Annotated in this window: 46 protein-coding genes and 1 pseudogene (1 of these 47 cut by a window edge); 7 read left to right on the top strand and 40 right to left on the bottom strand. The window is 36.8% G+C overall.

All coding sequences use genetic code 11. The features are described from left to right. Positions 1-174: the final stretch of an exonuclease domain-containing protein gene (locus ACQKKK_RS10245; protein ID WP_427616050.1), read on the top strand. Its footprint begins 426 nt before the window's first position; the window shows 174 of its 600 coding nt (coding positions 427-600); its start codon lies beyond the left edge, outside the window; its stop codon occupies positions 172-174. Between the two features lie 216 nt (positions 175-390). Here the strand turns inward: ACQKKK_RS10245 and ACQKKK_RS10240 are convergent, their stop codons facing one another. From ACQKKK_RS10240 to ACQKKK_RS10205, 8 genes are all read right to left on the bottom strand, one after another. Beyond that, positions 391-2784: a YhgE/Pip family protein gene (locus ACQKKK_RS10240; RefSeq protein WP_427616049.1), complete on the bottom strand. Its 2394-nt coding sequence runs from the start codon at positions 2782-2784 to the stop codon at positions 391-393. A gap of 387 nt (positions 2785-3171) precedes the next feature. Continuing rightward, entirely contained in the window at positions 3172-4170 is a 999-nt protein-coding gene (locus ACQKKK_RS10235; protein WP_427616047.1) for an NAD(P)H-dependent flavin oxidoreductase, read from the bottom strand. 175 nt (positions 4171-4345) lie between these two features. Continuing rightward, positions 4346-5095, bottom strand: coding sequence for a Cof-type HAD-IIB family hydrolase (locus ACQKKK_RS10230; protein ID WP_427616046.1), 750 nt, complete (start codon positions 5093-5095; stop codon positions 4346-4348). A gap of 223 nt (positions 5096-5318) precedes the next feature. Next, the gene (locus ACQKKK_RS10225; RefSeq protein ID WP_427616045.1) at positions 5319-6314 is read right to left on the bottom strand and encodes a cation diffusion facilitator family transporter; all 996 of its coding nucleotides are present in this window, start codon (positions 6312-6314) and stop codon (positions 5319-5321) included. 264 nt (positions 6315-6578) lie between these two features. Continuing rightward, positions 6579-7337, bottom strand: a complete 759-nt coding sequence (locus ACQKKK_RS10220; RefSeq protein WP_427616044.1) for a hypothetical protein — start codon at positions 7335-7337, stop codon at positions 6579-6581. A gap of 264 nt (positions 7338-7601) precedes the next feature. Continuing rightward, a complete protein-coding gene (locus tag ACQKKK_RS10215) occupies positions 7602-9023 on the bottom strand; it encodes an APC family permease (protein ID WP_427616043.1) in 1422 nt (473 codons plus the stop codon). A 750-nt stretch (positions 9024-9773) separates the two neighbouring features. Then, entirely contained in the window at positions 9774-10901 is a 1128-nt protein-coding gene (locus ACQKKK_RS10210; RefSeq protein ID WP_427616041.1) for a histidine kinase N-terminal domain-containing protein, read from the bottom strand. A gap of 234 nt (positions 10902-11135) precedes the next feature. Next, positions 11136-12962, bottom strand: coding sequence for a sigma-54-dependent Fis family transcriptional regulator (locus tag ACQKKK_RS10205; RefSeq protein ID WP_427616040.1), 1827 nt, complete (start codon positions 12960-12962; stop codon positions 11136-11138). A gap of 507 nt (positions 12963-13469) precedes the next feature. On the opposite strand from ACQKKK_RS10205, the gene ACQKKK_RS10200 reads away from it, so the two are divergent. Continuing rightward, the gene (locus tag ACQKKK_RS10200; protein WP_427616039.1) at positions 13470-14951 is read left to right on the top strand and encodes an aldehyde dehydrogenase family protein; all 1482 of its coding nucleotides are present in this window, start codon (positions 13470-13472) and stop codon (positions 14949-14951) included. A 175-nt stretch (positions 14952-15126) separates the two neighbouring features. Here the strand turns inward: ACQKKK_RS10200 and ACQKKK_RS10195 are convergent, their stop codons facing one another. The 19 genes and pseudogenes from ACQKKK_RS10195 to ACQKKK_RS10105 all read right to left on the bottom strand — a co-directional run. Further along, positions 15127-15831 carry a TerC family protein gene (locus ACQKKK_RS10195; RefSeq protein ID WP_427616037.1) on the bottom strand — a complete coding sequence of 235 codons (705 nt, stop codon included), beginning with the start codon at positions 15829-15831 and terminating at the stop codon, positions 15127-15129. Between the two features lie 375 nt (positions 15832-16206). Further along, complete coding sequence (locus ACQKKK_RS10190; RefSeq protein ID WP_427616035.1) at positions 16207-16572, bottom strand: hypothetical protein; 366 nt, start codon at positions 16570-16572, stop codon at positions 16207-16209. A gap of 703 nt (positions 16573-17275) precedes the next feature. After that, positions 17276-21175: a TIM-barrel domain-containing protein gene (locus ACQKKK_RS10185; RefSeq protein ID WP_427616033.1), complete on the bottom strand. Its 3900-nt coding sequence runs from the start codon at positions 21173-21175 to the stop codon at positions 17276-17278. A gap of 94 nt (positions 21176-21269) precedes the next feature. Continuing rightward, a complete protein-coding gene (gene nagA / locus ACQKKK_RS10180) occupies positions 21270-22418 on the bottom strand; it encodes an N-acetylglucosamine-6-phosphate deacetylase (protein WP_427616031.1) in 1149 nt (382 codons plus the stop codon). A 25-nt stretch (positions 22419-22443) separates the two neighbouring features. Continuing rightward, a complete protein-coding gene (locus tag ACQKKK_RS10175; RefSeq protein WP_427616029.1) occupies positions 22444-22860 on the bottom strand; it encodes a PTS sugar transporter subunit IIA in 417 nt (138 codons plus the stop codon). 47 nt (positions 22861-22907) lie between these two features. After that, a complete protein-coding gene (locus tag ACQKKK_RS10170; RefSeq protein ID WP_427616028.1) occupies positions 22908-23723 on the bottom strand; it encodes a PTS system mannose/fructose/sorbose family transporter subunit IID in 816 nt (271 codons plus the stop codon). Continuing rightward, positions 23713-24489, bottom strand: a complete 777-nt coding sequence (gene agaW, locus ACQKKK_RS10165) for a PTS N-acetylgalactosamine transporter subunit IIC (RefSeq protein WP_427616026.1) — start codon at positions 24487-24489, stop codon at positions 23713-23715. Before agaW ends, ACQKKK_RS10170 begins: the two co-directional genes overlap by 11 nt. Before the next feature lie 34 nt (positions 24490-24523). Beyond that, positions 24524-25012, bottom strand: coding sequence for a PTS N-acetylgalactosamine transporter subunit IIB (agaV, locus tag ACQKKK_RS10160; protein ID WP_427616024.1), 489 nt, complete (start codon positions 25010-25012; stop codon positions 24524-24526). 892 nt (positions 25013-25904) lie between these two features. After that, on the bottom strand, positions 25905-26894 hold the full coding sequence (gene lacD, locus ACQKKK_RS10155; RefSeq protein ID WP_427616022.1) for a tagatose-bisphosphate aldolase: 990 nt from the start codon (positions 26892-26894) through the stop codon (positions 25905-25907). A 16-nt stretch (positions 26895-26910) separates the two neighbouring features. Beyond that, complete coding sequence (gene lacC, locus ACQKKK_RS10150) at positions 26911-27846, bottom strand: tagatose-6-phosphate kinase (RefSeq protein WP_427616020.1); 936 nt, start codon at positions 27844-27846, stop codon at positions 26911-26913. 223 nt (positions 27847-28069) lie between these two features. Further along, positions 28070-29236, bottom strand: a complete 1167-nt coding sequence (agaS, locus tag ACQKKK_RS10145) for an SIS domain-containing protein (RefSeq protein WP_427616019.1) — start codon at positions 29234-29236, stop codon at positions 28070-28072. A gap of 17 nt (positions 29237-29253) precedes the next feature. Further along, the gene (locus tag ACQKKK_RS10140; protein WP_427616017.1) at positions 29254-30159 is read right to left on the bottom strand and encodes an ROK family protein; all 906 of its coding nucleotides are present in this window, start codon (positions 30157-30159) and stop codon (positions 29254-29256) included. A 377-nt stretch (positions 30160-30536) separates the two neighbouring features. Next, positions 30537-31295, bottom strand: a complete 759-nt coding sequence (locus ACQKKK_RS10135; protein WP_427616211.1) for a carbohydrate ABC transporter permease — start codon at positions 31293-31295, stop codon at positions 30537-30539. Between the two features lie 89 nt (positions 31296-31384). After that, complete coding sequence (locus ACQKKK_RS10130; protein WP_427616210.1) at positions 31385-32305, bottom strand: carbohydrate ABC transporter permease; 921 nt, start codon at positions 32303-32305, stop codon at positions 31385-31387. Positions 32306-32389: 84 nt separating this feature from the next. Then, a complete protein-coding gene (locus ACQKKK_RS10125; RefSeq protein WP_427616209.1) occupies positions 32390-33634 on the bottom strand; it encodes an ABC transporter substrate-binding protein in 1245 nt (414 codons plus the stop codon). 289 nt (positions 33635-33923) lie between these two features. Beyond that, entirely contained in the window at positions 33924-35201 is a 1278-nt protein-coding gene (locus ACQKKK_RS10120) for a Gfo/Idh/MocA family protein (RefSeq protein WP_427616015.1), read from the bottom strand. Positions 35202-35286: 85 nt separating this feature from the next. Continuing rightward, on the bottom strand, positions 35287-36336 hold the full coding sequence (locus tag ACQKKK_RS10115) for a LacI family DNA-binding transcriptional regulator (protein ID WP_427616013.1): 1050 nt from the start codon (positions 36334-36336) through the stop codon (positions 35287-35289). Positions 36337-36677: 341 nt separating this feature from the next. After that, positions 36678-37409 (bottom strand): GntR family transcriptional regulator, encoded by a 732-nt coding sequence (locus tag ACQKKK_RS10110; RefSeq protein WP_427616011.1) that lies wholly within the window; start codon positions 37407-37409, stop codon positions 36678-36680. Between the two features lie 72 nt (positions 37410-37481). Beyond that, positions 37482-37724 (bottom strand): annotated as a pseudogene (locus ACQKKK_RS10105) (DUF4279 domain-containing protein); the annotation flags it as partial. A 124-nt stretch (positions 37725-37848) separates the two neighbouring features. On the opposite strand from ACQKKK_RS10105, the gene ACQKKK_RS10100 reads away from it, so the two are divergent. Then, the gene (locus ACQKKK_RS10100; RefSeq protein ID WP_427616009.1) at positions 37849-39585 is read left to right on the top strand and encodes a methyl-accepting chemotaxis protein; all 1737 of its coding nucleotides are present in this window, start codon (positions 37849-37851) and stop codon (positions 39583-39585) included. Between the two features lie 165 nt (positions 39586-39750). On the opposite strand, the gene ACQKKK_RS10095 is transcribed toward ACQKKK_RS10100, so the two are convergent. From ACQKKK_RS10095 to ACQKKK_RS10050, 10 genes are all read right to left on the bottom strand, one after another. Next, positions 39751-40275 (bottom strand): GNAT family N-acetyltransferase, encoded by a 525-nt coding sequence (locus ACQKKK_RS10095; RefSeq protein WP_427616007.1) that lies wholly within the window; start codon positions 40273-40275, stop codon positions 39751-39753. Positions 40276-40563: 288 nt separating this feature from the next. Then, positions 40564-41499, bottom strand: coding sequence for a sensor histidine kinase (locus tag ACQKKK_RS10090; RefSeq protein WP_427616005.1), 936 nt, complete (start codon positions 41497-41499; stop codon positions 40564-40566). A gap of 1 nt (position 41500) precedes the next feature. Next, complete coding sequence (locus ACQKKK_RS10085; RefSeq protein WP_427616004.1) at positions 41501-42214, bottom strand: response regulator transcription factor; 714 nt, start codon at positions 42212-42214, stop codon at positions 41501-41503. A 597-nt stretch (positions 42215-42811) separates the two neighbouring features. Beyond that, entirely contained in the window at positions 42812-43681 is an 870-nt protein-coding gene (locus ACQKKK_RS10080; protein ID WP_427616002.1) for a DUF4097 family beta strand repeat-containing protein, read from the bottom strand. Positions 43682-43725: 44 nt separating this feature from the next. After that, the gene (locus ACQKKK_RS10075) at positions 43726-44430 is read right to left on the bottom strand and encodes an ABC transporter permease (protein ID WP_427616001.1); all 705 of its coding nucleotides are present in this window, start codon (positions 44428-44430) and stop codon (positions 43726-43728) included. 126 nt (positions 44431-44556) lie between these two features. Continuing rightward, positions 44557-45480 (bottom strand): ABC transporter ATP-binding protein, encoded by a 924-nt coding sequence (locus ACQKKK_RS10070; RefSeq protein ID WP_427615999.1) that lies wholly within the window; start codon positions 45478-45480, stop codon positions 44557-44559. An 849-nt stretch (positions 45481-46329) separates the two neighbouring features. After that, positions 46330-47508 carry a sulfate adenylyltransferase gene (gene sat, locus ACQKKK_RS10065; protein WP_427615998.1) on the bottom strand — a complete coding sequence of 393 codons (1179 nt, stop codon included), beginning with the start codon at positions 47506-47508 and terminating at the stop codon, positions 46330-46332. A 68-nt stretch (positions 47509-47576) separates the two neighbouring features. Then, positions 47577-48173, bottom strand: coding sequence for an adenylyl-sulfate kinase (gene cysC / locus ACQKKK_RS10060; protein WP_427615997.1), 597 nt, complete (start codon positions 48171-48173; stop codon positions 47577-47579). 15 nt (positions 48174-48188) lie between these two features. Next, positions 48189-49058 carry a sulfite exporter TauE/SafE family protein gene (locus ACQKKK_RS10055; protein WP_427615995.1) on the bottom strand — a complete coding sequence of 290 codons (870 nt, stop codon included), beginning with the start codon at positions 49056-49058 and terminating at the stop codon, positions 48189-48191. Positions 49059-49383: 325 nt separating this feature from the next. Continuing rightward, the gene (locus ACQKKK_RS10050) at positions 49384-50100 is read right to left on the bottom strand and encodes a glycosyltransferase family 2 protein (RefSeq protein ID WP_427615993.1); all 717 of its coding nucleotides are present in this window, start codon (positions 50098-50100) and stop codon (positions 49384-49386) included. A gap of 295 nt (positions 50101-50395) precedes the next feature. Here ACQKKK_RS10050 and ACQKKK_RS10045 point away from each other — a divergent pair, with 295 nt between their 5' ends. After that, complete coding sequence (locus ACQKKK_RS10045) at positions 50396-51475, top strand: glycosyltransferase family 4 protein (protein WP_427615991.1); 1080 nt, start codon at positions 50396-50398, stop codon at positions 51473-51475. Between the two features lie 69 nt (positions 51476-51544). Here ACQKKK_RS10045 and ACQKKK_RS10040 read toward each other — a convergent pair whose 3' ends face one another. From ACQKKK_RS10040 to ACQKKK_RS10030, 3 genes are read right to left on the bottom strand one after another with little or no spacing between them, the layout of a single operon-like run. After that, positions 51545-52270 carry a sulfotransferase family 2 domain-containing protein gene (locus ACQKKK_RS10040; protein ID WP_427615990.1) on the bottom strand — a complete coding sequence of 242 codons (726 nt, stop codon included), beginning with the start codon at positions 52268-52270 and terminating at the stop codon, positions 51545-51547. Between the two features lie 38 nt (positions 52271-52308). Further along, entirely contained in the window at positions 52309-53022 is a 714-nt protein-coding gene (locus ACQKKK_RS10035) for a glycosyltransferase family 2 protein (RefSeq protein WP_427615989.1), read from the bottom strand. 60 nt (positions 53023-53082) lie between these two features. Further along, complete coding sequence (locus ACQKKK_RS10030) at positions 53083-53991, bottom strand: NAD-dependent epimerase/dehydratase family protein (protein WP_427615987.1); 909 nt, start codon at positions 53989-53991, stop codon at positions 53083-53085. A gap of 481 nt (positions 53992-54472) precedes the next feature. On the opposite strand from ACQKKK_RS10030, the gene ACQKKK_RS10025 reads away from it, so the two are divergent. From ACQKKK_RS10025 to ACQKKK_RS10015, 3 genes are all read left to right on the top strand, one after another. Continuing rightward, entirely contained in the window at positions 54473-54913 is a 441-nt protein-coding gene (locus tag ACQKKK_RS10025) for a hypothetical protein (RefSeq protein WP_427615985.1), read from the top strand. 411 nt (positions 54914-55324) lie between these two features. Continuing rightward, complete coding sequence (locus ACQKKK_RS10020; protein ID WP_427615984.1) at positions 55325-56554, top strand: glycosyltransferase family 4 protein; 1230 nt, start codon at positions 55325-55327, stop codon at positions 56552-56554. Positions 56555-56699: 145 nt separating this feature from the next. Further along, entirely contained in the window at positions 56700-57617 is a 918-nt protein-coding gene (locus tag ACQKKK_RS10015; RefSeq protein WP_427615982.1) for an NAD-dependent epimerase/dehydratase family protein, read from the top strand. Positions 57618-57671 lie beyond the last annotated feature (54 nt).

The following is a 57671-nucleotide window of genomic DNA, read 5'->3' as shown; positions in this document are numbered from 1 at the left end:
CTGCAGGCACATAATATTACCAATTTCCAAACACACAGGGCTCTAGACGATATTTCTTACCTAATGGAACTTATGAGGAAACCTGGTCCTTCTGGTCTTCCTTATTTAAAAGATGTCATTGCTAAAAATCCGATGAAGAAATATGCACCTGCTTCTCAAAAGACAAGGGTATAGGGTTTATAATTTCCCCCCCTGTACAAGTGATCACCATAGTTTTGTCACTTTAAACGTTTTTTTACATATTTCCCTTTCCATGTGAACAGCAGTAAATCTACGGGTGTGATTAACGGGGGCTTTTTTTCACGCCTTTCTTAAAAGAGCTTGGCATAAATTATCAGGGTATTAATGAAAAAAAACAGCGACCCATCATGGGTCGCTGTTTTTTCATTGTTATACAGTTGCCTCTTCCTGTTTTTCATCTAATGTACCATTCAATTTTTTATACCTGTAAATAAAGTAAATGATTGATAATATTAATGCCACAACAAGGAATATGGCCAATATGCTAAGATTATGCCACATGAAGCTATAATCTCCTGTTGAGATGACTGCCCGAAAAGCATTAATAGAATAAGTCATCGGTAAGAATGGTGTGAACCCTTGCAGGAAGCCAGGAACCAATTCATTTGGGAATGTTCCGCCACTGCTGGTCAGTTGAAGAATCAACATTAATAATCCTATGAACCGACCAGGATTATCAAAGGCTGAACCTAGGAACTGAATGATGGCCATGAATGTGCAGCTAGCAAGAATGCTTACTGCAAAAAATAGCGGCAGGCTCGTAACATCAATTCCAAGTCCTAAAATTAAAATCGAGTCAACCATTATGGCTTGACAGATTCCTATGACAGCCATGACACTGTATTTACTAAGAAACCAGCTAAATCCACTTGCAGGCTTAACAGCAGGATCTCTTAACGGGAAAATGATTGTCAGAACGATTGCCCCTATAAATAAACTCAATGAAATTAAATATGGTGCAAAACTAGTGCCATAGTTAGGTACATTATTTATTGGCAATTTATCCAGTTTAACTGGACTTGCAAACATGTCATATACTTCTTCATTGGATTTTATGTCGCCAGCTTCGTTTGCCCCATCCTTCAATTCGTCATGTAATTCTCCAGATCCATCTGAAAGTTTAGCAACTCCATCTTGTAACTTAATAGCTCCATTTGCCAGTTCTCCCATACCGCTAGTAAGGCTGGAGGAACCTTCTTTCAACTTATCCGTTCCTGTAACCAGACCTTTCGAGCCTTCCGAAAGCTGTGAGGTTCCACTTGATAATTGCTTTGAGCCATCTTCAAGCTGATCAAGGCCACTTACCAAGTTATTGGTGCCTTCGTTCAACTGTCCAAGCCCACTCTGTGCTGAATCTATACTGTCTCCAAAAGTTGTCAATCCAGACACCAATTGACCTTGACCATTTTTCAGTTCATTCGCTCCATTGGCGAGTTTATCCTGAGCTTGCTTCAATTGAGTAAAACCACCGCTTAGCGCACTTGTGCCTTCACCTAGCTGATTTGCTCCATCACTAAGACTGTTTGAGCCTTTTGCAATATCAGATGCACTGGCTGATAGTTTTCCCACTCCTTCAGAAACACCTTTACTACCTTCACTGATGCGGGATAGAGAAGCGATCACTCCATCCAAACGTGCTTTCTCGGCAGGATCATCCGTAGCTTCAGATTGTTGTTTCAATCCGGAAATAACTTCTTCCAAACCTGCTGAAACCTCAGATGCCCCCGCTTTCGCTTCGCTCGATGCTTCACTCCATTCAGACAATGAACCTGAAAGCTGATCAGCACCTGCAGCTACGCCATTTGCCCCCTCTGTCAAAGCGGGCAGCTTTTCTTCTATTTGATTGAAGCCTTCTAATGACTGTTGTAGTCCAGAGGCCAATTCACCGGTTCCTGCTTCAGATTTCTTGGCTCCTTGCAAAAGCTCGGATTGTCCATCTTTCATTTGTCCAACACCAGAGCTAAATTGTTGTAACCCTTGATTGAGCTCTTTAGATCCTGCAGCTGCCGAACCGACCCCATTCGAAAAGGTCAATGATTTTTCAGCTAGTTTTTCCAGGTTTTCATGAATCTCGACGGAACCTGAATGAAGGGAATCAACCCCTTCATCCAATTCTTTAGAACCTTCTTTAGCTGAGTTAATCCCATCACCAAGTTCGCTTGTTCCGTCCTTCACCGTATCTGTTCCATCTTTCAATTCTCCAGCTCCATCACTGGCACTTTTGAGTCCGTCAGCCACTTCGTTCAAATTGTCGAACATTGACTCCGCATAGGTTTTCGTAACGGCAGACGAAACTTCCCCTTTGATTCTCTCTGAAGCTGCGTCACCTATTTTAGTAGATATATAGTTGAAACCTTCATTAGACGTGTAAATTAAATCAAGTTTTTGCGGATTATCCTCCTGTAAGGTCGTTGCATTTTTCGAAAAGTTTTTCGGGATCTCTATTTTCATGTAATAATCTTGATTTTCCAGACCTTGATTAGCTTCTTTTTGACTGACGAAATGCCAATCGAAATCCTTTTTTTCCTTTAACTCTTTGATTAAATCTTTTCCTATTGTTAGTTCCGAATCATTGAACTCGGCTCCCTCATCCATATTGACAATGGCAACAGGCAATTTGTCCACCTTACCATATGGATCCCAAAATGCCCATAGAAACGTACCACTGTATAATAAGGGGATCATTATAATTCCTATTATGGAAATGAGTATCATAGGATGTTTTAGTATGGCTAAAAATTCACCCTTTAAAGATTTTAACACGCCTAACAATTCCTCCTTTACGACGAATATGCCGTATAATTTATCTAGTTCAGTGATAAAATGGGTTGAAGAATACATAATTAAATCATTTGCTTCTGCAATATATATTTAATATATAACTTTCAAAACAAACAATGACTATTTCGATCATTCGGTCATTATCACGAAAATCAATATAACACTTATCCATCTTTATATCAATAATATATCACTGTTTCACATCCTATATTTACTATTTTTCTCTGTATATTCTATTTACATTGTATTTTTTTAACAGATGAGACTTTTTTCATCAGGTGAAAAAATGCAAAAAAGGGCATCCTTTATGGATACCCTTTATGTATGATAATAAACTATATTTGCATAATTAATTGAAGCGTTTTCGTATTATTTTGATATAATTCCTTTTAATTTTTCCGCCTGCCCTGTCAATGTCTCTAAAGATTCATGATACTCTCTTTCTAATTGTTTGATGATGCCGGCAGCGGTATCAATTTTTCTTATTGCCCCTACACCATGGCCTGCCGACCAAATATCCCGCCACGCTTTAGACTCGGATGACTTGGACATGCTGTCAAAATCGACTTTTTCTTTTTTTGCTAATTGATCTGGGTCCATGCCTTCCTTTCTGATGCTCGGTTTCAGCATATTACAATTAACGCCGGAAAATGCATCAGTCAAGATGATGTCCTCATGATCAGAATCGACAAGCATTTCACGATATTCATCATTTGCCCTGCTCTCTTTTGCCACGATAAAACGTGTACCCATATAAGCTAGATCTGCTCCTGCAGCCTGAGCTGCCAAGATACTGTGACCAGTACTAATGGACCCAGCAAGCAAAATGATTCCGTCCCAGAATGTCCTTACACTGTCAACGAAAGCAAAACTATTTATCTCACCCGCATGACCACCGGCTCCCGCAGCAACTAAGATCAATCCGTCCACACCTGACGCAGCAGCTTTTTTTGCAAATTCCACACTGCTGACATCTGAAAAGACCAAACCGCCATAACTATGTACGACATCCACCACGTGTTTTGGTGAACCTAATGAAGTAATGATGACGGGAGGTTGATGCTTTTTGACCAGTTCCAGCTCTTCTTCAAGACGGCTATAAGTACGGTGGACAACCATATTCATTGCCCATGGAGCAATCTTGCTGTCTGGTTTTTTAACCCTTGCAGCAATCAGTGTATCGTTTATGTCACCCATCCATTGATCCAATACCTCTATCGGCCGCGCATTCGGCGCTGGAAAAGAGCCAATCACCCCATTTAAACAGCATTCTTTCACCAGCTCAGGACCAGATATTAAAAACATAGGTGCTGAGATAACTGGTAAAGATAATTGATTCCACCAATGTTCCGGCAAACTTCTTCTCATCTATGAAACCTCCCATTTTTAATACATTACCAAAATATAACACTACTAGATTATCTTACTTCTAATATACACAATTTTCAAGAAATTAATCCAGGAGCTACTTTTACTTTCCATATCGTTAAGGCCAATTCAATAAAAACTGCATATGGAAAAACGCCCCATATACAGTTACGATTTAGTTTGAAAGCACCCATTTACGAATGGCTTTGGCCACACCGTCTTCTTCATTTGTTGCTGTAACCCAATCTGCTTTTTCTTTCACAATTTCTTGGGCATTTCCCATTGCAACTCCCACTTTTGCTTCAGAAATCATGGCAAGGTCATTAAGGCTGTCTCCTACCGCCATCACATTATCCATAGTAATATCGAGCAATGAACAAACAAGCTCTATAGCTTTCGCTTTATTGACACCCATGGCATTCACTTCAATATTCGTTGGACTTGAATTGCTTATTTCAAAGTTTCCTTTTGATATCAGTTCATCCATGATGATTTGGCGGGTGGCTTCATCTTTTGTATCGAAACCGAATTTAAGCCATTGCGAATCATGGATTTTTTCAGGCATTTCAGCCCTGTAAATATTATCGCAACTTATTGCCCAAAAATGTGTACCATGTTTTTGGCTTAATTCCCACATCCATTGTATGGACTCACTATCAACGATATTCCTTTCCACCAGTTTTCCTTGATTATCGTAAACTTCGCTTCCGTTTACCGTTATGAGGTATGATTGGAGTTCCATTGACTTTGCGAAATCACTGCATGTCGCATAGGATCTTCCTGTGCTCAATACAACAAAAACCCCTTGATTTTCAGCTTCTTTAATCGCTCTCCGGTTTTCTTCAGAAATCGCTCCTGCGATGTTCAGAAGCGTGCCATCCATGTCAAGTGCAACTAATTTAATATCTGGTTTCTTCATTCTCATTCACCCTTTCTTAATCCTTCATTATGTATCTAACTCCATGATAGCTTATTTTCCTTACGTAAGGAAAGAACGTGAAGAATTGAACAGGCATTCCTATGAAGGAAGGTTGATATCTCCATTTTTAAATTGAGATATCAGACCTTTTTCATCAGGTTCCATTGATACTTAATCAATCATAAATATCCTACTCCGAACAATTTATATTATACCAACCAAACACCTGCTACTCCCTATCCTTTTCCATTTCATTCAATTCTTTTTCAATCTGACCTTCCCATTTTGGGACACCATCATTTTCATCAAATTCTATAATGACATCCGTTACTCCTCTTTCCTTGAATATCTCATCAAACAGCCGGTCCTTAATGTCATCAGCGTGGGCAATTGAAATATTGGGATCAAGTTCCACTTCAAGTTCTACATGAAAGTCTTCCCCTTCTTTTAATACCGCCAGTTTCTGTATATCCCTTACATCTGGGTCATCCATGACCAAAGTTCCAATCTTTTGACGCATTTCTATATCCGCTTCCCCAAGAGCACCCGCAGCATTGTCAAGGAACACCCTTCCAACTACATAGAACATTCCGAGACCAATCATGACAGAAGCGACACCTTCCGCTTGAATGAAGGACGTGAAGTTTGCTAATAAAATGGCAATTATCGCAACCACCCCACCCCCAGTTGCCACCATATCTTCCATGAATACTAATTTCGTTGCTGGTTTTGCCCGTTTTAAACCATTGAAACTCTTAAAGATGACGGCTGCTCCTTTTGCTTCGATTCCAGTCTCATGCAACACTTCTTTCATCGCTTTAAATAAAACATATGATTCCAACACAACCGCTAAGGAAAGAACGGACAAATTAATAATGATTCCAGTTGATTCTACAGGGTGCAATATGTGATGGAACCCTTCTTTAATCGTTTCATAAGACATGATCCCGACAACCAATACCGCACCTAATAATACAAGGTTAACTAAACGCCCAAAGCCATCAGGGAATCGTTCAGTTGGTGACTTTTTACTTAGTGCTGAACCAATAAAGACGAAAAACTGATTCGCAGCATCACCCAAAGTATGTAATGTTTCGGCAAACATAGCGACATTCCCTGTCATGAAATAAGCAATCCCCTTAAGCACAGCGATGATACTATTTACACAGGCAGCAATGAACGCCGATTTATTTCCTTGTTTTAATAACCGAAATAACTCTTTCAAATAAAAGCCCCCCCTTTTCTTTTCAATTATCTTAATGTATTATCCCCAACACTTGAATATATGAAACCACAAAAGGGAAAAACCCCTAACGATCCGAATGGAGAATGACCTGGCATTACTTTGGTGTTATATGTTGTACCTACCACACACGAATATATTCCAGATCACAAAAAACTATTTGGAACTGATTAATGCAATGAGAGATGCATACAAAAAAGGGAGTAAGCAGCGGCTTACTCCCTTTTTTGTATGACTTCATGCATTTTAAGCGTCCATCCCCTTTTTCACTAACTTAGATGGATTATTAACTTTATATCGTATTTCTTTATTGTATTTTTTATCGACCACTTTTCCATCAAATTCGATTTCGTCCCCTTCTTCGAGCTCAGCTTTTTTTAATGTCTTGCTATATCCACACCAAGCATCACCGATTGTCAGTTCAGGTTCCGTTGTCACTTTGACATTCCCTAAAAGTATGACTTCATCTTCTTCACCAGTGAAATGGTTCATTTTCGCCGTGAACTCCTTGACGGATGCGGTGAAATGAACTTTTTCTCCAGGTAACTCCAATTTAGGTTTTGCTGTCGTCCTTTTACTTTTGGTTTTTGCTTTTTTTGGTTCTTCACTTAGCTGATCGGAAGTTTCCGTAATTGGAGCATCTATCACCTGTTCCTTTTCACTTGGTACTGCGGATGTTTCGGAAACCGGTCCACTCAACAACTCTTTTCCGAAACTGGAACTTTGCATTTCCTTTAAATAGGAAGGGTGAATGCAACTAAGCTTACCATTTTCAAATTCAACGACTACCGTGTCAAGACCGTTGCCATATTGTTCATACCCTGCCAATTTGACTTTTCCTTGAAAGCTACCGCTTTTATATAATAGTTCCCTTTTTACGGAACGGGCCGTAAATAATTTCCATTCCAAACCTTTAGCGATATAGTCCGTATCCTCTAAAAAAGGGATATACTCTCCTTTTGGTGCGATATAATGAATCAAATCTTCAGCTGGAGTTTCAGCCACAGTAACCACTCCTAATCTTTTCTATAGATTATATTCTAGCAAAGGATTTCAAAGTTGCAAATGAATGAGGATCATAATCACCGTCTGCACTAAAAATCAGCCAGACAGAAGGGAATAGAAAACCGTTTATATTCAAATCTCCCACGAGTTTTTTCGAAATGATTACCATCCTTTTGGCCCTAGCAAAAAAGCTGCTCACAAAGAGCAGCCCTTTTATAGAATAATCAATCTTTATTGCATATTGTTCGCTAAAAATGGCTCAGATCACCCTTCTTTTACCTCATCCATTGGCAAATGGACTGTGTTGTACTTCATTTCGCCAGAACTATAATTTTTTCTCATTTTAAACATGAGGAGAAAACCAATAGCCCACCAGCCTGCAAAAATCAGCCATTCATAAGGCCAAATTAAAGCCGCTGGCATACCTGGTAAGTATAAGGCAATAAATCCTACGCTAAGAATCAATGCGATCCAGCCCACCATATTTGATTTTCCAGCACGGAAAGGTCTTACCATCTCAGGAGCATTTTTTCTCAATTGAACAAATGCGATAGCTACGAATAAATATGCCAATACAATAGCCAGTCCGCCAGCATCCACCAACCAAACTAACATAGGTCTCCCTAATAAAGGACTAATCATGGATAAAGCACCTATAAACAAAACAGCATTTGTCGGCGTATTTGTTTTCGGATGTAATTTACCAAACCAAGCTGGAATCATCTTTTTTTCCGCCATTGAATAAAGAACTCGGCTTCCGCCAATGATAAATGCATTCCAGCTCGTCAAAATACCTGCAACACCACCTATTATCAAGATGGTTGCAAAAATACTCGATCCATAGACTTTAGCCATAGCATCTGCAGTTGGTAAAACAGAACTTCCTATAATACTGTTATCTAAAGAAACTCCTACAGCATATATAATTGCAATATACCAGATAACGGCAAGACTTACTGAAAATACAAGAATTTTCCCAATTAATTTCGGCTCAACATTCATTTCTTCAGCTGTTTGAGGTATTACATCAAAGCCCACAAACATGAATGGAGTCATGATCAGTACAGTTATGATTCCTACTGTGCCATCCAAAAATAGTGGTTTCGCATCTCCCAAATCACTAGTGAATCCGGCTCCAAAGATTAACATCAAACCAATGAGACCTATTACGATGGTTAAAACCATTTGGAGAATGGCAGCCGATTTCACACCAAAATAATTAATCAGTGTAACTAATATGGAACCTATTACCCCAACAAGCACCCATGTTAAATACACATCATATCCAGTAATAGAATACATGAATCCTACCTTATAATTTGGAAATACATATTCAATGACAGTTGGCAAAGCAACCGCTTCAAAAGCAACCACAGATATATAACCTAATGCGAGGGCCCATGATGCTACAAATGCAGCTTTAGGGCCGACGCCCCTTAATACATAAGATAGGGCACCTCCAGCAGCGGGCATGGCTGAAGCTAATTCTGCATAGGTCAGACCTACAAAAGTGACCAATACTCCACCTATTAAAAATGCTATCATCGCTCCAAGTGTACCTGCAGATTCAATCCAAGTACCTGATAATACTACCCAACCCCAACCAATCATGGCCCCGAATGCCAAAAATAATATATCTACCTTAGAAAGAACTTTGTTTAGACTTTTAGTTTCTTTAATGGTCATCCATCCCTTTCTCGAAAAACTGTAGAACAAAACAAAAACTTGAGAACCTTTTTCAAAGAAATAATAATAAAAAAGCATTTGATTGATATGTATAGAACTTATGGACATTTCTACATTAAAAGTGCTGACATTAAGGAATAATTGGTTATGTATCTGATTCCACCAAATTCTCTTACCTGACTATTTTCTCAAATAAAAACATCCTCTCTCACTAAAAATTTGTAATATTATAAATAATAGCAATATCCATGCCAAAAAATATTTATTAGTTTATAAGGATTTGGATTGTTCACGTCCATAGATTCGATTCATTAATGAATCGAAAAGAAAAAAAACGAATCATTTATTAATTATTTTTACTATTTAATTCACATACGAATCACACCTTTTTGTAAAATTAGAAATTTCTGATAATTAATGATACCATAAAAAAGATGCCTACACTCAAAGTTTAGAGAATGTAGGCATTTTCCTAAAATCACTTAATTTATTATGATATTTCATAATTGTTTATTACTGCTCTTTTTTGCATTTAACGATAATTATAGATTATGTATTAAATAATATTAGAAACTATAAAAGTAATTAGATAAGGGCATTTCGAATTAAGTATCATAATAAGTTTTTTTCAATACTCAAACGGAAAGTGTAAACGTTCGGTCATTACATCAATCACAAGTTCAAAAAAACTTATTGCTGCAGTAATTGTATATATGAAAAAAATAAAAACATAATCAAACACTATTCAAATTATGATAAATTTGGGAAATGGATGCTGAATGTGGTTAAATTTTCATTAGAGACACACTTCATATACCCATCATTCCTTTCAACGATCTTTTTACATACATATAATCCAATTCCCGTTCCTAACTCTTTTGTTGTGACAAAGGGCTCAAAAATTGATTCGATCAATTCACTGGCAATGGGAGGCCCATTATTTGAAATTCGAATTATTTTCTCATTTGCCTCAATTAAAGAGTCTATCCTTAAAATTCTAGGGTGTTCCTTATCCTTTAATGCATCAATGGAATTAATAAAAAGATTCAAGAACACTTGTTTCAGCCCATCTTTGCTCGCTGTCATAACTAAGTTAGGATAAATATCTAATTCCACATTAACGCTGGCATCCACAATATTCGCGTATGTCAGTTCTTGTATTTCTTCAATTAACTTTAACACGGAAATTTCTTCTTTTTGTTCCTCATTAAAATCCGATTTAGAGGTGTGCAGGAATTGTGTTATCCTGAAATTCAACTGATTTAATTCATAATCAATGATATCCAAATACTTTAAGCCTGGATTCTCCCTCTTCAGTAATTTATTGAACCCCATGATTGCTGTAAGCGGGTTTCGGAACTCATGTACAAAGCTTGATGATATCTGTCCCAGTACCGCTAATTTATCTTTATGGTTTTCACTGATATAAGACTTTTTTTCCTCAATCACTTCATTTGTAAGATTCGTATATCTCGTAACGGCATGGTAGCTGAACGTATCAAAGTGCAAATTGATTTCATTAATGAATTTTTGCATATAATAAATGGGGATATCGGCCCCAAAAACATTCCTGATTATAATATTTCTCCCTAAATTTATATTATATAGAAAATCTCCGATGTTGATATTAGCTTCAAGGCGTTCTTTCGCAATCTGGTATGCTAATTTTATCAGCACGTCCTCAAACAATGCGTCCTTAAACGTTTGGATGACCAGCGAGTACATACCATATCCATTTTCTTTAATTTTTTCTTTGTAGGGGTCTATTTCATCGATCTTAATGGTCTCGTTCCATTCATTTAAAAACAAAGATTTATTTTCTTCCAGATATTGAATCAATACATTTTTATACTTCATATGTTCAAATGACAACTCCATATTTTTGACCACCACATCCCCTTGCGGAATTTTAGATTCTATATCAATAACATCATTCTATATGAGATTTTGATTTTCTGCACTTCATATATTATTGTTTTTGAAGTTGAAATGTAGCTTGTTTTAATAAGGTATGCTGGTCCGCATATAGTGCTTGCGATAACAAAGAACCGAACAAATCAGGGGGAGTCAGAAATGTAATAAAAAGGAACCTTTTTATATCCTGCGAATCTCTTACTTTTGAAAGGCGATTCCATACTTTTTTATTTTTCTATAAAGTGTATTTCGGCCGATGTCAAGTTGTTTTGCGGCGGTACTAATATTTCCATTTGTTCTTTCCAACGCTTTCCTAATAAGTTGGGTTTCTTGTTCTTGAAAGTTTTTTGGTTCCCGATCGGTATCTGCTCTTTCTTCCAGTGAAGTGGAAACAGGGCAAAGTGCCCTGAGCGTGCCCCTTGTAATCGGACCATTGTCAGCTAGGAATACAGCCTGTCCGAGCACGTTTTGTAATTCGCGGAAATTTCCTGGCCAAGAATATTCCAAAATGAATGATTTAGCATCGTCCGTTAGTTCGGTATGTTCTTTCTTATAAGGTATATCAGCTAAAATGTATTCTGCTAACAGTAATAAATCTTTACGACTCCTTAAATTTGGAAGTTTTAAAGATAATCCACACAGTCGGAAAAATAAATCGGCACGGAATTCTCCCGCTCCCATTTCTTTTTGTAAGTCTTTGTTGGTGGCGGCAATGATCCTTACATCGATTGGAATGGAAGCATGTCCGCCGACACGCGTCACACATCGTTCCTGAAGTACGCGAAGCAGAGTCGCTTGAGCTGAAAGCGGCATGTCCCCGATTTCATCCAAAAACAGGGTTCCGCCATCAGCAGCTTCGAACTTCCCCTTATGCCCGCCGCTTTTTGCGCCAGTATAGGCACCCTTTTCATACCCGAATAACTCACTTTCCAATAAGTTTTCGGGTATTGCGCTGCAGTTGATCGCGATGAATGGTTTATCACTTCTTAAGCTAAACCCATGAATGGATTGAGCGAACAGCTCTTTTCCCGTTCCACTTTCTCCAGTAATTAGCAGGCTGATATCAAGCATTGCAGCTCTTTTAGCAATCGATATGGTTTGATTCATTTGTGGATCATTACTAATCATATCGGTAAATTGATATCGATTAGTTAAACCATCATTCAATTTTTGTTTTTTTAACCGTAGGATCACGGAGGATTGATGTTCCATGTTTTCACCAAGGGTTTGAACTGCGAATTCCTGGTCTTTTATTGAAATCTTCTTTCCTAAAACAAGTGGGTCTAATCCTGATATTATATTCGAAATCGGTTTTTTCAATGTGCCAATAACATTTGATGCCGCAATATTGAGATTTGTAACTTTGCCCTCTTTATCAATTGTAATTAGAGGATCAGGATATTGATCATATATAAAGTAAAGGTTTTTCTCCCTTTTTTGAGTATGGGACAATTGGAGTGCCTGTTTGATACTATCTGCCACCCTCTGAACTAAACTAATGGAAAAAGGATGATAATTCTGTTGATGACTGCTTAAGTTCAAAACACCTAGTAGATGCCCATCAGGGTGATAAATGGGGGACGCGGCACAAGTAAGGAAATGGTTATCCTGATGAAAGTGTTGATTGCCGTGAATCAATACAGGTTTTTTCTCTACTATGGCCGTTCCGATTGCATTTGTCCCTTTTGATTCCTCTAGCCAATTGGCCCCTTTTCTGAGGGAAACATTATCTGCATGCCGTATGAAGGCTGGATCGCCAACTGTTTCGATGATATAACCTTCAGGAGCAGCAAGTAATAAAATCGACTCCAGGCCATTGATCGAACTATAGACTTCTTCTAAAAGGGGGGAAGAATGGTACAGGAGTTCTGCGTATTGATCGTGATATTCAGCCAACTCAAATTCGCCAAGCAGATCTTCCTTATCCATCATGCTTGGCTGAAGTCCTTTTAAACGGCACCGCTTCCATGATTCTTGAATAAATGCCGGAATGGTTTCTTTACCTGCGTTAATATTAACAGACATTGAATAAGTCCTCCCATATGTAAAATCCAATAAACGGCAACGGTTATTTTAATTCATTTTTTCATTAAGGTCACTATAAGCTTTCTTCAGTTTCAGAGCATTAAGGGGGAATCCATATAATTTAATCATAACAGAAAATTCAGATTTTAACCAAAATGAAAACTGAGCTTTGCTTTTTTGCTCCATATTGGAACACCTAACTGTTCCAAGGTGGAACAGTTAGGTGCCTTCCTTCGCTCCTCTTCGATTGATTTCATTGTTTTTTTGTTAATGGCATAAGTCTTGCATAATTACATGACGAGAAATTGATTCCTTTTTGATAAGGGGGGAAAACACTTCGGAAATTCGAAAGCCTTAGATTCCAAGGACTGAAGAAACTCATGCATGCTACTGATCAGCCAAAGATAAATTGAAGACATAAGCATATGCCTGATCCTTATACTTAGAGAACGCCATATCCGAACAGATTTTCATTAACGAACTTTACTTTGAAAAGGGGTAATATACATGGAACAAACTATTAAACTTAATCCGCGAGTGCAAGATTTCTTAAAAGGAACTAAAAAGCTTTTGATTAATGGGGAATTGGTGGAAGCTGCATCAGGAAAAACCTTTAAGACCCTCGATCCTTCAAACGGCAAGGTTCTGGCCATTGTGAGTGAAGCAGGACCAGAAGATGTAGATAAAGCCGTCAAATCAGCCCGTAAGGCTTTCGACAACGGTCCTTGGAAAAAAATGAGTGCATCAGAACGCAGTCGTCTCATTTATAAATTAGCTGATCTTATGGAAGATCATAAAGAGGCGTTAGCACAATTAGATACCCTAGATAATGGTAAACCAATTGGCGAAACCACCAATGCAGACGTCCCACTTGCAATCGATCACTTCCGTTATTACGCTGGATGGACCACTAAAATAGTAGGTCAAACCATACCTGTTGCAGGGAATTACTTTAATTATACCCGTCATGAAGCAGTTGGAGTGGTAGGACAGATCATCCCTTGGAATTTCCCTCTACTTATGGCGGCATGGAAATTAGGTGCAGCCCTTGCAACCGGATGTACGATCGTTTTAAAACCAGCGGAGCAAACGCCTCTTTCAGCATTATATTTAGGTCAATTGGCGCTTGAAGCAGGTTTTCCTCCTGGCGTTCTTAATGTGATACCTGGATTTGGTGAAACAGCAGGGTCACCGCTTGTAGACCATCCTGATGTCGATAAAATTGCGTTTACAGGTTCAACCTCAGTAGGGAAAATGATCATGCGCCAAGCTTCGGGTACCGTGAAAAAAATCTCGTTGGAATTAGGCGGGAAATCACCTAATATCATATTACCGGATGCAGATATGAGTAAAGCCATTCCGGGTGCTTTAATGGGCATCATGTTTAATCAAGGACAAGTTTGCTCTGCCGGTTCCCGCCTGTATATTCAGAAGAAATCCTATGATAACGTAGTAGCTGACTTAGTGTCCCACGCAAAAAATATTAAACAAGGGGCAGGTCTTGATCCATCTACCCAGATAGGGCCTTTGGTATCCAGTGAACAATTGGAAAGAGTGGGCAGTTATATCGAAAAAGGGAAATATGAAGGAGCCGAAGTAGTTACAGGGGGCAATTACGGACAAGGCGAGGGTTATTTTGTAGCACCTACAATATTTGCTGGTGTTGAAGATGAAATGACAATCGCTAAAGAAGAAATTTTCGGTCCTGTTGTAGCTGCAATGCCTTTTGATGATTTGGACGATGTGATAAACCGTGCAAATAACTCTGAATATGGATTGGCTGCTGGTTTATGGACACAAGATGTAAAAAAAGCCCATTATGTGGCTAATGAATTAAAAGCAGGTACAGTATGGGTAAACTGCTATAACGCCTTTGATGCAGCATCTCCATTTGGTGGTTATAAACAAAGTGGAATCGGTCGGGAAATGGGCAGTTATGCATTGGATAATTATACCGAAGTTAAAAGTGTATGGATTAACTTAAACTAATAAAATCATATTCTTTTCATGCATTAAGACAAAGAGCATATCATCGTTTCCTTTAATAGTTGCAAAAGGGTGTACCAACTTTGGTACACCCTTTCCTTGTTTTGGTAACTTATATCAATTCGGCCTTAGACAAAAAGATGAGACCTTTCATTTTCGAAAGGTCTCTTGGTCTCCATTATCCATTACGTTCAATTTGCATTTTATCGCTGTTTGCTTTCTCTTTTTCTATCTTTTGCTGTCTTGAAGTTCCAGCAACCAGGATTCCAATCACGACTATTGCTTCAAATCCATATTTGATGAAGGGATTTACAAAGTAGTCGTGCATGAACGGTTCAGCTACGATCATTTTAGAAGCTGTCCAACCTAGAATTCCCGCACCAATTATTATAATGAATGGGAAGCGTTCAATCAGTTTTAAGATCAAAGTGCTTCCATACATCACTACTGGAATGGATACAAGTAAACCGATTACCACTAAAGTGAAGTTACCATGAGAAGCTCCTGCAACCGCTAGGACATTATCCAATCCCATCAAAGCATCTGCAATAATAATGGTTTTTATGGCAGCCCACATGGAGTCTGCAGGCTTCAAATCATGTTCTTCTTCATCGATAAGGAGCTTATAAGCGATCCATACCAGAAGTAATCCCCCTATTAAATGCAGTCCAGGCACATTTAAGATTACAACAACCAGCAGCGTTGCAATGATCCTTATCACTATTGCCCCAACCGCTCCCCATATTATTACCTTTTTTTGCTGATCTTTTGGAAGCTTTCTTGCAGCCAATCCAATAAGGATCGCATTATCGCCGGCAAGAACCAAATCTATCATAATGATCGCTAAAAGTCCTGAAATAAATTCACCTGTTAAAAAATCCAATACATTTTCCTCCTTTATACAAAAATAAAGAGACCTCTGCCATATATGGCAAAGGTCTCGCTAAGCACTAAATGAATTAGGCCAATAAAGCCGGTGGAATTCCCACGTAATGACGACTTTATTTCAGGTTATACCTGACGCTACTCCCCTTTACGGGAATAAAGAATATGTAATTCTTTTGATATCTTTCCATTAGAAAACTACCAAGTAATTATATCACTAATCAATTATACCAAAATTACAAATAAAATAAAGTGAAAAATAAGGAATATTTTTGCACATACATTTTAGAAAACATATGTTCATTTCACTTTTACTGATCATAAAAGTGCAAGCATTCACTGCTGACGGGCTATAAAATAAAAGAATGTAAGGTTATTCATCAACTTTAACTAGCCCAACAACCGATAATTTCAGTCGTTCAATCCCTTCTAAATATTGACATATTTCGTTTCCCAGGTTTGGGATATCGCTCAAATCCTTCCCCCAAAGATATTGATTACTTAAGGTGGATTCTATCAATTGTCTAAGCGGGATTTCTCCCCTCTCATAACCAAGCCATTGTTCCTTGAAAAATTCGATAGTCTTTATATCAGCTTCAAAACTTTTACCAATATAACGACCTTTTACTTCATGAACCTTATAAAATCGGAACAGGCCCGAAAAACCTCGTATGATACAATCAGGCAGCATGCCTTTCTCCTGTGTTGCCACAGTATTCACTAGGTCAGTTTTGTTCATAGTAACCTCAAGGTTTTTACAGTGCAATTTTTTAACAACTTTATTATCATTATTATTGGGTTTATCACTTTATAACAGGATTGAAATTAAATATCTTATTTGATCTAAATTTATAACGGTTTTGCGAGTTTGAAACTTCAATATTAAACGACTTTATTGTTGCTGCACAGTTTCTGCTGCTGAACGCTAATTTCTGTCCAAAAATATTGCTTTAAGAAAATGGCCTCTATAATATCATAAGTGATATGAGTCTTACCCTTGTAAAAAAGGAAAGTTTGGTTAGTGTATTTGACTTTACATACTCATTAATTAAAAAAGAGCCGCTCCCTTAATGCTAATAGAAGTGACTGCTACACATTATTATTTATCTAATATCTTTTATCTGTTTCATTTTAGGTGCCTCTCTTGCTGATTGCCTCGGACTCATTATTTTGGATTCCACATAAGCACTATTTAGAACTTCTTGTGGTTTATGAAAGTTACACTCCACATTTAAGATAGTCAAATTCCATCTTCAGATGTTAAACTCCATTTCTTATTCGGCCAATGAACCCTCTTAGATCTTCGTCTATAGGCCTATCAAAAGCGGCAGCTCCACCTGGCATTTTTTCTACTTCTCCTGTAACAGTCAGATCCCTTTTCGTTAATGATAATTTCTTTGGCTCTTCAGGTTGGTCTATATCACCTGGTTCTTCACCTGGAATTAATACTCCCCAATTTTATCAATTGAGTCAAAAGCTGTATTAACCAGCAAGGATCTTGTTATTGGCATATCAAAATCAATATCTTTCTTAGCCTTGAGTCTTATGGTGGCTAATGTATTTTTACCCTCTAATGTTTGTTGAGATCCTTTATTGGAAAATGCCGCCATAATCCGTTGTTCAGTATTTCCTATACCTGCAAGTATAGAGTAATTTAGCATACCCTTAGTTACATTGGTTGGTTGAACAATACTTGAATCACATGTGCCATCAGGTTGACATTCTTTAACCAATTCATACTTATTCGGGTCTAATTTCAACTCTAAATTAAAGGCATTGATATCCTTTAATCCTACTCCCATTATTTCTACTAAAAATTCTTCTCCTGCCTTTAACTGTTCTTTATTAGGTCTAATATCTATTAAACCAGCAATTGGACTACCTGTTGCTATAAGTGGTGTTTTTCCTAATTGTCCTGCTACATACATTAAATCATAAGCATCAATTACCCCGTTGTAATTAATATCAACCTTTGATACCTGATCCCATGCTGTATCTGTTTTATCAACACCCATGTAGCTAGCAAAGAATAGTAGATCTTCATCATCAATTGCACCATTTGGTATATTTTCTCCCACTACCGTTCCTACTGTTTTATCTTTTTTATATGGTCTAAATTCTTGAGCAGAACCAAATTTTCCTACAGCATCAGTAATTGTCAACTTAATGTATCTAGCTGTCAGGTTATCGTTAAAGGAAATGGTTTTAACATCCTTATTTCTTTCGAATGTTCCATTAGTGACAATATTTTTGTACGTTTTACCATCTAAACTGACATCTAAATTATATTTTAAGATGGTTCCATTTCCAGCATCAGGTCTTGGAAGATACTCTAATTTATCTAATTGGTAAGCTAACTTCATATCAATTTCATAGGTATGAGGTAATACATTTCCATCAGACCATTCAGTATGCCATAAAGTATTATCATCGCCATCTACAGCTTTAGATCCTTCGCTGCCCGGTTGTTCACTACTTGCTTTTGCTGTCATATTCTTAGGTACGTTTCGATATCGATCAAGCTTTGTTCTAGCTTTAACTTCATCACTCCAAATTGATACTCCCTTTGAGTTTGCTGCTCTAACTCTGTAAGAATATTCTGTATCAGCTGTTAATCCTGAATGTACATAGAAAGGTACTTGTTCACTATCGGTTGCCTTAAACACATTTGTATAAATTACACCATTAATCAATAAATCATAAGTATTCTTACCATCAACTTTATCCCAATTTAATTTGATACTATTATCCGTAATATTTGAATCTTTTGCTCCCAGGCCTGTTGGAACATTTGGTACTGCTTCATCTACTACATCCTTAACTTGGGTATTATTGAAACCAGTTACTATTAATTTAATAGTATTTGCTGAAACATCAGTTTTCCCAACCTTGACATAGAGTTTAGGTGATGTAGTAATCTTCGTTTTTTCAAATTCTGAACCCTCTGTAGAATATTTATTTAAGGTTGGATTTTCATTAAAGAAATAAACATTATCAGAACTTTTGTAATCTTCTTCAGTTGTGACTTCTCTTAATACGACGTCTTTACCTCCAACCTTTACAGATACATTCTTTGGACTTTTACGTGTATTTACTATAAATTCTGTACCTCTATTATTAACTATGCCGTTATAACCTTTTCCTTTTGCCTTTCCAACCGTTATATCAACTCTTTCACCTTTAACATCTGAAGTGATATTGGTTCTAGTATTTTTATCCTTTTTATATTCATTGGTTTTTCCATCATCTTCATATAATGTGAATTTTGATTTACCCGATGGGTACACGTCAAATATTCTATTATCAGAGCCATCTAATTGATTAATAGAATTGTTTTCAGGTGACATTGGAATAATAGCACCCGCCTTAACAAATACAGGGGCCTTCCATAATGGAGCACTAAAATTATTGATGACTGAACCACCCTTATACTGGTCTCCTGTAAAATAATCAATCCAAACTTGATTCTCATCAGGAAGGTAAATTCCGTTTCTTACACCGGCTGCATGATCATTTTCATTATATACTGGTGCCACTAATAAATTAGGTCCCCACATATATTGATATTGTGTTTCTGTACCATACGTATATGGATCATTCGGGTATTCTAGCATCATCCCCCTAATCATAGGCATTGATTTTGATGTTGATTCTTCTGCAAGCGTATAAATATACGGCATCATTTGAGCTTTCAACTTTAAATACATTCTATTAATTGATGCATATGGTTCTCCATAATTCCAAGGATTTTTCGATTTACTATAATCGTCACCTGAAGATGCCCATCCATCCATATCTATTTGAATAGGAGTGAATGCCTTCCATTGGTAATCACGTGTCTGGATGACTTTATCTCCTCCAAATATACCATCCATATCTGAACCAACATTTGGATTTCCTGATAAGCCTGCTCCAATGTAAGTTGGAATATGCATTCTTATATATTCCCAATCTCCGCCATATTGGTCACCAGACCACAATGATGCATAACGTTGAGTACCTGCCCATCCATCAAGAGAAATGACGAAAGGACGTGCTCCTTGAGAGTTTTCTACTTTTTGTATTCCTTCTGCTGCTTGACGTGTCGCATCTAAAGCCATGGAATAACCTTGTCCAACCCAAGCAACATCAGTCTTTATTGCTCTTACACCAGCTTGAACTTCTCCGTCAAGGTCTCTCTGTAAAGGGCTATCCCCTGGTAAACTAGGATTCGGATATAGATTACTTTGTGTCCATAAGCCTACCTCAACATCTTTTGCATTAGCTTCATCGACAAAACTCTTTAAATTGTCTAATCCACCATAACCACATCCATACCCATCATTTGGTAAAAACCAACCTAGAGGCATATCATTCTTATCATATTCATTTAAACTATTAAGTCCATTATTTAATAGTGTTCTTTGGTCCTTATGACCATTATGAGTTCCATTAAAGCAATCAGCCTTCCCTAAATAAAACCCATATTTCGGCATAAGTGCAGCTTTACCTGTTAATTCGGTATATTCACCAATGATCTCTGGAATTGAGTCTTCTACAAAATAATAAGCATCAAATCTATTTTCATTATGAGAAAGGGTGGCTGTTTTAGAAAAATTATAAACGCCTGGCTTAAATGTATTACGCATCACACCATAGCCTTCTGTACTTAAATAAAATGGAACTGGACTAGAAGCAGCACCTGCATCCCAACCACCACCAATTGCAATATTTATTGTTGTATTTCTATGTGAATAGTATCCATTTTGTTGTCCACCACCATAAAAATATTCATTATCTTTTGTATCTAGAGTTTGCAGTGTTTTTCCATCATTATATTTAAGCGGCTCTTTTTCACTCCAAAGTACCTTGGATTTAGATTTATCATATAAGCTCATCTTTGAAGAAGCTTTTTCAATTCTTAACTCTACAGATTTTGTAGAAATCTTATAAAAATAAGCATCGTTTTTATTAACCTTTACATTTATTTTTCCGTATTTTTTATTGTAATCGCTCACATTTTTGTCAATTATCCTTGTGACATGATCTGGTTTATTAGGAGTCGGATATTCCGGAAAATCCCCTTCTGGGTCCAAGTGTAATCTAAATAGGTTATCCTTAAGGAAACTAATTTTTATTTTTTCACCTGTTGATAAATCAAGATATACATCATTTCCATCTTTTATGAGTTTGGTTACTATGCCAATTTTCTTAAACGTTTCATTAGCAACAGCCGAATTATTTACACTATTCTCCTCCAAGGCGTTACCAGTTAAAGGAACTATTATTAACCCTAGGATGACTAATAAAAACAAGCTTGCAATTTTTTTAAGATTATTAGCTATCTTCATTTTTCTTTTCAACAAAATACCTCCCCTACAACTATAAATTCTTCAAGGAAAAAAGGTGTGCTGCGGGTTAAGCCGTAGCGGATTTTTTAATAGCATCTTCTTCATTTCAACCTCTTCTATACCTGACGACTCCATCAACAGCTGTGGCTTGAACATCTAATTTCTCATTCAGGACTACGTAATCAGCTATTTTCCCACTTGATATGCTACCGAACTTCTTATCTTTTCCTATGCTTGCTGCTGGTGATAATGAAGCACTGTGCCATATTTTATACAGTGGTTCACTGCTCCAACTTTTTAAATTTTTGACTCCTTCAATTAATTTCAAAGTGCTACCAGCTAATGATCCTGTTTCTGTTCGAGCCATACCATCTTTCATTACAACAGTGAATTCACCTAGTTGATATTCTCCATCAGGCATTAACCCTGCGCGCATACAGTCCGTAATTAGGACAAGCTTGTCCCCTTTAACACGTAATGCCAATGTTGCAATGTCTGGGTGTACATGAAAACCATCACAAATTAATTCAGCAAATGTGTTAGAATTCGTTAGTGCCGCACCTACCACACCTGGGTTACGATGATGTAATCCTGACATGCCGTTAAATAAATGGACAAAGTTTTGGGCACCCGCATTAATAGCCTTCTTACAGCAATCATGACTTGCGTCCGTATGTGCTATGCAGACAAATACCCCTTCTTTACTTACATTATTAATAAAATCCAACGAGTTTTCTCGTTCAGGAGCTAGGGCAATTTTTACAATAGTTCCCTCAGAAAGACTCTGTAATTCTTGAAATTCCTCATAATCTGGATCCCGAAAATAAATAGAATTTTGTGCTCCTTTATGTTGTTCAGAAAAGTAGGGGCCTTCCAAAAAAATTCCTTCTGATTGTGCACCAGCTAGTCCTTGTCTGACCGCTTCTGTTATCGCGAAAATAGCTTGATCCAAATCTTTTTTAGACGATGTCAATGTTGTTGGTAAAAAACGCGTAACACCAAGATGTAAAATTACTTTCGAGATTTCATGAACTGCTTCCGTAGTTCCGTCCATTATGTCATAACCTTTAATTCCATGAATATGGGTGTCAAATAAACCTGGGGCAATTGTATGTCCACTCCAATCGGCCACATTGGAATCTGAGGGAACCGTCTCTGAAAATCCACCAAATAATCCATTACTTACTTGCAAATATCCACCTGTTTTTTCTTCATTCTCCATTAAATATCGATCTGCTTTGATATAATATTCCACCTTGTATCCGCTTCCTTTTTTACGCTTATATACCAGCTACATCTTCTTCAGATTGTTGCTGTTTTTTTTCAAATTCCTTAATATTTTCTTTACCATCTTTTAAGATTTTATCGATAAATGCATCGAGACTGAGTTCTCGGTGAAATAATCCGCTCAACAACATAGGTAAGTTTGTTCCAGCTACTACTCGAATATTATCTTTACCTGAAGCAATCCTAGAGCACACATTAAATGGAGTTCCACCCGCTAAGTCTGTAAAACATACCACTCCTGCTCCTGTTTCCACATTGTCAATAGCTTTTATGACAACTTGCTCTAATATTGTTACATCTTCTTCAAACGGAATAACCTCTACTTGCTTTATTTCTCCAGCAATTAACTGAACTGACTCAAGCATTCCAGTTGGAAAAGAACCATGTCCTGTTAGCACAATTCCAATCATTTATTTCATCCTCTCTTATCAATATTATTTGTGTTAAGCTATTAAAATTATAAAATATTAAAGTATGATCCTATTAAGCCGACTACAACAGTTAGGCCAATCAGCATCAAGGGAGAACGCCCCTTTTTAAGAAACCAGTACATTAGTAACGTATATAATAACGGCAGCATCGCTGGCATGATCATATCTAATACATCTGATTGGATATTTAATTTTGCGTCTCCAGATTTCCAAACATATTCAACATTAAATGCAACATAAGTGGCAATTAATCCGCCAACTACTGTCAAACCTACAATAGATGCAGCGCGGGAAACGAATTTTGTACCATCTTTTAATTTCACAATAGCTTTAACACCTGTCTTATATCCATAGTTCATTAATCCGAACCGGACACCAAAGTGAATAATATTAAATGAAATTAAAAATACGATTGGTCCAAGGGGGTTCCCCTCTACCGCTAATGAAGCTCCAATACCAGCTGTAATCGGTAGTAACGTCAGGTAAAACAATGCATCCCCTATACCGCCAAGCGGACCCATCATAGCAACACGAATACCACGAATAGCCTCTCTATCTTCTTTCTTTTGTTCCATTGCTAAAATCACACCCATAATAAATGTGACTAAAAACGGATGCGTATTAAAGAATTCCATATGGTCTTTCATTGATTTACTTAAATCTTTTTTATTTTTATGGATATGCCTTAGTCCTGGTAAAATGGAGTAGAGCCATCCAGCCGACTGCATACGTTCGTAGTTAAAAGATGCTTGTAATAGTAAAGAGCGCCATACTAAGATTTTTAATTGTTTCTGTTGTAAATCCGGAGCTTCAGTTACATCTTCATATTGTTTAGATGCCATCGGTGATTTCCTCCTCACTAGGCTGATATTTATCAGGACCTTGTTTTTCTTTGTTTTGGTAAAAATCATACAAGGCGATTGCCAAACCAATTAATGCAATTGCCAGTATTGGCATTTTTAAATAGGCTGCTGCGACAAATCCTATAATAAAGAACATGATATATTCGACTTTCATCATAATTTTCAATAACATCGCAAATCCAATTGCTGGCATAATCCCTCCCGCAATGGACAATCCGCCAATAATCCATTGTGGTACTGTTTCAACAAACCCTGCTGCTTTTTCTGCTCCAAAGAAAATGGGTAAAAACGCTATTACTGCATAGAATGTAAACAGAATTAACAAGCCTAAATAATTTATTCGTTCAATACCTTTATAGTTTGCTTCTAGTGCATATTGATCGGCTTTGTGCATCATTGGTGCAAATACTGTAAAAAATAAGGTAATTAATCCTTGTACAGCTACAGCAAACGGAATTGCCACCCCAACTGCAACTTTTGGGTCCTGACCAGCAATAATACCAAATGCTGTTCCAATTACTCCTCCAATAACAACGTTCGGTGGTTGTGCACCAGCAAGTGGCACCATACCCATCCAAATTAACTCCAAAGTTCCTCCAACTAATAAACCAGTCTGAACGTCCCCTAAAATAAGACCAACAACAAGCCCCGTAACGACCGGACGGTGAATATGGGTCAATCCATTAAATAGATCAACACCGATAATCCCAGCCCATAAAGCAATTAATAATGCTTCGACTAACATAGCTTATCCCCCCAATAATATTTAATTTCATCTATTATTTTTCTAAAAATAAATCTAATATATTTTGTCCCTTTTCGCTTGGTACTCTTCTTAAATCTAGCTTCACACCTAGTTCCCCTAGACGGTTAAATGCAGCAATATCTTTTTCATCAACAGATACAGTAGATGAAATCTGTTTTTTCCCTTCTTCATAGTGCATGTTTCCAATATTCAAATGATCAATTGGCACTCCTCCTTCTTTTAGCACCAATGCATCATGCACATTTTTTACAACTAAGAATATTTTTTGACGCGGAGACGCTTTATGAATGACGTCAATCGTTTTTTGTATTGAAAAATAGCGTGATTGAATAACATCAGGCAATACCATATCCATTAAATTTTGTTGAAATTCATCTGTGGATACCTTGTCATTCGCAACGACAATTAGGTTTGCCCCCAAATGGTTGACCCATGTAACCCCTACTTGTCCATGTATTAAACGATTATCAATTCTGGTTAATAAAATATTGGGTGCTGACATAAAAATTCTTCCTTTCATAAAAGAAATTTTTTTTTGACATTTTAAGATTTGAATTTCAACTTGGCTTCAAAGTAAGAATATTCCATTATTTAAAGTTATGAATTTTCACCCTTAACAACACGATATATCCGACCATTTGGACTTAGATTATCTGAAGTAACACCGAGTGGAATTGACTTTTCCATAGCCAGCTAAGCTAAAATAATATTAACAGCACAATGTAAAAAAAATGTATCTGTTCCAATGTTTACTGAAACCTGATTGTTCTGCAGCTAATTCTCTTAATTTATCAATCCTGTGACATAAATAATTCATTTACAATTGATATCGGACCATTACGAAAACCTAGTGATGAATTATGAATCGTGACAACTTGACCTGCAGATAGTTCAAGCATCTTCAATGCTGCTTCGTATGAAAGCTGCCCTAGTATTCCTGAAAGACAAAGTCTAAAATTGCCTCAATACCCCCTCATATCCGAAAGCGCTTCCATACCAAATAAAGAAAAGGCAGAAAATGAACTCATAGAAATACTGGGTTGCAGACGCCGGTTTCTGGTGAGGTTTTTCATAAAAAACTGATTAACTGATAAAGAAATAGCGGCCAGACAGTTCACAATTTTGCCAACAAAATTATCTTCTATAATCCCTGAGCACACGCATGTTCAATCATTTCCTCGAGTAACTCAGGGATTTCACGGTAAGCTCTCCCGGCAACTTCCACTTCGTAAAACTACATGCAGGACGAAAGGACTTGATTGAGGGCATTGAATCTTACCTCTCAATTAACTGAGTGACAACCGCTTGATTCATTAATTGTTGAATCAGTTGATGAATCACTTTTTTTACCTCTAATTCCTGTCGTCATTAAAAGACACAACGCTTAAATTCAATTATTTTTTAACTTTCTCGAACCACGAACTGGCTGTCTCTTTCAATACTACATTCAGTTCTTCAATATTTCTTTTACCTGTATCTTGTAACCAGACACGGCCTGCTTGTTCTCCACTTATAGCATAAGGTGCCACACCATCTTTCCAAGTTGCCCGGCCACATAACACACCGTTAAAGGTAGAACCGGATTCTTTGGCAAATTTCAATGTTTCTTGGAATAGCTTTGCACTTACCCCTGCACTTAAGAAGATAAACGGCAGTTCTGTTGCTTCACTCTGTTCTTTGAAAAGAATGGCAGCTTCTTCTTTACTGTAAACAGTGTCGCCTTCCGCATAACCTTCCACAAAGTTCATATCTACCGGAACTTCAACTTTCAACACATCAACTTGATATTGAGGTTTGGAGAACTCCTTCATGGCCCTGATCACTTTATTCGGTTTCACTTTTGCATACTCTTTACTTTTCACATCATTATTTCCAGCATCATAAGTGACTATTTCCAAGAAAAATGGAAGATCTTCAGCCGCACACTCGGATCCAACACGTTCCATATAGACATGCTTATAGGTATTGATTTTCTCTTCTTCATCTACATCATAATAAAGTAAGAATTTTACAGCATCAGCGCCGGCTTCCTTCAAACGTTTTACTGAACATTCTGGTAATAAGTCAGGCAACCGGCCCACTTCTGACGCATCGTAACCGGTTTTTTCATAGGCCACTAATAAACCTGTGTTCTTATCGCGGACTTTTGCTGCTGGCAGACCATACTCTGGGTCCAAAAGAATAGCGGTTGAAAACGGTGTTAATTCCTCAGAAACCAATTCTTTGAAACGGATGATACCTTCATCTCCCACATGATTTGTATCGCCAGACGCAACCATTTTTTTCAATGAGTCACGTTGATCAATGGCTAATGCTCCAATCACACCATTTTCATCAGATAAACGTTTAAGTGCTTCTAATTTATTTTTGGTTAGTTCTAACATCGGCTTTTCTCCTCTATCAATCTATTTTTTTCACTTTTACGAAATCAAAGTACTGTTTAAATTTGTTTATATTAATATAACCGGTTCCGGCTTCCATGGTATTCAACATTCCTGTGGTCATAGCCGTTTTCAGCACAGACTCTACTGTTTGATTTCGGTTCAGTGCCACAGCTAACCCAGCAACGGTCGCATCTCCGGACCCTACAGGATTGACCACATCTATTTTTGGAATCGTTACCTGATAATAATCATCCCCATGCCTGACAAAGGCGCCTTTATCACCCATGGACACGACAATCCACTCAATCCCCTTAAAAATCTCATGGTTTAACATTTGTTTCAAATCGATGATTCCAGCCTCAGCTTCGAAGCCCAATAGCTGAGACAATTCCACAGTATTCGGCTTGATGGCAAATGGTTTTTTATCATGTATCAAGACTTGTTTTAACGATTCCCCTGATGAATCAACTATCACGGGCTTTCCCTTATTACGACTGATTTCAACCATTTTACGGTAATAGTGAGTTGGTAACCCTTTCGGTAAACTTCCTGAAATCGTAACAAGTGAAGCGGTTGTAAGCAGGCATTCGAACTTTTTTAAAAAAGCTGTCCCTTCTTCTTTGGATAACGTCGGTCCAGATTCTAAAATCTCTGTTTGCATTCCCTCATGAATGATGGCGATACAATTTCTTGATTCATTTTTGATTTTCAAAAAGTCATTGGGAATATTACTTTTATTTAATTCCTGAACAATGTAATCACCAATCGTTCCGCCTAACACACCTGTCGACAAGACCTCTTCTTCCATCTGTGCAATCACTCGGGCAACATTCAAGCCTTTTCCACCAGCCGTTTTTCGTACCGTTTCTACCCGGTTGATATCGTCAAACTTGAATCGATCAACCGGATAAGAAATATCGACCGATGGGTTCATTGTTACAGCTAAAATCATCGTAATCACTCTTTCTGGTTGTTGTTTAGGTTTGATAACGACAAACACATTCATGTAAGTCGCGATTAAATCCTACTCAGGATTAAACAATAAATATCGATTTCTCCATCTTTAATTTCCTGAAAACCAGGAACTACCACTTTCAAGAAAAACTTATCTGCAAAAATAAATGTAGACATGCTTCTTCTCCTTATATTATAAAACGCGTTCAAGTACATTCTATTTACTTATATTCGTATACGGTTACGCCTTTAACTACACGATTAACCGTTCCTGTCGGTGAAGGTGTATCAGGTGTATTACCGACTTTTACGGAAGCTAGTAGTGAGACAGTCTGCCCAATCATGACAAAAGGTAATGTCAGGTAAGCATCTGGTACGGATTGAGCATCTCTGCCGAATAAAAACGTGTTCCCAACAAATCTGGTTTTGCCATCGACTTCAATAGCACAAATGTAGTTGGCAATGCTATCTCGCTGCAATTCATTTAACATATCCAAATCATATTGACGTGTATAAGGATGATTGGAAACAAAAACAAAAACCAACGCTTTTTCATTGACAAATGATTTAGGACCGTGTCGGAATCCCAATGGCGAATCAAATGCAGTAACAATTTTACCAGCTGTTAGCTCTAATACTTTTAACTGCGATTCTCTCGCTAAGCCTTCTAAACTTCCTGAGCCCAGATAAATAATCCGTTCAAAATCACGATCGATGATTTTTTGAATATCCTTTTCTCTACGAATAACACTTTCACCCATTTGGCGAATCGTTTGGACAATTGACCCTTTTTCCTCCAATAAAAGCGGATCAAAAACGAGTAATGTCGTTAGTGTCATGCATGAGTAGCTTCCGGTCATGGCAAATCCTTGATCATTGGCTCTTTCGGGCATCAATAACAAAAGATTGTGTTCATCACCTTTTGCCCTTATCGCTAACTTGCCATCATTTGCACAAGTAATCGTTAACTGGTAGAAGTCCGTTACGATTTGTTCAGCTAATTCTACGGCAGCCATACTTTCAGGGCTATTGCCACTTCGAGCAAATGAAACCAACAAGGTTGGGAAATTTGCTTTTAAAAATTCATAGGGGTTAGACACCAAATTGGTAGTCGGTACACTCAGCAATTCCCACTTTTTTTCATCCACTTTTCCTTTTAAATAAGGTGTAACAGTTTCACCGACATAGGCAGAAGTTCCAGCACCTGTAAAAATGACACGAATTCGTTCATGCTGCTTAGCCAGTTTTTGCAAAAATGCTTGAATCTCTTCGTGTTTCTTTGTATACAATGAATAGGTTTCATCCCATAAAACAGGTTGTTGCTTGATTTCCTCTGTTGTAATCGATGCACCTAACGATACTAATTTTTCTTTATTAAGTGTAAACATCTTCGACACTCCTCTTTTTATAATCTATCGAATACTCGCAATCCTGCACCAATGACGCCATTATCTTGCTTCATTGTGCTGATGCTCATTTTGTCCAAAATATGTTGTTGTTCAGGTAATTGGTAGCTTTTTAGCTTTTCTTTCATTAACTTAAGCATAAATGGATTGTTTACGATGACACTGCCTCCGAAAACCATTCTATGTGGATCCAATAAACAGGAAATCGCATAAAGTCCTTGAGCTAAGTTGTCAGTCACTTCTTCAATGATGGGTAAATATTCACAAGTCCCATTTGCATAGCCTGCAAAGACTTCTTTAGCGGAAATTTGTTCAACTTGCAATTCCTTTTCTGCCAACTTTTCGATGGCCGGTCCAGCAGCCACTTTTTCCAATCGCTTATTTCCCATATAGTCTGCCTTCGAAAGTACAGGTATCAACCCAAGTTCCCCGGCGAATCCGGCCCCCCTGAAAAATGAACCATTTTGAATGATGGAACAGGAGATTCCGGTACTAATAGTCACATAGATAAATGTCTCATTCCGCTTTACCTGAGCAGCCTTCCACTCGGCAAATGCCGCCATATAAACATCATTGTCAATACTAATCTGTTCGAGTCCGAATTGCTCCCGTAAACGAGCAGTGATTGGAAACTGTTCCCATGGTAGATTATTTTGAAAAATAGCCATGCCTTTTTCACAATCCACTTTACCAGGCACACCCACACCGATGCCCTCTATGTCAGCTAAGGAAAAAGATGATTTTTCAAGAACTTGTTCCACTGCTTCTATAACTCTGGCAAACATTTTTTCCCGATCTGAAGGATCACTTTTTACATCCACGCGCTTTAGCAATTCTCCCGATTCCGTAATGATACCCGCTGCAATTTTTGTCCCTCCAATGTCAATGCCGATTGCCTTTTTCATTTTGCTGCACCTCTTATTCCTATCCATCGTCTTCTTTTTGAACAAGCGATTCCGAACACGTCATAAACTTTTTCCAACTTCCACCAAAAGTCAATTCCTTCAGACTTTTCATCCCTCATTTATGTAGTTGGGTTGTTGGTACAAGTTTACTTTAATAAAAACTCATAGCCAAAATACTATGAGTTTTTTAAAACGAAATTCAGTATAAAAGTGTCTGCAATAAGCCTGTCTTCCAAAAACCATACTTACAATCTATATTTATTTATTTTACACCACTACCACTTGTTGGGTCAACCCTACAAGTGGTAGTGGTATCCTAGAATTAATTTTAGATATAGGTAAAAGTTAGCCCTATTGAATCCTCTATATTTTTCTATTTATTTTCCGCCTGTTACTGCAATTCCTTCAATAAATTGTTTTTGCAAGAAGATAAATAAAATCAGCATTGGCAGTATCGCTAAAAAGGAGCCCGCCATAAGTATAGGATAGTTTGTTAAATATTGACCTTGGAGCGATGACAATCCGACAGAAAGTGTCATTGCTTCAGGAGAACTATTTACAATCATTGGCCACATCAATTCATTCCAGCTCCAAAGAGTAGTGAAAATACCCAAAGCAATCAAACCAGGTTTGGCGAGGGGTAGCATTATTTTCCAGTAAATTTGGAAATGGTTACATCCATCAAGTCTGGCTGCCTCTTCTAGTTCTTTTGGAAGCCCCATAAAGAATTGCCTTAGCAGGAACGTACCGAATGCACTAAACAGACCTGGGACTATTACCGCCTGTAATGTGTTTAACCAGCCAAGTTCCACCATAATCATATATTGCGGGAGTAAAAACACTTGCCCTGGTACCATTAATACCGATAAAGCTAACATAAACAGAATATTCCTGCCTGGAAATTCAATCCTAGCGAATGCATAGGCGGCTAACGAACACAAAAATAGCTGCCCTGCTGTCCGGACGACCGTAATTATAAAGGTATTAAATATAAATTTGAAAAAAGGCAGAAGTCCAAAAACCTCAATATAGTTCCCCCATTGGAAATCCTTTGGAATTATAACAGGCGGAACATGAATAGACTCAGCATAAGTTTTTAATGAGGTTAAGATCATCCATAAAAAAGGCATGACCATTGCCACAGATCCAACAATAAGGACGAAATGGATAAGGAATGTCTTACTTGTTACAATCTGTCTCGTTCTTTCCAATGGTTCTCCCTCCTTTAGTCATAATGAACCCATTTTTTCTGTAAGACCATTTGGATTGCAGTGATGATCAGGATTACTATTAATAATAGAACAGCGATTGCTGCTGCATATCCCTTATCGTTTAAAACGAAAGCGTGCTGATAGAATAAATAAACAACCGATTGTGTGCTTTCCAAGGCTGTACTACTTTTTCCAATCATCATGAAAATTAAATCAAACACCTGAAAAGCTCCAATTAGAGAAGTGATGCTTACAAAGAAAATAACAGGAGAGAGCAGTGGCAGTGTAATTTTAAAGAACACACTGATTGGACCCGCTCCATCCATTTCCGCTGCTTCATAATAGGACTTTGGAATTCCTTGTAGTCCGGAAAGGAAAATGACCATGTTATAACCAATTCCACTCCAGATTGCTACGACAATAATCGAATATAAGGCAATTTTCGGATCACTTACCCATTGTGGGCCCTTGATTCCGAATAGAGATAAAAGATAGTTTAGCAGTCCGTAATCAGAATTGTAAAGCCATTTCCAAACCATTGCGATGGCAGCTGGCATAGTAATTACGGGTAAGAAATATAATGTGCGATAAACGGATTTCCCTTTAATATTTTGGTTCAGGAGTACAGCTATTAGAATAGATAGGAAAATCCCGATGGGAACAGTAAAGATAATATAAATCCCCGTATTCTTAAATGATTTTATTAGGTTAGTATCCTCGAGCATCCGCTTATAGTTATCTAACCCCGTCCACTCATATTGACCAAATGCTCCCCATTCGGTGAAACTAAAGTAAAAGGTCTGAAAGATAGGCCACAGGTAAAAAATAAACAAACCTAACATGGTAGGAGCAATCATGAGATAAGCCCAAAAGAAGTCTGAACTTTTCCTTGTCTTCGTTAAGTTAGAAACCTTAAGTCTTGTATTCGTTTTCACTTCAACCTGTAGAGGGTGTTCCGTCACTGTATTCACTCCTTTTAAGGAAAGAAGAGAAGAATCATCTTTTCTTCTTCATTTTTTCTATTTCTTAGATAGCGCCTCATTTGCCTTTGCTGTTAACTTTTTTACAGCGTCTTCTACACTTTCTTCTTCACTCCAAACCTTTTTAAGAACGTCTGTTTCATACTGCCAAATTTCTCCTGTTCTTGTCACACTAGGCAGTGGAACAGAATAATCGGCACCATCAATAAAAGCTTGAAGATTGATATTTGGAACGGCTTGTATCCAAGCATCTTGTGTATCATTAAAAGCTGGAATAACCGTCCCTGTTTTCGCAAATATATCTGCTGCTTCTTTAGAGCCTAGGAACTGGACAAACTTCCATGAAGCATCTTCATGCTTTGTGTTAGCCGCAATAACATTGGCTAGCCCATGAATAGCAACCGCGCGCTGTTTTCCTTTTGGTACTACAGCAACATTGATATCAGGATTATTCTTATACTCTTGTACCATCCAAGGACCATCAAACATCATCGCTACTTTCCCTGAAGAGAATAATTCAGAAGCAGCTGTTTCTGTCATTTGAGCTTGTGTTGGAGATAAACCCTCCTTAATGAAACTAATATTATAATTAAGTGCATCAATGGCCTCCGGTTGATCAAAGCCTACGGACTTTCCATCGTCAGAAATAATATAACCGCCATTTTGCCAAATAAAATCATAATAGCCACCTTGGTTGCCCATTAATGCAGCATAGCCCCAAATACCTTTTTCCTTATCTGTCAGTTTTTTAGCGACTTCCTTTAACTTATTCCAATCCCAAGTGTCATCTGGATATGGCACTCCTGCTTCATCAAAGATTTTTTTGTTATACCATAAGCCCGTTGTATCAAAGTCTTTTGGAATACCAAATATTTCTCCTTTAACAGTATAAAGATCAATTAAAGATTTTGGATAATTATCTAAGCTAAGGTTTTCTTTTTTTGCAAGGTCAGTAAGGGGGAGGATTACCTTTCCTTCTGCATATTGGTCAACATGGGCACCATTCATCCACATAACATCTGGCAACGCCGCGCCAGTTGCAGCAGTTTCAAGTTTTTGAAAATACTGGCCATAAGGAGTAATTTCCGTTTTCACTTTAATGTTCGGATATTTTTCGTTAAATAATTTGATAACTTCATCTATCGCAGTGACTTGCTTCTTATCCCAAAATCCATAAGTAATTTCAACCTTTCCGTCCCCTGATGCAGCGTCATCATTACTACATCCGGCTAATCCTATTAATCCTAAAACTACGGTTAAAAGCATTATTAGCCATTTTTTCATCATGTTACCTTCTTTCAAATAAAGTTTAGTAGATTTCTAACAAAATACTCCTAGAACACGAATGGTTATATTACAAATTTCCCCATGATTGCCCTTACATTTATTTCATCCATTAAAACTATTGCACTACATAACTGAAAAATACGTACGAATGCTTATTTATAGGACTTACCACCTCCACTAAATAAAATAGTCTCGGGAAATTAAACCAGGATGTGAACAACTTTCTTTATATTGAATTCACACTCCAAAAAATGGAAAATGGTACTTTTCTATTAATATTGGGAAACTACTTACCTCTTGGCTTTTCTTTTAAACTATTATAATAATCGTCAATATTAATGGATTGACCCTGTTTTAACCTTGACTCTTCAGCAGCAAATGCCATTAGGTGACTTCTTACTGAAGCAAGCGCGGAAGAAACGCTATCTTGTTTATTTCCATATTGAATTTCTCTCAAGAAAGTTCTAATGATGCTGTTATCTCCACCACCATGTCCACCAATGGGATTGTCAAATTTTATTACCGTTTCATGCTTGGTGAGAAAATTAAAGATCGAAATTCTATTTTCCTCCATATTTCCACGTATTTCTCCTTTTGTTCCCATTATTTGAACAATACGTGTTTGATCCTTTGTGAATCCGCACATACTAAACGTCGCTGTTGCTCCACCCTCGAATTCCATATTTACAACTTGATGATCCACCACATTATTATCTGAGCGATATACGCATTTTCCAAATGGGGTTTCATTTAATGCTTTTATTATTCCTTCATTTGTATAGTCTTCTGTAAATTTCCTTGCCCATCCTTTTCCTTCACCAAGATAATACCTTCCAGCATGAAATGGACATTCATGTTCAACAGGACAGCCATCTAAACATCTCTTCGGCGCTCCAATTGGTGCATTATCTTCCTTAAAATGCATAAGCGAACCATATGAACTAATACGTTTACACTCCTTGTCTATCACAAAAGAAATAATATCCATATCATGACATGACTTTTGCAAAATCATCGGACTTGTTTTTTCTTTATTATTCCAATTCCCACGTACAAAGCTATGCGACATATGCATGACTTCTACATTTTCATTTAATTGCAGCGATACTACCTCTCCAATTTCCCCTGAGGAAATAACCTTTTTAATCGTTGCCCAAAATTCTGTATACCTCAATACATGGCATATTGTAAGATGTCGATTATACTTTTGGGCTGCTTGTTCCATCGCTATGCATTCCATTGGATCTGGGGACATAGGCTTTTCCAACAGAACATGATAACCCAGTTCCAATGCTTTCATGGTTGGTTTAAAGTGATTGCGATCAAGTGTACATATAATAGCTATATCTGCTATTTTTCTTCCTAGATTGAATACATCTTCCCACGACTCATAACAATTTTCGTTGGAAATATTATGTTCTTGTTGAAATTTAGTTCTTCTTTCTTTGTTCGGCTCAGCCACACCTGTGATCTTTAATTCATGAGGATAATCAATAGCATAAGGGGCATAAGCTCTTACCCCTCTGTCACCTGCTCCGATAATTATTGCTGTCATTTGTTTCATGGTATACTCTCCTATCTTCCATTTTTCCGATCGTTTTCCTGATTTATTCCAAACGTTTTCCAATAAATTTTAAAAAAAGAACCGCTTAGGTTCGTTTTATGTTAGATGATTCCCGAAGGACTAATTCAAATGGCAATATGATTTTTATCGGAAGTTTAATCTTCCCTTCTACCATTTCCAAAATAGTCTTAGCTGCAATTTTTCCCATTTCATATTTAGGGATTTCTACCGTCGAAAGCTGTGGAGACGAATATTTACCCATTTCAATATTGTCAACCCCAAAGAAAGCGATATCCTCTGGAATTCTAAGTTTATTTTCCCTGACAGCTCTCATGGCAGGGATGGCCATCAAGTCACTCGCACAAACCATCGCTGTTGGCAAATGCAATGGGTCTCTTTTAATCAAACTTTTCATTTTCTCATAGCTATTTTCCATTTTCCACTGTGTATTCATTACCCATTCAGATTGGATGGCTAGCCCGGCTTCTTCCATGGCATGTTTAAAACCTTTAAACCGATGTTCAGCATATAAATCTTCAAAAGTTTCATTAACACCTCCACCAATAAAACCTATGTCCTGGTGACCTTGCTTAACTAAATACTGAACCACCATTTTAATAGATTCCTCGCGATCGTAGTCTACGATCGCTATATTTTTATCTGTATAAAAAAAGTCCAATCCTACAAGAGGTATATTTTGTTGTATATATTCGATAATGCTGTCATTAATCTTATCGATAAGAAGCAGTCCTTCAATCCCCGAATCATGTATAGTCTTAAGAAGTAGCGACTCGTTTTCAAGTTCATCCCTGGTAATACTAATCAAGTTGTAATCATGATCTGTTAATACATCACGAATACCTGTATAAATATTTGCAAAGTAAGGGTTAATTTCCGCTTGTTTTGGATTGGCTACCCATCCAATTTTCATTGTTCTTATGTTATTTTTCCCTTGCTTGTTAGCAACTAAATTTCGAGCATGCTGATTTGGTATATACCCTAACTCCTTAACAGCCTCCCAAATTTTTGCTTTTGTTTCCTGGTTAACATTTCGTGTCTGATCATTTTGAATTACTCTCGAAACAGTAGAAATAGAAACACCTACACGTTCAGCAATATCCTTTAATCTTATCACTAATAAAACACCTCTTAATTATGTAGTTAAGCGCTTTCTTATAAAGGATAACAAAAATTATTATCCTTTATAAAGAAAACTTTTAGAATATTTGTAATGTTTTAAGAGTAGTTTTATTTCGTTCCATGAGATACTCATTTTCGCTTAATGGTTAATGGGTTGTAGGTACAAGTTGGATTAAAAAAAGGTTCCAACAAACCATTTTTGTCGCAATAAGCTCCGGGTTATTGACAGAAAATTATGACTAATATAAATATATACCCCCACCGTTAACCTGTCAACCCAACAACTTAAATAAATAAAAAAAACTCATAGACACAATGCTATGAGTGATTCAACCTTTACGATAGTTCGGTGTAAAAGCGGCAGCGATCGCCTCGTACTATGGATATACAAAATTCAACAGGCATTCCATTGTTATCATAGGCTGTTCGTTCAAGCAACAGTGCCGGACGGCCTTCTCTCGTTTGAAGGTACTCACTTTCTTCAGCACGAATGAGGACGGGTTCAAATGCCTCTTTTGCTCTGGTTACTACGATATTAAATTGTTGTGAAAATAGATCATATAGTGAAATTTCGCCAACTTTTTTAAGTTGCTCCGTATCTGAGACCACGTTTTTAGGGATGAAAGATGATTCCAAAATATACGGCTCATCATTGGCACAACGAAGGCGTTTCATTTCAATGACATTATCATCTTCTCCAAGCAGCAGCGCTTCCCTGATTTTTGCAGATGGTTTAACTTCCTCTATTTTTAGAATGATATCTTTGGGGTTCATTCCTTTTTCTTTTAATACTTTGCTAAAGCTGTAAAAACCCATCAATGACTGTTGCAATTTTGGTTTTGCCACGAAGGTACCTTTTCCTTGAATCCGGTAAAGGATACCTTCCTGTACTAGCTCCTCAATTGCTTTTTTTGCTGTGTTCCGGCTCACACCGAATTGGTCCATTAATTGATTTTCAGATGGGATTTTGTCACCATGCGTCCAATTCCCCTTTTCAATAGAACCCTTCAGCCTCTCCATTAATTGGTGATAAAGTGGAATTACACTTTCGTGCTGCAATGGTTTCATTATAATAAGCCTACCTACCTTCCATCCATACTTACATTCTTTTAACAAATTATATCATCGACACTTATAGTGTCAACCCAACAAGAACAGATGAACTATTGCTAGTAGTTGGGTTGACACTTTCTTTAATATATATAAATCAAAATGGATTTCTTCTTGAATTAAGCTAGCAAAATCTATAATGTTTTTCTCTAAATACATTGTAGGTTTTTCGTTATTTTCCACTTGAATTACAATCATAAAAAGAAGCTCTAAACCATATTTCTCTTTGAGTTGTTTTAATGCTTTCGTTTTCCCTTCAAGAGATTTTAGAATAGGATAATTATATATTGTCCATCCCCTCCTCCAATCCCTTCATTGCCTCATTAAATATATATAATTGTTACCGATATATAAAACAGGCTGGTTAATATATTACAAGAGGAAGGAATAAACAAAGATGAATAGACTAAGTACGAAAATAGGTTTTGTTCTTTTAACAGGTATGGTCGTCACATTAATTGGAAGTTTACTTTTGATGTATAAAAGTACAAATGATACAGTTGAGAAAACAATCGCTATGAGCAGCTTAGACATAGCAAGCAACGTCGCTCAAAGAATAAATCCAACATCTTATGTTAATTTTTTAAGTAATCAATCCGAAACCTCTACATATTGGGAAATACGTGAACAGTTAAACGATTTTAAACAAAAAACTGGAGCATTATATGTCTATACATTGGGGATTAACGAAAAAAGTGAAAAAGTTCATATTCTTATAGATGGAATGAGTAAGGGAGATAAAAAAGCATCGCCAATTTTACAACCTACAACTGCAACTACTTATCAGGATGTAGAAAGCGTAATGGAGGGAAAGGTTTCTACCACTTCCATTGTTCATGATCCTGATTATGGTGACTATTTATCCGTTTTTGTTCCAATAAAGAATGGGGACGAGGTCATAGGAATACTAGGGGTGGATATTGATGCCAGCAAAGTCAACGCTACGGCCAGCAAGGTTCTGGGTGGTACCCTTCCACTGATCATAATAATCAATGTAATCTTAATGGCAATCGTAGTGGGTGCCTTAATATGGTTCTTGACTAGAAAGTTAAGCCCCCTTCTCAAAGTCAGCTTGGCTGCAAAGGAAATCTCAAATGGAAATTTATTAACAGCCAATAAACTGATTAGTAACATAAAAGTAAATGGGAACGACGAAATCAAGGTTTTAGTGAAATCCTTTGAAGAAATGATTACCAATACAAGTATAATCGTCAACTCCATGAAAAGCTCATCATTCCAGCTATTGGAATCATCAAGTAATATCGAACACAAAATCAAAGAAATGGACACTTCCACACAATATATCGTTAAAGGCATTCAACAAGTTGCAGGAGCTGCAGAAATACAATTACACAGAAGTGAAGAATCATCGAGGGCCATCGAGGAAATGACCATAGGGATACAAAGAATTGCCGAAGCTTCGTCAGAAGTTAGCGAACAAACAAATCATGTTTCAACTAGAATGTCCATAGGAAATAAAGATATAAATGAACTTTCAAATCAAATTCTACAAGTAAAAGATGTGATGCTGCAAACATGTTCAGAAATAAAAAAGCTGGACGAACAAGCAAACGAGATTGTAAATATTGTACATTTAATTACTGGAATAGCAGAGCAAACAAACCTGCTATCACTAAATGCGGCTATTGAAGCTGCTAGAGCCGGTGAGCAGGGTAAAGGGTTTGCTGTCGTATCAAACGAGGTACGGAAATTGGCAGTAGGCACTAAGGAATCTGCAATCAATATACAAGAGTCCCTACTTAATTTTAAATCCATCATAAATAAATCAGTGAAAATGATGGAAAATGGAACTAAAGAGGTAGAGGAAGGGACAAAATTTGTCCTGAATACAAGAGAAACTTTTAAACAGACGATGAGCTCTTTTGAGCATGTTAGTGATCAAATACAAGAAATATCCGCCATTACAGAACAAATGGCAGCAAGTTCTCAGGAAATCAATGCTTCGATAGAAGATTTTGCCGGATTAACAAAGGAAACAGCTGTTGCATCAAAGCAAGTGGCACAATCAACCGACCAACAAGCAAAATCAATGGAGGACATCTCCTTCTCAACCTCTTCTATGGTAAAGCTCGCTACTGACTTAGAAACATCTGTGGAACAGTTTAACGCGTAAAAATCTTAAACTACAAATTCTATTACTATATTAAGAAAGGGATTTTGCTATTAATGCAAAATCCCCATTTTTATATTAAAATAAATTTACATTTGTGTATTTCCCTTCCGTGACATTCCCTTTAATTTAAGGCAAACTAATCTTTAGTCATATTCAACTGCCAGTTTACGGTATTAAAGAGTATAGATTAGTGTCAAATGAAACATCATTTTGGTACATATAATTTCTCAATATCCCTTCTTTTTTGAAACCTAAATTTGTCAACAACTTATTAGATGCATTATTTTCAATAAAAACAACTGCTCCAATACGCGTTAGGTCAAGCTCTTTAAACCCATAAGAAATCACCTCACTGGCAGCTTCTGTTGCATAACCGTTACCCCAATCACTTGGGAAAAGAGCATAGCTCAGTTCTGCTCTCTTATGTTCATGAGACCACTCTTGAAATCCAATTGTTCCAATAATGCCATCCTTCCCTTTCAATTCAATTCCCCATTTAATACCACGTTTTTCATCGAAGTTCTTTGAAAAATTCCTAATAATTTGCTTTACCTGATCTGTATTTGTTAATGGAGTTTGACCATAATATCTTAATACATCTGGATTGGAAAAACATTTTAATATATTTAATGCATCACCTTCAACCAATTCTCTCAAGACCAACCGTTCAGTTTTTAATATAGGAAACATTTTTCCACTCCCTTACTTAAAACTAGATTCCTCTTAAATCCAACTAGCCATTCGATTAGTTTAAACTTAGATAATTCAACTAAGTTTTCTACTCTATTAAGCAAATTTCCCATATACTCATCGTGCTTATTAAGATGTTTGTCCCCATAATTCAGGAGAATTAACTAGTTTATCGTAAAACTTTTTACGAATCTCATCATAAGATCCTTAAATATATCCTCCTTAAAAGCAGGATCACTTTTTCCTAGGGTTTAAGTTCTTATTAATAATCATAGATATTTTGCATTGTTAAAACCTAATGCGTTTTAAACCCACAGTAAAAGTTGTTTTTTGAAAGGGTACGCTATCCAAAGTTATACTGCCACCCATTTGCTCTACTAACCTTTTGGTAATGGTTAATCCTAATCCGCTTCCTTGATAACGGGTATTCCTCGAGTCTTCCAACGTATACATTCGTTCAAAGACTCGATCTTTATGTAATTCATTTATACCTTTTCCTTTATCTGATACTTCTACGTAAACATTATTTTCAGCTATTCTGAGCTTTAAATCAATCATTTTACCGTCAGATCCATATTGAATTGCATTAGAAATTAAATTATTAAGAACCCTCTCAATTGCATCTTCATTTCCTCTAACAAAGACTCGTTCTTCTGGTATGTCAATAGCTACCTGGAATTCTTTATTTATTAAAATTTCGTAGTAGTCCAATATTATCTTTCGGCTAATTTCACATATATCAATTCTTGAAGAACTTAATTTTTCATCTCCGGACTCCAGTTTTACAAGTTCAAAAAAGCGGTTTATTAAACCTAACACCTCTACAGTTTTCAAATTAACGGTTTTTAACAAACTCATAATCTTTTCTGTGGTTAGATTTTTATCATTATTAATAATCTCAATATAACCTAAAATAACCGTTAGAGGCGTCTTTAAATCGTGTGAAATATTTGATAGCATTTTTCTCATCGAAAGTTCCATGTTATTATAATTTCCTACTGTCTTTTGATTATGGTCTAAAAGACGGTTTATTTGTACTAACAAGGATTTTATATATTTATCATCCGTGTAAAGCAATAGCCTTTCGCCTGTTTCTTGATCAATAATTGCTCTAAGTTTATTGCTTATGTATTTAACTTCTGTCCTCTGTTTTACTCGACTTTGAAAAAAAAATATATTTACACCTACAGAGCATATTAATAAGATTACCACCAGATAAAACATTTTATAGATCCCCTAACTTATAACCTATTCCCCACAGAGTCTTTATGTATGTTGGATGAGATGGATCGTCCTCAATTTTTTCCCTAAGTCGTCTAATATGAACATTAATTACGTTCTCATCTCCGTGATAATCATCTTGCCATACGGCTTTATAAAGTTGGGACTTAGTATATACGTGAGAAGGATTAGAAATGAATATTTTTAAAATATTAAATTCTTTTGCTGTGAGATTAATCTCTCTATCGAGTTTTTTCACAGCAAAGCCATCCATATCAATACTTAAATCCCCTATTTTCACAATCTTACTTTTGTTTTCCTTTTTTTCCTCTGATGCTCGTGAACTCATATAGTGTGTCTCTCTTCTAATAGTTGCTTTAATTCTAGCTAATAATTCGAGCATAGAAAAAGGTTTGGAAATATAATCATCAGCCCCAAAGCCAAGACCAAGTGCTTTATCTACATCTTCATCTTTTGCAGACATAATAAGAACCGGAACCATACTTTTAGAACGAATTATTCTTAGACACTCCATACCATCTATTTTCGGCAGCATAAGATCAAGTAATATAACGTCATACGTTTGTATTTTCAGTGTCTCTAAAGCCTCTTCGCCATTAAAAGCCGCTGTAACTTCAAAACCTTCTTTGGTTAAACTTTCATTAACCATATCACTTATAAACTGATCATCTTCTACAATTAATATTCTGCGACACAAAGCTTTCCACTCCTCAAATCTTTTGTATGTTTTGACATTCTTGTTTTATTAAAATATGTATATATTTACAAATGAGAAAAGGATAAAAATACATAAAAAAAATAAAATACTCTTAAACTACAAGATTTCAATTAGAAATAAACCAAAATATTTTACGCTCTCAGTAATTCAATTTCATTATAAACCTTTTTTATCGAGAAGTAATATTTTTCATAATATGTTATTCAAATCCATTAAAAAAAACAACCATTCTGCACTGCATTAGCGAAAATTGGTTGTCAAATAGTTTTCTATACTCCACTCGAAAAAGATTAGTCTAATGCTTTTTCAAGCTATCTCCATTTTTATTAATGCTCCGTTAAGAGATATTCTAATTCTTTACTAATTTTTTTACACATTCAGGGCTAAGACTTAACTGACCGTGTAATAGAGATAGTTGCGTTCTGGAACCTCACCAGTAACTGCGTATCTACGTCAGAACAATTTCATCTTCCCTAACGAATATCTCCATTAGTGTATAAACATTTATACCTTTAGCATCAAGTAGCTCTTTTGGCATTACAATTCTTCCTAAACTATCTATTTTCCCTTAATGGGTTAATTTGTTACATTTATCACGCCATCGTTACTTGATAGACTTAGCTTATTATTCCCCTGGCCGATCTTGCCTTTTTTAAGCTCTTCAGTATCCTTATTTTTCTTAAGTCCATCTAGATTGAGTGTTATATCGGAAGAGTTACTCTTAGCAGTAACCGCTAGGGAAGTTGGAGCTTTATTATAAGATACACCGATGTCGCCGGATTCAGTATCTACAACTAAAGATTTTCCTTCTTTTATACCGTTGATTGAAACCTCTCCATCTGCAGAAGTAACCTTTGCCTTAGAACTGTTTACACCTTTCATATAGTTGTCGCCGCTTGTAGAAGTTATATTTAACTTTTTAAAAGAACTATCCTCAACTCTTAACATTCCATCCCTGGATACAAACTTCCCTGTATTAGCTGAAACACCTTTAATTTTCCCATCACCAGAATTGTTTTGAACTACAACACTATTAGTTGAAATTTCACTCATTTGTATATCCCCATCTTTATTAGTTAATTCAATATTGTTTATTCCTGATTTGGGGACATTAATATAAATTGTGCCTTTCTTACCAAAAGTAAACCCTCCAAAAAAGCCACTATTTTTTTGCTCTTTTTGTTTAATTACTAATGCTTCTCCAACTTTTTTGAATGTAACTGGATCTTTCCCTTTTTGTTTACCCTCAGCGGAAACAGTTACACCTTTTGAATTGCTCTTTTTAAACCTTACGTCCCACGAATCATTATATACTTTTAAAGTTTCAATATTCTCTGCATTATAAGACTTATTGTTCTCAAAATTTTTTGTCTCTGCAACATAGGCACTAAAAGCAAATCCACCAATTAAAACTATCGCTACAGAAGTCGATATTATCTTTTTCATGCCTTTTCCTCCTAATTGCATTGTGAAGGTAATTATGTTCTTATTTATACTACGTCGATTTTATCTACCTTACGATAAGAAAGGTAACCAATTAAAAGTCCAAATAAACAAAATACGGTAGGAATTATAATGAACTGACTTAAACTGACTTGTTCTCCTCCATTAGAAATTGTCGCGTTAATTAAAACCCCAATTATTACAGCCCAAGTAATTGTAGCAGCGGTTGATTTCTTTCTCATACCGAAAAATAAAGGAATTAGACTCACACCAGCCATCATTAGAGCGCTAATAAGAGTCGAGGGCACAGTAGAAATAATTTCACTCATCTTAACAGATTTCTCAAATAAAAATAAATGTGGACTGATCCAGAAAACTAACAAATTAATAACAAAAGTTGCAATAACAATACTTCCAAAACAGAATATAAAAACAATAAATAGTTTAGCTTGCATTAATTTTTTTCTTTGTAAGGGATAAGTAAATAGCAAATGGATTGTTTTATTTTTATATTCATCAATTACTAAACGGGATAAAATTACAGCAGCAAAACTGATGAATACAATATTAATAAAAATATTAGTTAAAGACATAAAGGCTGCATATCCGGGAAACATAGGTTCAATTTCGTTTCTAGATCCCCATCCCATAAGAGCAACCAAAGCAAAGATTACTAAAATCCAAATTGCTACTCCTTTAAAATAATGTGACAAGTGATGTTTCTTGTACTCTAATTTCATAAGTTTTAACATTTTAAATGCCTCCAGAATTTAAGACGCTCTATCTAAGAACTTTTAACTTTAAAAAGATGCACCCTAGCAAAAAGATATTTGCATAAAAGTTGATTATTTACACTTTTATAAAATTTTGAAATGAGATTAAACGTGTATTCCCTCACCGTTCAATGAGCTTAAGAAATACTCTTCCAATGAACTATGTTCTTTATTAATACTTTCTAAACCAACATCATTCATAACAAACGCTTTAGAGATTTCTTGCTGCGTTAAAGCTTTTTCATAGATACGAATTATTTGTTCATCAATAATTTTAAAATTTCTTATTCCTAAATTTTGCTCTAAAATATACAACGCTTTCTTTACATCTTGAACTTTTACTTCTATATACACAGTTTGTTTTCCGTTAATACTCTGCATAGATACTTCTTTTATTAACTTGCCATTTTGAATAATGCCAATAGTATCTGACATCTGTTCCATTTCGGCTAAAATGTGACTAGAGATTAATAATGTAATTCCATACTCTCTACAGAGTATTTTAAAAAGGTCTCTTAACTCTTTTATACCTATAGGGTCTAGTCCGTTGATTGGCTCATCTAAAACTAGAAGTTCTGGTTTTGTTGAAATAGCTCTAGCTATTCCTAATCTTTGTTTCATTCCTAACGAAAACTCATTAACTTTTTTATTTTCAATATTATGTAACTTCACAAGCTCAATAGCGTGATCAATAGACTTCTTATCGTAATAACCCATATATTCACAATGGAAATATAGATTTTCTTTAGCAGTTAAGTTCTCATAGAAAATTGGATATTCAATAATTGTACCCATTCGCTTTAGGACTTCAAATGACGTGTTAGTTAATTTCTCACCGAAAATCTCAATTTCCCCACTTGTTGGTTTAATTAAGTTTGTGATCATTTTCATAATGGTTGTTTTACCAGCGCCGTTCGGACCTAAGAAGCCATAAATCTCTCCTTTTTTCACGTGCATATTAACTCCAGAAACAACCTCTTTTCCTTCAAACAATTTTGTAAGTTGGTTAGTTTTTAATATGTATGTCATTTGTTTTCCCCTTTCAATTTATATCCTATTATATAAAATAAAGTTCTCTTTTCTCTTACTCAAATCTTACGTTTTTCTTAATTTCATTTTTTTTACAGGTGAAAACCGTTAATTAATATTGTTTTTAAAGAATGAAGGGCCATCTAAATTAGTGAACTGCCCCGATAGTTTATTAATAAGAAGATTATAAGGACCACGGTTCCTTGAAATTACTTCATACAAGTCCCTCCGCATTGCCCCGCTTAGATAGGCATGAATTTTTGTGCATCCACATTTTTTCATGGTCCATTAATTTCGATCAATCACCTTTAGGCCTCCATAAATTTGTAGCTCAAAGCGTCCTACCCTAGCTACTGATATAACAGACTTCCATTTAAAAAAGGTCAACCAGTATAATAAAAACCGGCTAACCTTATAATAAGAACGGACCGTTTAGCTCTATGAGGGCTTGATAGTAAACTCACTTTTGTTTTTCCATGGCTTCCTAATCTATAAACAGATTATATGATATATAGATTTTCAATGAATACATTAATTGAATATTCTCTCCCTATTATTGATGCCATTTATTAGGATTTGCTGTTATGTTCCACTGTTATTATCACATTTCCCTTCTTGTGTCCTTTCTCGTCTCTATGGGCAATAACTGTCTATCCTGCTCCGATAGTTTAAGAAAGAATAACCCAAACACTAAATTCTGGCAATCAAAACTAAAGTGAGAGCCATTTTTATAGGAATGATGTTAACAGGATTCTTGAATGTTATGCTTTCACTTTCATTGCATTATTCGGATCCTATCCAAGAAGCGATTAACTTTTGAATAATCTCATTAACCAGGTTTACAATAGCTTACTCACCTTCATTTATCTTCATGCCTCTAATAAGTACCTCAGCCACCTCGGGACGCGTAAACTCAAGTGGCGGGATAAGTCCCTTCCGAAGCATTTCCCTGACTTTGGTCCCACTTAATATAAACCTATCTTCATCTTTATGGGGACATGTTTTCATGGAAGCCATGTTCAAGCATTTTTTGCAGTAAAAGCTATGTTCAAAGAACAGGGGTTTTATGCCTATTTTCAGGGGGTCAAACTGGCTAAAGATATCTTGGGCATCATATGTGCCATAATAATCGCCAACACCTGCATGATCTCGGCCGACAATAAAATGTGTGCACCCATAATTCTTACGAACAATTGCATGAAATACTGCTTCCCTTGGCCCTGCATAGCGCATTGCCGCTGGGTATATGGCAAGCAAGACCCTATCCAATGGGTAATATCCTTTTAGTAAGGCTTGATAGCTTTCCATCCGAACATCTGCAGGTATATCATCTTTTTTCGTTTCACCGACAAGAGGATGCAATAATAGGCCATCAACAGTTTCCAATGCTGTTTTTTGCAGGTATTCATGGGCCCGGTGTACAGGATTCCTCGTTTGAAACCCAACAACAGTATTCCACCCTAAATCATTGAACATCTTTCTCGTTTCGGAAGGTTTCAAATGAAATTTTTCGAATGGCTCATGTGATGCCCCATTTATTAAATAAATAGGTCCTGCGACATATATATCCCCTTGTCCAAACAGCTTTTTAACCCCAGGATGGTTGGGATCTGCTGTTTTATAAACGAGTTCGGCTTCCTCCTGTTTATCGTATTCAAACTTCTCTTCCACCTGAACGATACCAATAAGTTCCCCTTTATCACTGTATAAAGCGACTTCATCCCCAATGTTCAGCCGACTTGCCTCTTCCTTCGTGACAGGAAGAGTGATCGGTATCGTCCATGGTAAGCCATTTGCCAGATGCATATCTTTGATGACGCTCAGGTAATCCTCTTTTCCCATGAATCCTACAAGCGGGCTGAACCCGCCGTTTGAAATCATTTCCAGATCGGAAACATTCCATTTCGAGATGGTCAGGGAGGATAAGGATTTACACTTTTCCAAATATTCTTGACGGTCAGTTCCTGATAATTCACGTTGAACCAATTTCCCGCCATGTGGATCGATAATATTCCTTTGTGCCTGCATTTATAACCCCTCAATCATTAGATTTTGTTTGTTTCATATTCTCCTTTTCAAATTCGGACATGTGCAAGTTAAAGACCATTATCCTTTAAATATTTCATGACCTGCTGCACGCATTCTTCAATGGTGTATTGACTGGTTTCTATAATTATCTCTGGATTTTCAGGTTCTTCATAAGGAGCCGAAACGCCTGTGAAGTGAGTGATTTCACCAATTCTAGCTTTCTTGTACAATCCTTTTGGATCCCGTTTTTCACAGGCTTCGATGGGACACTTTACATAAATTTCAATAAACTCATCCTGTTGTACCTTTTTTCTTACTTCTTCCCTGTCACTCGCATAAGGCGAAATGAAAGTGGCCAACACTACTATTCCGCTATCCACAAAAACTTTGGAGACTTCCCCGATTCTCCTTATATTCTCTTTACGGTCATCCGAGCTGAAACCAAGGTCTTCATTCAATCCATTGCGTAAATTATCTCCATCTAAAATATATGTCGAAATTCCCTTCGCATACAGTCTTCCTTCAACCAAATTTGCGATGGTAGACTTACCCGACCCTGATAACCCTGTAAACCAAAGAATATAGCTTTTATGTCCGTGCAGAGTTTGCCTTAGCTCTTTCGTAATGGTATAAGGATGTTGATGGATATTCTCTTGTTGACTCACACTATCTCCCCTTTATTATTTATGGAACCCCTTTTTGTTGTTCCTGATGACAAAGACTAAAGAACCTGCCCACCCGATCAATATCAGAATATATATGACGGGTACCCAATGATCATGAATGGTCCAAGTGACAATCAGCGTCCTGGCATTCGTCAAGATGATAAAACCCCCAACAAGGACGCCCAATAAATAAGATGGTAATTTCGTAACGATCCAGGCAGCAATCGGGGCGGCAATAATGCCGCCAACCATTAGGGAGATTACCCAAAACCAGTTGACTTCCTGCCAACCTAATGCAATGACGAATCCTAAGGTTGCGGAAACAGCAATAGCAAACTCGCTTGTGTCAACAGTACCAACCACTTTTCTGGCAGGAACACCTTTTTGGGATAATAGGACAGGAGTTGTGATGGGGCCCCAACCTCCCCCACCGGTTGCATCCGCGAAACCGGCTATCAATCCTAATGCTATCGATTTTTTTCTAGATAGATTAATTGATTTCTTTTCACTTATTGTCTTAGACGTTTTTAAAAAGCGAAAAAGTACATACACGCCAAGAACCAGCAAAAATAATGAAATGTATGGTTTTATCACATCACCTGGTAAATTACTTAAAAAACATGCTCCTGCAAATGCCCCAACAGATCCTGGAATGATTAATTTGAAAAGGGCTTGGCGGTCCACATTTCCGAACTTCAAATGAGAAATGCCTGATGCCGCAGTTGTCACCACTTCTGCCAAATGAACGGATACAGAGGCCACTGCCGGTGCGATTCCGAATGTCAGCAACAACGATGTGGATGTAACCCCATATGCCATACCTAATGACCCATCGATCAGCTGAGCCAAAAATCCGATAAACGCGAATATAATGAGCTTTCTCATTTTCTCCTCCTACATAAGCATTCCCTTATTTTTATTACGTATATGTTGCCAAGCTTCTGTAACTCACCAATGGCTTACGCTCGTCCAATGTCGATTATCTGAATTAAGTCTTTCTAACAAAAGCTTTTTCCAATTGGTGACAATCCTCTATTGTTAAGGAAAAATGAATGATTTCTATAAGATATGCAAAGAGCTTTATGTATGTTAATAGACTTAAGATGATGGTGGAAAATTAATTTGGACACTCTCGACGTCTTGTGATGATATCCAAGCTAAAGAAGCCCCTGTTTAATAAACAAGGACCTTCATTATCCATCATGATCATCTATTGTTTCCTAAGTTCATTTACCAATAATTGTTTCATTTTGGCATGATGTCGATTAACCACAAGCCTATTTTCCAATTTGATGTTACCTTCTTGCTTTTTAGAGCCCATTTCTGTATGAATCCTATAAAGTAATAGGGGTTGAGGCACAAAGTGAAATTTGAAATTTTGCAGGATACGCAACCATAAATCATAATCGTGTGTGTATTGAAGCGTTTCATCAAAAACTCCGATGAGCTCGAAAACCTTCCTGTGAATCATGACTGAGCAGCCGTTAATAATGTTCCCTCTGATCATTGCTTTAAAAAGTTCAAGTTGATTAGACGGGTATATCCCTATTAGGGGAGTAATAATCTCTCCATCATCATCAATGCAGTAATAACTGGTATAACTAAAATGGGCATTTTCCCTTTTCATTAGATCCAACTGGACTTCCGTTTTTTCTGGGTAAAAGATGTCATCAGAACTAAGCCAGCATAAATAGTCACCTGTTGCATTTTCGATTCCGGTATTCAAGGCACTGGCCGTCCCGCCATTTTCCTTTTTAATGTAAATGATTTTATCCAGAAACGGATCGATTTTTTCTGAATATAATGTAGAGCCGTCATTGACTACGATAATTTCAATATTTTTGTAGGTTTGATTGACCAAACTCTCCAAAGCTTTATCAATATATGGACAATTATAAAATGGAACAACAATCGAAACTTTAGACATTTATGAACCGCCTTTCAAATACTCACCATTTATTTCATGAACATCAGGACTATCTGTTTATAAATAATGATTCATTTTCATTCTTATATTTATTCACACCTATTAAGAAATGTACTATTCACGATGAGAGTCATCACAAACGGCTATAAATCCGATTTGTGAATCATACGTATATTACATGGCTATTTGTCACATCCATTCAAAATGGAAGGATTTATGGAAACTGTTTCCTTGATAGGTAAGGTCGAACCTAAAAATGAGTCCTTTTGCTCCATTATTTATGAGGAGGGGAAAAATGAATATATTGTTTGTTTTTTATGTTCCAAGTGGTGGAGTGGAAACATTAAATCGACAACGATTTGCCGCTCTGAAAAAATACGGTATCAATGCTCATTATCTTTATTATGAAAATAGAAGGAATTTCTTGAATGACCACAGTGCCCCAACATTTATAACCAACGATGATGCTGAAATCAAAATAATATTGGAAGATGGAGATTATTCCGCTGTTGTTGTCGTTTCAGATTTCAAAACTTTACCTAGATTCCGGTCCATGGGTTATAAAGGAAAGATGATAATAGAAATTCAGGGATACGGTCCGAAAAAAGTGGCAAGAGAGGCACTAACAAATGCAATCCCACTTGTCAATGCCCATGCCGATGGATTCCTTAACCCAAAGACTCCTCACATCATGCAGTTAATGGATGAACTTTACCCTTCGTTTCCAAAGTTCAGTTTTAATAATTGTTTTGATACAAGTCAATTCTCTTACAAACCTTCGCCATTAGATGGCTTTAGAAAAGTGGCCTGGATAGGAAGGGTCGAAGATAATAAAAATTGGAGCGAATTCCTCAAGCTAGGTTATCAACTAATTAACAATTATAATCCGAATATACAATTGCTTATGTTCGAAGATCCCACGTTAAGTGACCCTAAAGAAAGAATTAAATTCAATAAATTAATAAATCGATTAAATTTAAGCCCAAAGCTCACTCTGCACTCAAATGTCCCTCATTCCGAAATGGCCGGTTTTTTCTCTGAAATTGGCGATTCCGGAGGCTTTTTATGTTCCACTTCAAAAGTGGAAGGAGCCCCTTACGCACTCCTTGAAGCAATGAGTTGTAGATGCCCTGTGCTGACGACGGATTCCGACGGTGTAAGAAGCTCAATCATTCATAATCAAACAGGAAAGTTTTACTCTTTAGGAAACATTGATAATGCAATCAAAGAAGCAAAGGAATTAATGGATAACCAGACCATAAGGGAAAGTATCCGGTCAAATGCCCTAGAGCACGTCAAAACTCATTTTAGTCCTGATTTGTATGCTCAAAATTTCATCAAAATGCTGGAATCCTTAGGAATAAACCCTGAGTGATAAGAAATAGCCGGAATTTTTCATTCCGGCTGTCGTTTTTATTTTATAGGGAAAAGTCCAACTAGGAACCTAGTTTAGGGTGCTCTGTTCCAGTTTGAACTTTTCTAATTGCTTTTGCTCATCTACCGTAAGTGATTTAAGTTTTTTATAAAGAAGTTTCTTAGCAAAATTATATAATTCAATATCCACTGAGTTATATTTTTTAATCAAATTTATTATATCCGATGGAACTTCCTCTTTTGCCAAACGATTTTTTGTAATATTTTTTCTAGTATAATGGATATCTCCCCATGCATATTCCTTTTTTAGACAAAAAAGTGTTTCATTGAACAACTCAGTGACTCCCACCACTGAAAAAGTCTTTAGATTTTCTTTGGCTTTTTCAATATCGGGAATCTCTTGGTTCCCGCATACTAATAATGTTTGTAAATTAGGTGCTTCAGGCCCTTTCACTACAAACTCCTCCAAAGTCATGTCTTTTACCATTTCATAGCCTGGATAATCCTTCAAAAAATAAAAGGATGAAATGACACGTTCCACCGGGTCACGTAACATCGTAAAATAATTGAAGGGCCGTGAAAACTCCTGATGTATTCCATAGAAATAATGACCTGTAATCGCTTTGATATTTCTCTTTTCCACTTCCGTTAATTCGTCCATTTTCATCATCTTCTTTTGAAAAGAGTCATGGTCAAATATTTCGTTAAGCTTGTATTGTTTTTTAAATATTTCATTTAAGGTCGTTCCCCCTGTTTTGGGGATATGCATAAATATATCGAGAAGTTCTTCAGACATAATGATTTCCTCCATTTCTTGTTATAAAAAAAGTTTGCTTATAAATTCTTTAAATTTTTTTTAAGAATCGGGCGGTAATGACTTTCAATCGTGATAATGTCTTTTAACATTTCAGGTTGGAATCTGCTTGTACCCGATTCTTCATGTATCCTGAACTTTGTTAAGACTTCATCCAAATAATACATTTTAAAACCATTTACCAATATACGAAGCCACATTTCATAATCATGTGTATAACGATGATATGGATTGAAATAACCAACCACATCGAATACATCTTTCTTCAAAACCACTGTACAGCCATTTACGGCATTACGAAGTAAAAAAGCATGGTACACCCCGTTTTCAATATCGGAAAAGCGTTCTCCGGTCCAAGAAAGAGTGACATCATCATTTTTATCAATACAATCAAAATTCGTAAAACTCACATCTGCGTTATGATCGAGCATAAACGAAATCTGCAAAGATACCTTTTCTGACAGGAAATAATCATCCGAGCTTAACCAAGCGACATATTCTCCCGTAGCAGCACGTATCCCATGATTCAAAGCTGTCGCAGTTCCCCCGTTCTCTTTTCTTAAGTAACGGATCTTCTCCAAGAACGGCTCGATTTTTTCAGTAAAAATTGTCGAACCGTCATCTACGACAATAACCTCTATATTCTTATAGGTTTGATCAAGCGCACTTTGAATGGCTTGATCTACATAGGGACAATTATAAAATGGAATAATGATTGATACTTTCGGCTCCATTGCCTACCCTCCTGAAAAACATTTTACATAAAGTATTTTTCTAGCTGCTTCCATTTGATTTCAGCACTTTTCCTTTAATTCGCGATGAAAGGCAAGAATGTCCATTAAAGATGCTTCAAGTGGGATACTTGGCTTCCACCCCAAATTCACGAGCTTAATAGGATTGATTGCCATTTTATTTTCGATTAAATCATTTCGTTGGGAATTCACCTTAATATCACCTGTTGTTACCGCCCTATAGCCTTCAATGATGTCATCTAAAGTACGGTTATTACCTGAAGCAACATCGTATGTTTCTCCAGACTGTCCCCTTCTCAAAAGAAGTTCATAAGCTCTCACTGCATCTCTTACATCCAGGAAATCACGTTGAACATTCGGATTACCGACCTCAAGGACCGTTTCCGCTCCCATCTTTTCCATCTCTGCAATTTTTGTTGCGAAAATGGAACAAACCCCATTGGATAGTCCAGGTCCAATTAGATTGGATGGTTTTGCGATGATGATATCCATGTTATATAAATCTGCCCATGATTTTGCTATAAGTACTTGAAGTGTTTTACTTAAACTATAAGGATGGGGAATAGAGGAAATGGAACTGGGTTCAATTTGAAGAGCTGAGCCGACTATCACAATTTTACAGGCTGGACTTTGTTTACGAATGGCATCGATTAAGTATGCAGTGGACATGGTGTTTGCCTCCAAAGTTGAAACGGGTTCCAACCATGATTCCCCAACGTGGTTTTGTCCAGCTAAATGGAGAAGGTACTGAGGTTTGGTCCTTTTGATGAGGTTGTATACATCGTTTCCATTTGTCAGATCACAACATTCTGCATGTATCTTACCTTCGATATTCAGCTTTTTTCTTGAAACCGCCGTAATATCAAATCCTGATTTCAGAAAGTGTGCGCATGCATGCCGACCCGTAAACCCATTAGCCCCTGTGATTATTAATTTTCCTTGTTGATTCATCGATTTCTCATCCAATCACTATTGATGTTAATATTCACTCTTTTACCAACTTAATAGTTTCGCCTATTTTTCGAAATCCCTATAAAACTCATAATTTATGTTTTAGTAATCAGCATTTAGAGTCATGATTAATGATACCTATTTCATTCCTCACACAGACTCCTTATTACATTATGCCTTTATCCTCCAGTTGCTATAGGTAACTCTCTCCATTTAAAGAACAAATGGGCGAAAACTAATGTTTTTCAAAATTACTCTTTACCTTCAAACGTTTCATTTGGAATGGAAAATTCGAAAAGGTGCTTCTGATCAATAATTCAATAGTGAAAATGAATCGAATACAATCATAAAGAAGCATTACATCATTGTTTTCGTGTAATCCTAAAATTAATATTTTTTTAGAAAAAGGTAACTTGTCCAAACGAATATAAAATCTTATTTATATACTGGAATATACCATTTAGAAAAGAGGTTATATATATTGGCAACATTTTTAGACGCTCAAGTTTCGCAAAACATAAGTTTTAGTGGAGGTATTTCCATTCCGCTTTCCTCAACGCCCGCACTTTTTGCAACACTGGGCCTTAACACAGCTAATGCTGGACCGAACCTTCGTGTTCAATTCACTGCAACCACCGCCATTAGCTCTTTAGCTACTGTCGCCGTACCTATTACCGTCCAAATTTATAGAGGTGTAGGAACTGGGCGAGTCCTTGTCTATTCAGCCACTGAAACCTCACCGGCTATCGGTGTATTAGAGGTCGCTGCTAGAAGAATAATAACTGTAACGGGATGTGACTATACACCACCTAACCCTGGATTTTTAGTGTATCAAGCGTTCATTAGCATACCAGGAGGAATAGTAGTCGCACCAACTCGGACTGGCCCTGAAAGCCTTAACGCAGCTGCATATTCCGGCTAGTAATGAATAGTGAGGAATACTAAACTCAAAAAAGATGTCTTACACTAGAACCCTTATATGTATAGAGGAATATCAAACAACTATATAGCGAGTATGTAACAGGATTGCTCGCTTGTTTTTTTGTATCATTTTTAGTTTTTAAAAATTTATTCATCTCAATCCCTTGGGAAGCGTGAAAAAAGGCTTTTTCCATGGTACCCTTTTTTCAAACAAATATGATGCTTGCAGAACTAACGTGAATGGCAAAGCAGTCACTCATAGTTAGTTCTTTTCTTATTTTTTTAAAAAGTAATTTCAAAATATTGTTCATAATGATACCCATCTATAACACAAGTTTATCTTCTGAATACTTATATAAAAACGAATATGAAATCATTAGTTTCTAAGTACTAAGAGATGGGAGAAATATTCATGAAAATCCTACTTGCCACTTTTTGGGTAGCACCACATGTGGGTGGTGTTTGGAACTATATGCAACAATTAAAAGAAAAGCTTGAATCTCTAGGACATGAGGTAGATTTACTAAGCTATGGTGAGGACCATAACTATGTTCACATTATCAATGAAAATCGTAGGATATATAGGGATGTACTGCTTCCAGAAGAAATCTCGATATTGATGGACCAACATAATTCACCCATTCATAGCGATCCAGTTATCCATTATTATGAAACACGGTGTAACTTTTTCCAGTTAGGAGCAAAATATTTGGGTTTGGAACAATATGATGTCATTCATACACAAGATATATTTTCAACCGTCTGCATTAACAGAATAAGATCCGAAAAAACTGCTCTAGTCGCCACCCTTCATGGTTGTGTTGCTCACGAGCTTAAGAGCGCGTATTATACCTCCAAAACAGAAAATGAAAGCATTGCAAAAAAAGGGCAATATTATTTCAATCAATTTGAATATGATGGCGCGACTTCTGCTGATAATACGATTGTAGCCAATGAATGGATGAGAAATATTTTAACGGATGAATTTAAAGTTCCTGATGAACAACTTAATGTTTTACATTATGGATATGATACCGAATCATTCCTGAAGCGAGTGGACGAAAAATCCGATATTCAACGTCCGGCCGATAAGAAAGTGATTATTTATACAGGTCGATTGAATGAGTTTAAAGGAGTGCATCATTTAATAGGGGCACTTATGCAATTAAAGGAAACCAGAAATGATTGGGTTTGTTGGATAGTTGGGGACGGTCCCCAGGAAATGGAGTTGAAAATTAAAAGCAAGGCCATGGGCTTGGAAACTGACGTGATCTTTTTGGGGAGACGGGATGATATTCCTTATTTGTTATCCATTTCGGATATCTTCGTTCTTCCAACCTTGATGGAAAACCAGCCTTTGTCAGTAATAGAAGCACAAATTACTGGAATGGCTGTAATCGCCAGTGATGTAGGTGGAGTACCAGAAATCATTGAACATGGAATTACAGGTGTACTAACACCTGCAGGGGATGAAAAAATGTTAACCATCCATATAGATTATTTATTAGAGCATGAGCCCTATATGAAAAACCTTGGAGTAAATGCCAAAAAATGGGGACTTGATCACTGGTCTCTGGATAAAGGTGTTCAAAATGTGCTAGGTGTATATGAAAGCGCAATTACCAAAAGGAACAATAAATAATGACAACTAAGAAGGTGCTGACCACTCCGATTGCGTCAGCATCTTTTCTTTTCCCTTTCTTTTTTAGATAATGCTAGGTACCTGTTTAAGCGATTAGTGGCCGTATAACATACAATACTAAAAACATATAAAAGGAGTATGAAGTATGAAGGCTATCGTGACAGGAGGGGCTGGGTTCATTGGTTCCCATCTCGTTGAAGAACTGATCTTAAATGGTGCCGAGGTACATGTATTGGATAACATGATATCCGGACACACAGAATATGTACATCCCAATGCCATCATCCATACTGTAGATATATGCAGCGAGGTAGCTGGGCAAATCATTGTGAGGGAAAAGCCGGATGTCGTTTTCCATTTGGCTGCACAGGCGGATGTGAGTCGCTCCATTCTTGAACCCGAATATGATGCCGATGTGAATATCAATGGAACAATAAATATTCTTAAAGCATGTCATGAATCTTCTTCTGTAAGCAAACTGATCTTTTCCTCTACTTCAGGTGTTTATGGTAATTTACAGAAAGACTTGATTTCCGAAGATGACCTGACAGGACCCATTTCTTATTATGGATTATCAAAACTGACTGCCGAAGCATATATCCGATTATTTCATCAGCTTTATGGGCTCCCGTATACGATTCTCCGTTATGGAAACGTTTATGGGCCTAGACAAACAGCAAAAGGAGAAGGCGGAGTCGTCGCAGTCTTTTTAGAAAAAATCAAAAAAGGGATGCCTTTAAGCATACACGGTGATGGCGAACAAACTCGTGATTTTATATATGTGAAAGATATAGTACATGCTAACATCGCTTCGGTGAATCACGGTAATCAAGAAACGATCCAGGTAAGCACGGCACAGAAAACATCAGTAAATCAACTATTGAAAATGCTAACACAAATTCATGGCTCCAAAGTGAATACAGTCCATTCGGCCGGAAGAACTGGAGATATCAAACATAGCTGCCTTGACAACAGGAAAGCACGGCAATCGCTGAATTGGTATCCAAAGACTGATATTTTTAATGGGTTATCAGAAACCTATACATTTTCATGTCTGAAATAGTTTCAGTTTTTTTAGCCTATTAACTTAAGAGGCGGGGTAATGTAGCCTATTATC

This window comes from Peribacillus sp. NPDC006672 (assembly GCF_050274955.1).
Taxonomy (GTDB): Bacteria; Bacillota; Bacilli; order Bacillales; family DSM-1321; genus Peribacillus.
Note: the sequence above shows the minus strand (reverse complement) of the source record. Positions and strands in the feature narration are given on the sequence as shown.

Excerpts from the sequence above, each read along its gene's own strand:
- ACQKKK_RS10170 (WP_427616028.1), bottom strand. The coding sequence starts at position 23,723 with ATGGCATCTAAACAATATGAAGATGTAACTGAAGCTCCGGATTTACAA.
- agaV (WP_427616024.1), bottom strand. The coding sequence starts at position 25,012 with ATGTCAGCACCCAATATTTTATTAACCAGAATTGATAATCGTTTAATA.
- ACQKKK_RS10075 (WP_427616001.1), bottom strand. The coding sequence starts at position 44,430 with ATGTTAAAACTTATGAAATTAGAGTACAAGAAACATCACTTGTCACAT.
- ACQKKK_RS10210 (WP_427616041.1), bottom strand. The coding sequence starts at position 10,901 with ATGGAGTTGTCATTTGAACATATGAAGTATAAAAATGTATTGATTCAA.
- ACQKKK_RS10110 (WP_427616011.1), bottom strand. The coding sequence starts at position 37,409 with ATGAAACCATTGCAGCACGAAAGTGTAATTCCACTTTATCACCAATTA.
- ACQKKK_RS10090 (WP_427616005.1), bottom strand. The coding sequence starts at position 41,499 with ATGTTTTATCTGGTGGTAATCTTATTAATATGCTCTGTAGGTGTAAAT.
- ACQKKK_RS10190 (WP_427616035.1), bottom strand. The coding sequence starts at position 16,572 with ATGAACAAAACTGACCTAGTGAATACTGTGGCAACACAGGAGAAAGGC.
- ACQKKK_RS10035 (WP_427615989.1), bottom strand. The coding sequence starts at position 53,022 with ATGGAGCCGAAAGTATCAATCATTATTCCATTTTATAATTGTCCCTAT.
- ACQKKK_RS10020 (WP_427615984.1), top strand. The coding sequence starts at position 55,325 with ATGAAAATCCTACTTGCCACTTTTTGGGTAGCACCACATGTGGGTGGT.
- lacD (WP_427616022.1), bottom strand. The coding sequence starts at position 26,894 with ATGTTAGAACTAACCAAAAATAAATTAGAAGCACTTAAACGTTTATCT.
- ACQKKK_RS10055 (WP_427615995.1), bottom strand. The coding sequence starts at position 49,058 with ATGAGAAAGCTCATTATATTCGCGTTTATCGGATTTTTGGCTCAGCTG.
- ACQKKK_RS10235 (WP_427616047.1), bottom strand. The coding sequence starts at position 4,170 with ATGAGAAGAAGTTTGCCGGAACATTGGTGGAATCAATTATCTTTACCA.
- ACQKKK_RS10100 (WP_427616009.1), top strand. The coding sequence starts at position 37,849 with ATGAATAGACTAAGTACGAAAATAGGTTTTGTTCTTTTAACAGGTATG.
- ACQKKK_RS10140 (WP_427616017.1), bottom strand. The coding sequence starts at position 30,159 with ATGAAAAAGGCAATCGGCATTGACATTGGAGGGACAAAAATTGCAGCG.
- ACQKKK_RS10125 (WP_427616209.1), bottom strand. The coding sequence starts at position 33,634 with ATGAAAAAATGGCTAATAATGCTTTTAACCGTAGTTTTAGGATTAATA.
- ACQKKK_RS10030 (WP_427615987.1), bottom strand. The coding sequence starts at position 53,991 with ATGAATCAACAAGGAAAATTAATAATCACAGGGGCTAATGGGTTTACG.
- ACQKKK_RS10120 (WP_427616015.1), bottom strand. The coding sequence starts at position 35,201 with ATGAAACAAATGACAGCAATAATTATCGGAGCAGGTGACAGAGGGGTA.
- ACQKKK_RS10215 (WP_427616043.1), bottom strand. The coding sequence starts at position 9,023 with ATGACCATTAAAGAAACTAAAAGTCTAAACAAAGTTCTTTCTAAGGTA.
- ACQKKK_RS10135 (WP_427616211.1), bottom strand. The coding sequence starts at position 31,295 with ATGGTCATGCCTTTTTTATGGATGATCTTAACCTCATTAAAAACTTAT.
- ACQKKK_RS10230 (WP_427616046.1), bottom strand. The coding sequence starts at position 5,095 with ATGAGAATGAAGAAACCAGATATTAAATTAGTTGCACTTGACATGGAT.
- ACQKKK_RS10200 (WP_427616039.1), top strand. The coding sequence starts at position 13,470 with ATGGAACAAACTATTAAACTTAATCCGCGAGTGCAAGATTTCTTAAAA.
- ACQKKK_RS10015 (WP_427615982.1), top strand. The coding sequence starts at position 56,700 with ATGAAGGCTATCGTGACAGGAGGGGCTGGGTTCATTGGTTCCCATCTC.
- ACQKKK_RS10080 (WP_427616002.1), bottom strand. The coding sequence starts at position 43,681 with ATGAAAAAGATAATATCGACTTCTGTAGCGATAGTTTTAATTGGTGGA.
- lacC (WP_427616020.1), bottom strand. The coding sequence starts at position 27,846 with ATGATTTTAGCTGTAACAATGAACCCATCGGTCGATATTTCTTATCCG.
- sat (WP_427615998.1), bottom strand. The coding sequence starts at position 47,508 with ATGCAGGCACAAAGGAATATTATCGATCCACATGGCGGGAAATTGGTT.
- agaW (WP_427616026.1), bottom strand. The coding sequence starts at position 24,489 with ATGTTAGTCGAAGCATTATTAATTGCTTTATGGGCTGGGATTATCGGT.
- ACQKKK_RS10095 (WP_427616007.1), bottom strand. The coding sequence starts at position 40,275 with ATGTTTCCTATATTAAAAACTGAACGGTTGGTCTTGAGAGAATTGGTT.
- agaS (WP_427616019.1), bottom strand. The coding sequence starts at position 29,236 with ATGTTTACACTTAATAAAGAAAAATTAGTATCGTTAGGTGCATCGATT.
- ACQKKK_RS10175 (WP_427616029.1), bottom strand. The coding sequence starts at position 22,860 with ATGATTGGAATTGTGCTAACAGGACATGGTTCTTTTCCAACTGGAATG.
- ACQKKK_RS10070 (WP_427615999.1), bottom strand. The coding sequence starts at position 45,480 with ATGACATACATATTAAAAACTAACCAACTTACAAAATTGTTTGAAGGA.
- ACQKKK_RS10045 (WP_427615991.1), top strand. The coding sequence starts at position 50,396 with ATGAATATATTGTTTGTTTTTTATGTTCCAAGTGGTGGAGTGGAAACA.
- ACQKKK_RS10040 (WP_427615990.1), bottom strand. The coding sequence starts at position 52,270 with ATGTCTGAAGAACTTCTCGATATATTTATGCATATCCCCAAAACAGGG.
- ACQKKK_RS10205 (WP_427616040.1), bottom strand. The coding sequence starts at position 12,962 with ATGTCTGTTAATATTAACGCAGGTAAAGAAACCATTCCGGCATTTATT.
- ACQKKK_RS10050 (WP_427615993.1), bottom strand. The coding sequence starts at position 50,100 with ATGTCTAAAGTTTCGATTGTTGTTCCATTTTATAATTGTCCATATATT.